The organism is Sorangium sp. So ce119, assembly GCF_051524405.1.
In the GTDB taxonomy this organism is placed as follows: domain Bacteria; phylum Myxococcota_A; class Polyangia; order Polyangiales; family Polyangiaceae; genus Sorangium; species Sorangium cellulosum_G.
The window spans coordinates 974,866-1,032,536 of sequence record NZ_CP150310.1 but is presented as its reverse complement, the minus strand read 5'-3'; the positions used below and the strand labels follow the sequence as shown (position 1 = coordinate 1,032,536).

General features: G+C 71.9%; 45 protein-coding genes (2 of these 45 only partly in view). 20 read left to right on the top strand and 25 right to left on the bottom strand.

All coding sequences use genetic code 11. The annotated features are described in order from the left end of the window. From WME76_RS04110 to WME76_RS04065, 10 genes are all read left to right on the top strand, one after another. On the top strand, window positions 1-1,341 hold the final stretch of the coding sequence (locus tag WME76_RS04110) for a kelch repeat-containing protein (protein WP_437958906.1). It extends 2,280 nt beyond the left edge of the window; the window shows 1,341 of its 3,621 coding nt (coding positions 2,281-3,621); the start codon falls outside the window, past its left edge; its stop codon occupies window positions 1,339-1,341. Between the two features lie 111 nt (window positions 1,342-1,452). Continuing rightward, complete coding sequence (locus WME76_RS04105; protein WP_437958905.1) at window positions 1,453-2,403, top strand: aldo/keto reductase; 951 nt, start codon at window positions 1,453-1,455, stop codon at window positions 2,401-2,403. Continuing rightward, entirely contained in the window at window positions 2,400-3,245 is an 846-nt protein-coding gene (locus WME76_RS04100; protein ID WP_437958904.1) for a 3'(2'),5'-bisphosphate nucleotidase CysQ family protein, read from the top strand. Before WME76_RS04105 ends, WME76_RS04100 begins: the two co-directional genes overlap by 4 nt. A 6-nt stretch (window positions 3,246-3,251) precedes the next feature. Next, a complete protein-coding gene (locus tag WME76_RS04095; protein WP_437958903.1) occupies window positions 3,252-4,400 on the top strand; it encodes an NAD(P)/FAD-dependent oxidoreductase in 1,149 nt (382 codons plus the stop codon). A 93-nt stretch (window positions 4,401-4,493) separates the two neighbouring features. Continuing rightward, entirely contained in the window at window positions 4,494-5,336 is an 843-nt protein-coding gene (locus WME76_RS04090; RefSeq protein ID WP_437958902.1) for an SDR family oxidoreductase, read from the top strand. A gap of 222 nt (window positions 5,337-5,558) precedes the next feature. Continuing rightward, window positions 5,559-7,313 carry a hypothetical protein gene (locus WME76_RS04085; RefSeq protein ID WP_437958901.1) on the top strand — a complete coding sequence of 585 codons (1,755 nt, stop codon included), beginning with the start codon at window positions 5,559-5,561 and terminating at the stop codon, window positions 7,311-7,313. Window positions 7,314-7,522: 209 nt separating this feature from the next. Then, window positions 7,523-9,463, top strand: coding sequence for a sigma 54-interacting transcriptional regulator (locus tag WME76_RS04080; RefSeq protein WP_437958900.1), 1,941 nt, complete (start codon window positions 7,523-7,525; stop codon window positions 9,461-9,463). 1,038 nt (window positions 9,464-10,501) lie between these two features. After that, window positions 10,502-11,377, top strand: coding sequence for a hypothetical protein (locus tag WME76_RS04075; protein ID WP_437958899.1), 876 nt, complete (start codon window positions 10,502-10,504; stop codon window positions 11,375-11,377). A gap of 36 nt (window positions 11,378-11,413) precedes the next feature. Then, the gene (locus WME76_RS04070; protein WP_437958898.1) at window positions 11,414-11,977 is read left to right on the top strand and encodes a DUF7793 family protein; all 564 of its coding nucleotides are present in this window, start codon (window positions 11,414-11,416) and stop codon (window positions 11,975-11,977) included. Next, a complete protein-coding gene (locus WME76_RS04065; protein WP_437958897.1) occupies window positions 11,977-13,104 on the top strand; it encodes a PAS domain S-box protein in 1,128 nt (375 codons plus the stop codon). The genes WME76_RS04070 and WME76_RS04065 overlap by 1 nt, the downstream gene beginning before the upstream one ends. Window positions 13,105-13,128: 24 nt before the next feature. Here WME76_RS04065 and rsgA read toward each other — a convergent pair whose 3' ends face one another. Further along, window positions 13,129-14,241 carry a ribosome small subunit-dependent GTPase A gene (gene rsgA / locus WME76_RS04060; protein WP_437958896.1) on the bottom strand — a complete coding sequence of 371 codons (1,113 nt, stop codon included), beginning with the start codon at window positions 14,239-14,241 and terminating at the stop codon, window positions 13,129-13,131. Window positions 14,242-14,806: 565 nt separating this feature from the next. Between rsgA and uvrB the strand changes: the two genes are divergently transcribed. The 4 genes from uvrB (at window position 14,807) to WME76_RS04040 (ending at window position 21,830) form a co-directional block, all read left to right on the top strand. Beyond that, on the top strand, window positions 14,807-16,981 hold the full coding sequence (gene uvrB / locus WME76_RS04055; RefSeq protein ID WP_437958895.1) for an excinuclease ABC subunit UvrB: 2,175 nt from the start codon (window positions 14,807-14,809) through the stop codon (window positions 16,979-16,981). A 180-nt stretch (window positions 16,982-17,161) separates the two neighbouring features. Further along, window positions 17,162-18,346, top strand: a complete 1,185-nt coding sequence (gene serB, locus WME76_RS04050; protein WP_437958894.1) for a phosphoserine phosphatase SerB — start codon at window positions 17,162-17,164, stop codon at window positions 18,344-18,346. 413 nt (window positions 18,347-18,759) lie between these two features. Beyond that, window positions 18,760-19,779 carry a LacI family DNA-binding transcriptional regulator gene (locus WME76_RS04045; protein WP_437958893.1) on the top strand — a complete coding sequence of 340 codons (1,020 nt, stop codon included), beginning with the start codon at window positions 18,760-18,762 and terminating at the stop codon, window positions 19,777-19,779. A gap of 119 nt (window positions 19,780-19,898) precedes the next feature. Next, entirely contained in the window at window positions 19,899-21,830 is a 1,932-nt protein-coding gene (locus WME76_RS04040; protein WP_437958892.1) for a glycoside hydrolase 5 family protein, read from the top strand. A 5-nt stretch (window positions 21,831-21,835) separates the two neighbouring features. Here WME76_RS04040 and WME76_RS04035 read toward each other — a convergent pair whose 3' ends face one another. The 3 genes from WME76_RS04035 to WME76_RS04025 form a co-directional block, all read right to left on the bottom strand. Further along, entirely contained in the window at window positions 21,836-22,744 is a 909-nt protein-coding gene (locus WME76_RS04035) for an extensin-like domain-containing protein (RefSeq protein WP_437958891.1), read from the bottom strand. A 93-nt stretch (window positions 22,745-22,837) separates the two neighbouring features. After that, entirely contained in the window at window positions 22,838-25,003 is a 2,166-nt protein-coding gene (locus WME76_RS04030; RefSeq protein WP_437958890.1) for an ABC transporter permease subunit/CPBP intramembrane protease, read from the bottom strand. Then, a complete protein-coding gene (locus tag WME76_RS04025; protein ID WP_437958889.1) occupies window positions 25,000-25,794 on the bottom strand; it encodes an ABC transporter ATP-binding protein in 795 nt (264 codons plus the stop codon). Before WME76_RS04025 ends, WME76_RS04030 begins: the two co-directional genes overlap by 4 nt. A 212-nt stretch (window positions 25,795-26,006) precedes the next feature. Between WME76_RS04025 and WME76_RS04020 the strand changes: the two genes are divergently transcribed. From WME76_RS04020 to WME76_RS04010, 3 genes are all read left to right on the top strand, one after another. Continuing rightward, window positions 26,007-26,231 (top strand): hypothetical protein, encoded by a 225-nt coding sequence (locus WME76_RS04020; protein ID WP_061620973.1) that lies wholly within the window; start codon window positions 26,007-26,009, stop codon window positions 26,229-26,231. A 63-nt stretch (window positions 26,232-26,294) separates the two neighbouring features. Beyond that, entirely contained in the window at window positions 26,295-27,122 is an 828-nt protein-coding gene (thiD, locus tag WME76_RS04015; RefSeq protein ID WP_437958888.1) for a bifunctional hydroxymethylpyrimidine kinase/phosphomethylpyrimidine kinase, read from the top strand. Window positions 27,123-27,399: 277 nt separating this feature from the next. Continuing rightward, on the top strand, window positions 27,400-29,085 hold the full coding sequence (locus tag WME76_RS04010; protein WP_434045518.1) for a protein kinase domain-containing protein: 1,686 nt from the start codon (window positions 27,400-27,402) through the stop codon (window positions 29,083-29,085). A 118-nt stretch (window positions 29,086-29,203) separates the two neighbouring features. On the opposite strand, the gene WME76_RS04005 is transcribed toward WME76_RS04010, so the two are convergent. The 7 genes from WME76_RS04005 to WME76_RS03975 all read right to left on the bottom strand — a co-directional run bounded on the left by WME76_RS04005 (window position 29,204) and on the right by WME76_RS03975 (window position 35,327). Further along, complete coding sequence (locus WME76_RS04005) at window positions 29,204-29,749, bottom strand: hypothetical protein (protein WP_433933424.1); 546 nt, start codon at window positions 29,747-29,749, stop codon at window positions 29,204-29,206. Between the two features lie 371 nt (window positions 29,750-30,120). Continuing rightward, window positions 30,121-30,705, bottom strand: coding sequence for a hypothetical protein (locus tag WME76_RS04000; RefSeq protein WP_437958887.1), 585 nt, complete (start codon window positions 30,703-30,705; stop codon window positions 30,121-30,123). 444 nt (window positions 30,706-31,149) lie between these two features. Continuing rightward, window positions 31,150-32,517 (bottom strand): tolB protein, encoded by a 1,368-nt coding sequence (locus WME76_RS03995; RefSeq protein ID WP_437958886.1) that lies wholly within the window; start codon window positions 32,515-32,517, stop codon window positions 31,150-31,152. Beyond that, window positions 32,508-33,332: a TonB C-terminal domain-containing protein gene (locus tag WME76_RS03990; protein ID WP_437958885.1), complete on the bottom strand. Its 825-nt coding sequence runs from the start codon at window positions 33,330-33,332 to the stop codon at window positions 32,508-32,510. The genes WME76_RS03995 and WME76_RS03990 overlap by 10 nt, the downstream gene beginning before the upstream one ends. 32 nt (window positions 33,333-33,364) lie before the next feature. Beyond that, complete coding sequence (locus WME76_RS03985) at window positions 33,365-33,865, bottom strand: biopolymer transporter ExbD (protein WP_433933416.1); 501 nt, start codon at window positions 33,863-33,865, stop codon at window positions 33,365-33,367. Between the two features lie 15 nt (window positions 33,866-33,880). Beyond that, window positions 33,881-34,627 carry a MotA/TolQ/ExbB proton channel family protein gene (locus tag WME76_RS03980; RefSeq protein ID WP_433933415.1) on the bottom strand — a complete coding sequence of 249 codons (747 nt, stop codon included), beginning with the start codon at window positions 34,625-34,627 and terminating at the stop codon, window positions 33,881-33,883. Window positions 34,628-34,808: 181 nt separating this feature from the next. Further along, entirely contained in the window at window positions 34,809-35,327 is a 519-nt protein-coding gene (locus WME76_RS03975; protein ID WP_437962070.1) for an OmpA family protein, read from the bottom strand. Between the two features lie 217 nt (window positions 35,328-35,544). On the opposite strand from WME76_RS03975, the gene WME76_RS03970 reads away from it, so the two are divergent. Beyond that, a complete protein-coding gene (locus tag WME76_RS03970) occupies window positions 35,545-38,112 on the top strand; it encodes a glycoside hydrolase family 15 protein (protein WP_437958884.1) in 2,568 nt (855 codons plus the stop codon). 41 nt (window positions 38,113-38,153) lie between these two features. Here the strand turns inward: WME76_RS03970 and WME76_RS03965 are convergent, their stop codons facing one another. After that, on the bottom strand, window positions 38,154-39,167 hold the full coding sequence (locus WME76_RS03965; RefSeq protein ID WP_437958883.1) for a hypothetical protein: 1,014 nt from the start codon (window positions 39,165-39,167) through the stop codon (window positions 38,154-38,156). Between the two features lie 383 nt (window positions 39,168-39,550). Here WME76_RS03965 and WME76_RS03960 point away from each other — a divergent pair, with 383 nt between their 5' ends. Continuing rightward, the gene (locus WME76_RS03960) at window positions 39,551-39,985 is read left to right on the top strand and encodes a DUF6918 family protein (RefSeq protein WP_437958882.1); all 435 of its coding nucleotides are present in this window, start codon (window positions 39,551-39,553) and stop codon (window positions 39,983-39,985) included. A 201-nt stretch (window positions 39,986-40,186) separates the two neighbouring features. On the opposite strand, the gene WME76_RS03955 is transcribed toward WME76_RS03960, so the two are convergent. The 3 genes from WME76_RS03955 to WME76_RS03945 form a co-directional block, all read right to left on the bottom strand. Beyond that, window positions 40,187-41,503, bottom strand: coding sequence for a hypothetical protein (locus WME76_RS03955; protein WP_437958881.1), 1,317 nt, complete (start codon window positions 41,501-41,503; stop codon window positions 40,187-40,189). Between the two features lie 10 nt (window positions 41,504-41,513). Then, entirely contained in the window at window positions 41,514-43,601 is a 2,088-nt protein-coding gene (fusA, locus tag WME76_RS03950; RefSeq protein WP_437958880.1) for an elongation factor G, read from the bottom strand. Between the two features lie 176 nt (window positions 43,602-43,777). Then, complete coding sequence (locus WME76_RS03945; RefSeq protein WP_061619282.1) at window positions 43,778-44,245, bottom strand: Tudor-knot domain-containing protein; 468 nt, start codon at window positions 44,243-44,245, stop codon at window positions 43,778-43,780. A gap of 148 nt (window positions 44,246-44,393) precedes the next feature. Between WME76_RS03945 and WME76_RS03940 the strand changes: the two genes are divergently transcribed. Next, a complete protein-coding gene (locus tag WME76_RS03940; protein ID WP_437958879.1) occupies window positions 44,394-44,894 on the top strand; it encodes a YchJ family protein in 501 nt (166 codons plus the stop codon). A gap of 26 nt (window positions 44,895-44,920) precedes the next feature. Here WME76_RS03940 and WME76_RS03935 read toward each other — a convergent pair whose 3' ends face one another. The 10 genes from WME76_RS03935 to WME76_RS03890 all read right to left on the bottom strand — a co-directional run. Then, window positions 44,921-46,168 (bottom strand): patatin-like phospholipase family protein, encoded by a 1,248-nt coding sequence (locus tag WME76_RS03935; protein WP_437958878.1) that lies wholly within the window; start codon window positions 46,166-46,168, stop codon window positions 44,921-44,923. Further along, window positions 46,165-47,004, bottom strand: a complete 840-nt coding sequence (locus WME76_RS03930) for a CPBP family intramembrane glutamic endopeptidase (protein WP_437958877.1) — start codon at window positions 47,002-47,004, stop codon at window positions 46,165-46,167. The genes WME76_RS03935 and WME76_RS03930 overlap by 4 nt, the downstream gene beginning before the upstream one ends. An 86-nt stretch (window positions 47,005-47,090) precedes the next feature. Next, the gene (locus WME76_RS03925; protein ID WP_437958876.1) at window positions 47,091-48,803 is read right to left on the bottom strand and encodes an L-aspartate oxidase; all 1,713 of its coding nucleotides are present in this window, start codon (window positions 48,801-48,803) and stop codon (window positions 47,091-47,093) included. A 286-nt stretch (window positions 48,804-49,089) separates the two neighbouring features. Then, complete coding sequence (locus WME76_RS03920) at window positions 49,090-49,395, bottom strand: hypothetical protein (protein WP_437958875.1); 306 nt, start codon at window positions 49,393-49,395, stop codon at window positions 49,090-49,092. A 185-nt stretch (window positions 49,396-49,580) separates the two neighbouring features. Beyond that, a complete protein-coding gene (locus WME76_RS03915; RefSeq protein WP_437958874.1) occupies window positions 49,581-50,060 on the bottom strand; it encodes a hypothetical protein in 480 nt (159 codons plus the stop codon). Window positions 50,061-51,262: 1,202 nt separating this feature from the next. Then, window positions 51,263-52,804 carry a PGRS family protein gene (locus tag WME76_RS03910; RefSeq protein WP_437958873.1) on the bottom strand — a complete coding sequence of 514 codons (1,542 nt, stop codon included), beginning with the start codon at window positions 52,802-52,804 and terminating at the stop codon, window positions 51,263-51,265. A gap of 38 nt (window positions 52,805-52,842) precedes the next feature. Beyond that, window positions 52,843-53,766, bottom strand: coding sequence for a PEGA domain-containing protein (locus WME76_RS03905; RefSeq protein ID WP_437958872.1), 924 nt, complete (start codon window positions 53,764-53,766; stop codon window positions 52,843-52,845). A 598-nt stretch (window positions 53,767-54,364) separates the two neighbouring features. After that, on the bottom strand, window positions 54,365-55,987 hold the full coding sequence (locus WME76_RS03900; protein ID WP_437958871.1) for a hypothetical protein: 1,623 nt from the start codon (window positions 55,985-55,987) through the stop codon (window positions 54,365-54,367). Further along, window positions 55,981-57,012, bottom strand: coding sequence for a PEGA domain-containing protein (locus WME76_RS03895; RefSeq protein WP_437958870.1), 1,032 nt, complete (start codon window positions 57,010-57,012; stop codon window positions 55,981-55,983). Before WME76_RS03895 ends, WME76_RS03900 begins: the two co-directional genes overlap by 7 nt. Before the next feature lie 477 nt (window positions 57,013-57,489). After that, window positions 57,490-57,671, bottom strand: the final stretch of a protein-coding gene (locus WME76_RS03890) for a hypothetical protein (RefSeq protein WP_437958869.1). It continues 1,438 nt past the right edge of the window; 182 of the gene's 1,620 nt are visible here — the last part of the coding sequence; the start codon falls outside the window, past its right edge; the stop codon is at window positions 57,490-57,492.

The following is a 57,671-nucleotide window of genomic DNA, read 5'->3' as shown; positions in this document are numbered from 1 at the left end:
GAGAACTGCACCGGCAGCAGCGGCGCGTGCCCCGACGACGCCTTCGCGTCGGCCGCCACCGTGTGCAGGCGGGCGGCGGGCCCCTGCGACGCGACAGAGACCTGCACCGGCGCCGCCGCCGGCTGCCCCGCGGACGCCCTCGCGCCGGCGACCCAGGTCTGCCGGCCGGCGGAGGGCCCCTGCGATGCGGCCGAGCGCTGCACGGGCAGCAGCGGCACGTGCCCCGACGACGCGCTCGCGGCGCCGGAGACCGCGTGCGCGCCCGGCGCCTGCACCGACGACGCGACCTCCAGCGTTCCGCCGAGCGTCTGCACCGCCGAGGGCGCCTGCGTCGCGCGCGCCGCCGTGGACTGCGGGCTCTACGTCTGCGCCGGCGGCGCGTGCCTGACCGGGTGCTCGAACCACGAGCAATGCGACGCCGGCGCCTACTGCGACGCCCCGGTCTGCCGGGCGAAGAAGCCGATCGGCGCGCCGTGCGCGGCGGCCGTCGAGTGCGCCGAGGGCGCCTGCGTCGGCGGCGCCTGCTCGCTCGACAGCGACCGCGACGGCGTCGTCGACGCGGCCGACAACTGCGTCGATACGCCGAACACCACGCAGACCAACAGCGACGACGACCGCGAGGGCAACGCGTGCGACGACGACGACGACGACGACGGCAAGCTGGACCCGGACGACGCCTGCCCCACGGTCGCGGACCCGGGCAGCACGACGGACCAGGCCTGCGGCTGCGACAGGCCCAAGCAGGACGGCGACGCCTGTGACGACGCCGATCCCTGCACCCAGGTGGACACCTGCCGCGAGGGGCGCTGCGTCGGCGGCGACCCGTTCGTCTGCGAGCAGCCCGACCCGAGCACGTGCCGGTTCACGGCCTGCGACAGCCAGAACGGCGCGTGCGTCGAGCGCAACAAGCTCGAGCGGTCGCCGTGCCCCGGCGGGATCTGCATCGCCGGCGGCTGCTTGCTCGAGACCCCTCCGGGCGGCGGAGGCGCCGGCGAGGGCGGTGGCCCGGGAAGCGGCGGCGGCGGGGGGCTGGGCGGGGTCGAGCCAGGGGCGGGCGGAGCCGCTGGCGGCGCAGGCGGGGCCGGCGCCGAGCCTGGCACCGGGCCGGACGGCGCGGCGACCGGCGGCGCTGGAGGCAGCTCAGCCGGCGCCGGGGAGGCCTCCGGCGAGGCCGGCAGAGGCCCGCTGCGGCTCCGCGGCGGCGGCTGCGCCAGCAGCGCCGGCGCGAGCGGCGGCGGCGGGTACGGCCCGCTGTGGCTCGCCGCGGGGCTGCTCGTCACGCGTCTTCGACGCCGCGCGTCCGGCGCGGCGCCGCGCCGCGCTCAGGCCCGCGCCTCGTGAGCCGGACGACCTCCGCCCCACGGATCCCAGCCTGAGCGGCCGCCGGCCGTAAGACGCGGCCCGGCGCCCTATTTCGTGGCGCCCCTCCCGCGCTGGTGTAGATCGCCGCCCGTGAGGAAGCGCCCCCTCGGCAAGACATCCCTCGAGGTCTCGGAGCTCGCCCTGGGCACCTGGGGCCTCTCCGGCGACGGCTACGGCCCGGTCTCCGAGGCCGAGGTCGATCGCGTCATCGACCGCGCGCTCGCGGTCGGCATCGACCTCTTCGACACGGCCGACGTCTACGGCCGCGGCGAGATGGAGCGCCGCCTCGGCAAGCGGCTGAAGGGCGCCGGCCCGACGTTCGTCGTCACCAAGATCGGCACCGATCTCGACGAGCTCCCCCCGAAGAAGCGCTTCGATCCGGCGCACCTCCGCACCGCGTTCGAGCGGTCGCAGGAGCGGCTCGACCGCGACGTGGTCGACGTCGTCCTGCTCCACAACCCCACCGTGGCCGCGATGCGCTCGAAGGAGCCCCTCGCCTTCCTGAGGGACCTCAAGCAGGCGGGGAAGATCCGCGCCTTCGGCGTGAGCGCCGGCTCCGCGGACGTCGCCCGCTCCGCGCTGCGCGACGAGGTCGACCTCATCGAGATCGCCTACAACGCCTTCCTCCCCGGCGACCTCCACGAGGTCGCGAGCGACGTCTCCGAGAGCGGCGCCGGCGTCCTCGCGCGCTCGGTGCTCGCGCACGGGCTCCTCGCCGGCCAGTGGAGCGCCGACCGCGAGTTCTACGCCGACGATCACCGCATGCACCGGTGGAACCGGGACGAGCTCAGGACCCGCATCCGCCAGCTCGACGCGCTCCGGCCGCTGGTCAGCGGCCCCGTCGTCTCGCTCCGCTCGGTCGCGCTGCGCTTCGTGCTGGCGAACAACATCGTCTCGTCCGCCGTGCTCGGCCCCCGCTCGGTCGCCCAGCTCGACCAGCTCGTGCGCGAGGCCGGGATGCCACCCTACCTCCACTTCACGACGCTCGCGGAGCTCTCCGGGCGCCTCAAGCACGCCGGCATCGAGGTGTCAGCAGGATGAACCAGAACGACAGGGAGCTCGACGAGCTCGTCCGCATCGCGCGCGCGGCGGCGGCGGTGGTGATGGACGTGTACGCGACGCCGTTCACCGTCGAGATGAAGGGCCCGGGCGACCCGGTGACCCGGGCCGACCGCGAGGCGAACACGCTCATCTGCGGCGCGCTCGAGGCCGCGTTCCCCGGCGAGGCGATCCTCGCCGAGGAGAGCGTCCCCGCCGCCGAGGAGCTCGCCGCGCGGTTCCAGCGGGAGCGGGTGTTCTTCGTCGACCCGCTCGACGGCACGCGCGAGTTCGCGGACAGGAACGGCGAGTTCGCCGTGATGATCGGCCTCTCCGTGCGCGGCCGCGCGTCGCTCGGCGTCGTGGTGATGCCCACGACCGGCGAGGCGCTGGCCGGCCGCGCCGGCGGCGACGACGGCGACGGGGCCTTCGCCTTCCTCGAGGCGAACGACGGCAGCCGCCGCCCCCTCCGGGTCTCTTCCGTCAGCTCGCCGGCCGACGCGTCGCTCATCGTCTCGCGGTCGCACCGGCCGAAGGAGCTCGAGCCGCTCCTCGCGCGGCTCGGCGTCACGCGGGTCGTCCCCTGCGGCTCGGTCGGCGTGAAGATCGCGCGGATCGCGACCGCCGAGGTCGACCTCTACCTTCACGGCGGCGGCGGCGCCAAGCTCTGGGACAGCTGCGCGCCCGAGGCGGTGCTCCGCGGGGCCGGCGGCCGCTTCACCGACCTCTCCGGCGCGCCCATCGACTACACCGGCCCCGGGCTCAAGCTCGCCCGCGGCATCATCGCCTCGAACGGCGTCCTCCAGGACGCCGTCGTCGCCGCGGCGAGGTCGGAGCTCGGCTGAGGCGCGATGCGGTCCGAGGCGGAGATCGTCGTCGTCGGCGCGGGGATCATGGGCCTCGCGATCGCCTACAACCTCGCGCGGCACCACGGCATCACGGACGTCGTCGTGGTCGACCGGGGCTACCTCTGCGGCGGCGCCAGCGGCCGCAACGGCGGCGGGGTGCGGGCGCAGTTCTCGAGCGAGGGCAACATCCGGCTCATGCAGGAGAGCATCCGCATCTGCCGTGATTTCGCCCGCGAGATGAAGATCAACGTCTGGTTCCGGCAGGGCGGCTACCTCTTCCTCGTGCGCAGCGAGGCCGGCCGCCGGACGCTCGAGAAGAGCGTCGCCGTGCAGAACGCGTGCGGCCTCGGCACGCGGATGCTCACCACCAACGAGGCGCGCGCCATCGTGCCGGAGCTCTCGACCGAGGGCGTGGTCGCGGCGAGCTACAACCCGGACGACGGCGTCGTCTTCCCCTGGCCGTTCGTCTGGGGTTACGCCGAGCGCGCGCAGAAGCTCGGCGTCGACATCGCCACCTTCACGAACGTCCTCGGCTTCCGCACGCGCGGCGCGCGCATCGACGCCGTGGTGACCGACCGCGGCGAGATCCGGACGCACAAGGTCGTCAACGCCGCCGGCGCGTGGAGCCCCGAGGTCGCGCGCCTCCTCGGCGTGGAGCTGCCGAACCGCCCGCACCGCCACGAGATCTGCTCGACCGAGCCGCTCAAGCCCTGGCTCGGCCCGCTGGTCGCGGACCTCTCGAACGGCCTCTATTTCTCGCAGTCGATGCGCGGCGAGATCGTCGGCGGCGTCTCGAACGAGGACGTCCCCGAGGGCCTCGACATGGGGTCGAGCCACAAGTTCCTCGCGCTGTACGCGCGGGCGCTCGTCACCGCGTGCCCGATCCTCGGCAGCGTGAAGGTGCTGCGCCAGTGGGCCGGCTGTTACGATCTCACCCCGGATCAGAACCCGATCGTCGGCGGCGTCGACGAGGTGGAGCACTTCTACCAGGCGTCCGGCTTCATGGGCCACGGCTTCATGATCGCGCCCGTGATGGGCAAGCTCATCGCGCAGCACATCGCCGAGGGCACCTCCCTCCCGCTGTTCGACCGCTGGAACCTGCGCCGCTTCAAGGAAGGCCGGCTCCTCAGCGAGGCGATGATCATCGGCTGAGCGGCGCCCTGCCGCCTGCCGGCGCCCGCCGCGCGAGCCGCGCCCTCCGCGCCAGCCGCGCCCGCCGCGCATCGCCTATACTCGCCCCCTCCCATGGGTCACCTCATCCTCGTCACGGGATCCTCGAGCGGCATCGGCCTCGCGACCGCGGTCGCCTGCGCGGCCGCGGGCCACCGGGTCGTCGCCACGATGCGCCGCCCCGAGAAGGCCGCCGCGCTCCTCGCCGCGGCCACCGCGCGCGGCGCCTCGCTCGAGGTCGAGCAGCTCGACGTCGCCGCGGAGAACGCGGCCGACAGGGTCCGGGAGATCCTCCAGAAGCACGGCCCCGCTTACGCCCTCGTGAACAACGCCGGCATCGCCGTCGGCGGCGCCTTCGAGGAGCAGGCCGACGACGACGTCCGGGCGCAGTTCGAGACCAACGTCTTCGGCCTCATGGCCGCGACGCGCGCGGTGCTCCCGGCGATGCGCGACGCCGGGCGCGGCCGCATCATCAACGTCTCGAGCGTCTCCGGGCTCGTCGGCCTCCCCGGCGTGAGCGTCTACGCGGCCACCAAGCACGCCATCGAGGGCTTCAGCGAGGCCCTGCGCTGGGAGGTCGCCCCCTTCGGCGTCCACGTCTGCCTGGTCGAGCCCGGCACCTTCAAGACCGAGATCTTCTTCGAGAACCAGCGCCGCGGCGCGCACATCTCTCCCGACGGGCCCTACGCCGCCATGACCAAGACGCTCGAGCGGCTCGTCCTCGAGGACGCCGCCAGGGCGCCGGCGCCCACGCCGGTCGCGGCCGCGATCCTCCGCCTCATCGAGGCCCCCTCGCCGCCGTTCCGGACCCTCATCGGCCGGGACGCACGCGCGCTCGTCGCGCTGCGCCGTGTCATCCCCGACCGGCTGTTCGCCACGGGGATCCGCCGGCTGGTCCAGGTACCCCGCTCGCGTTGACACGTTCTCTGACGACGAATAGCTTCGGCTCCGCCGCTTCCGTCACGGGGCGGCGACACGTCGTGGCCGAAGGGGGGCCGCGCCCCCTGCCGCGCGCTGTAGTTGCCCGCTGTCGTCCCCTCAGGCTAACGAAGGCTCGTTGCTGACCGCCTCCCCTGCTGCGCGCGCCGCGCGGCGGCGAGGTCAGGCCGGCAGCATCACCGAGGTCCCGGAGGAAACACCATGTCCCGCTCAGCACGCAGCATCCTGCCGCTCGTTCGCTCGCTCCTCCTGGGGGCCGCCACCGCGTCGTCGATGGCGCTCTCCGCAGGCATCGTCGCCGGGTGCGCCGACGAGAACGACCCCGAGACGCACGTCAAGCGGCTCGACGACCCGGCGACGCTCACCCCCTCGGTCAACCGCCTCGTCCAGTTCTTCGAGGACGCGATGACGCGCGACAACAAGGACCGGACCGGGCCGACGGTCAAGCCGCTCCTCGACAAGATCATCGAGCCGATGACGCAGAAGTGCGTGGGCGGCGACCTCGACGAGCGCACGCGATCGAAGCTCATCAAGTTCATCTCCGACACGCGGGACCCGCGCGGCGAGGCCTGCCTCATCAAGGCGCTGAAGGACTACAAGCCCGAGTCGACCGAGGAGGACGTCCGCTGGGCCGTCCGCGGCCTCGGGGCCATGAAGTCGAAGGCCGCCGCCGGCCCGCTCATGGAGGTCTTCGTCAAGCTCCAGCACGGCAAGCCGAAGGGCTCCACGATCTCGCGCGACGTCCACGACGCGATGGTCGACATCAACGACCCGTCCTGGGAAGGGCAGCTCATCACCATGGTCGAGCGCCCGATCAGCGATCCCAAGGACGTCGCCACGATGCGGAACGAGCTGTTCTGGCAGATCACCGCGGCGGAGCTCCTCGGGTGGCAGCGCAGCGAGAAGGCGGTCGTGCCGCTGCTCAAGGTGGTGCTCTCGCCGGTCAAGGCGGACGCCGCCACCACGGCCATCCTCGCCCTCACCAAGATCGGCAAGCCCGCCATCCAGCCGGCGATCGCGCTGCTCCAGGGCGAGCAGAAGGAGCTCATCGAGTACTCGAAGGTCGAGAACCTGAAGGGCGCCGGCGACAAGGCGAGCGCGGAGCAGAAGAAGGCCGCGGAGACCGCCCACGTCGCGGCCGCCGCGCTCGTCCTCGCGACCATCGGCCGGGAAGAGTCGGTGAAGCCGCTGCTCGCGGCGCTCGACAAGGCCGAGGACGTCCCGCGCGCCATCATCGCGCGCGAGCTCACCAAGGTGCCCAAGACCCCGGAGACGATCGCGGCCTTCCAGGCGGCCTACGAGAAGACGCCCGCGGGGCTCGAGATCCCGCCGGCGGGCATCAACGCGCGCGTGATGCTGGCGGAGGCGGCGAGCAACTTCTTCGACGCCAGCATGGTGCCGTGGATCGTGAAGACGGCCGTCGAGTCGCGCGGCGAGGAGGACGACGTCGCGCAGATCCGCGACGTCTCCCTGCAGACGGCGCTCAAGCTGATGAAGCCCGATCAGGTCGCCGACGTCGACCGGCTCGCGAACACGCGCACGAGCGGCGGCGGCACGGTCGGCAAGTCGATGGAGAAGGAGATCAAGCTCGCGAAGGACCTGCTGGGCGCCTGCGGCGCCAAGGTCGAGTGTTACATCGGCAAGCTCAGCGACCCGGCGTCGCAGGCGAAGGAGACGCAGTTCCAGGGGATCAAGTCCGCCTACATGGTCGGCGTCCTCGGCTCCCCCGATGTCCGGCAGCAGATCATCGACGCCATGCCGAAGATCTCGAACGCGGCCGTGCGCTTCGTGTCGGTCTCGGTCATCGACGCCCTCTCGCCGAAGGGCGACGCCGACGTCGCGACCAAGCTGCAGAAGATCGTCGACGAGGGCGAGGCCTCGAAGGACGCCGAGAAGATCTCCGGCAACGCGCCCTTCAAGACCGTCATCTACCGCCTGACCGCCCGCGCCCAGTGACCGCGGCGGCCCCGCGCCCCGTCCCGGCGGCCAGCCAGGGGCGGGGCGCCTCGCCCATCACCCCGCGATTTTTGTAGTATCACAAGAACCCGTGCTGCCCGGACCGCGGATCCGCCGGGGAGGCGGGCTCCCCGGTTTTTCCTGGCATCTCCACCGTCTTGACGGTTTACTCCGGCCCCTCTTCACGGGTCTTCCTGGCTGAACGAACCATGATCGTGCTCGAGGTAACCCAGGGTCTCGCTGCCGGGCGCACCTTCGAGCTCCAGGGCGAGCTGATCACGCTCGGACGCTCGCCGGACAACCGGGTCGTGCTGGACGACCGCCACGTCTCCGGGGCGCACGCGCGCATCGTGAGCAGCGCCGAGGGGGTGATCCTCGAGGACCTGCGCTCGACGAACGGGACGAGCGTGACGCGGCGGGGCGAGCGGCTCGAGCTCGGCCCGGGGCGCAGCGCGGTCGCGCTCCAGACGGGGGACGTCATCGAGCTCGGCTCGGGCGACGCGGTCACGCGGATGGTCGTGACCATCCCCGAGGAGGCCGACGAGGCGCGGGTCGTCTCGATCCGGCGCCTCGACGAGATCGAGCCCGCCCAGGCGAAGATCGAGCGCGATCCGAGCGCGCTCTCGGCCATGTACGCGGCGCAGAAGCGCATCGGCGCCGCGAACGATCTCGACCAGGTGCTCGCGGAGATCGCCGACGCGGTGCTCGCGCTGGTGCCGAGCTCGACGCACGTCACCGTGGTGCTGCGCGACGACGACCAGGAGCCGGGGGCGGCGCCGGCGGCGTTCGTCCCGGTGCTGACGCGCGTCCGCTCCGAGTCCGGCCGCGGGGCGCCGCCGGCGGGGCCGGTCCCGATCACGCGCAGCGTGTACCGGAAGGTGATCAAGGAGCGGGCGGCGGTGCTCGCGGCCGACGCGCCGATCGAGGTCGGCCAGACCGAGTCGCTGATGGGCGCCTCGATCCGCAGCACCCTCGCCGTGCCGCTCTGGAAGGGCGAGGAGATCATCGGCGTGCTCCAGGCCGACAACCGGAGCGTGCCCGGGATGCTGAACGCGGGCGACCTGGAGACGCTGCTCGTGCTGGCGGCCAACGCGTCGCTCGCGGTGGCGAACGCCCGGCTCATCAAGCGGCTCGTGCTCGCGGAGGAGCGGCTCCAGAAGGAGAACAGCTTCCTGAAGGGGCGCGAGGAGAAGCGCCGGGGCGGGGGCGCGGTCGACATCATCGGCAAGAGCGAGGCGATGCGCCGGGTGATCACGCAGCTCGACAAGGTGGTCGACACGCGCGTCACGGTGCTGATCGAGGGCGAGACGGGCACGGGCAAGGAGCTCATCGCCGCCGCCGTGCACTACCGCTCGCGCCGCCGCGACAAGCTGTTCGTCGCGCAGAACTGCGCGGCGCTCGCCGAGAGCCTGCTGGAGAGCGAGCTGTTCGGCCACAAGAAGGGCTCGTTCACGGGCGCGACCGAGGAGAAGAAGGGCCTGTTCGAGATCGCCGACGGGGGCACGCTCTTCCTCGACGAGATCACCGAGACCCCGCTGTCGCTCCAGTCGAAGCTCCTGCGGGCGCTCCAGGAGGGCGAGATCCGCCCCGTGGGCGCGACGAGCCCGAAGCACGTCAACGTGCGCATCGTGGCGGCGACGAACCGGAACCTCGAGGACGAGGTGGCCCGGGGGCGGTTCCGCGAGGACCTCTACTACCGGCTCAAGGTCTTCCCGATCCGCCTGCCGCCGCTGCGCGAGCGGCGCGACGACATCCCGGTGCTCGCGGGGCACTTCCTGGAGCGGTACGCGGACGAGATCGGCAAGCCGTGCGGGGGGTTCAGCCAGCAGGCGATGGAGCTCATGGTGGCGTACGACTGGCCGGGCAACGTCCGGGAGCTCCAGAACGAGGTGCAGCGGATCGTCATCCAGCTCGATCCGGGGTCGTTCGCGACGCCGGAGCTGCTCTCGCCGCGGATCCGGCAGGTCGAGGGGCTCGTGGCGCGGGCGGGGACGCCGAAGGGGTCGCTCAAGGAGATGATGGACGCCGTCGAGAAGTACTTCCTCCTCGAGGCGCTGCGGGGGCACAACAACAACAAGACCAACGCGGCGAAGTCGCTCGGGATCACGCGCGAGGGGCTCCACAAGAAGCTCCGGCAATACGGGATCTGATCCCGGGGGGCGACGGAGCCAGCGGGAGGGGGTGGTGCGCGCGGGGCGGGCGGGGGGCCCTTCCCACGAACTCGCGCCTCGTGGTGGCTATTGCCACGTGAACGGGTGAATAGAGCCAGGGGCGACTCGCTTCGATGCGGGCCGGCGCTCGGGTTCGTGGGGCCCTTCCCCCGCCCGCCCCGCGCGCACCACCCCCTCCCGCTGGCTCTTCCTGTTGGGGGAAATGCAGGCTTGATACCGCGGGTCTTTTCGGGCGCGTTGCGTTGGCGGGCGGGGGGCGGACGGGGCATGAGACTTCGATGTTCCGGAGCGCGGGGTGGATCGGGGGCGCCGTGGCGGGGGTGCTCGTCGGACTGAGCAGCACGGCGAACGCGTGGTATTTTCCGGAGCACGTCGTGCTCGCCGAGGAGGGGCTGGCGTGGCTGCCGGGGGGCGCCAAGGGGGCGCTCGAGGAGGCGGTGAGGGACGTGGCCGCGAGCTCGCTCGTGTGCGAGCGGCTCGATGAGCCGTTCCATGTCGCGACCGCGCTGAAGCGGGACGCGTGTATCCCCTATGCCACGCTCGCGGCGCTCGCGGGGGACCACGCGAGCACCGCGGGGGAGCTGTGGAGTCTCGTGCGAAGAGACGGAGCGGGGGAGACGGGACAGCGGCTCCAGTTCGGCGCTCGGACCCAGTGGCGCGACTTCCTCCGCAAGCTGCGGCAGGACGATGACGCGGCGGCGCTCTCGGACCGGACCGACCTCGTCCGAGACCTCGATATCTATCTGCTCGGCGTCGACGGCGATTACGTGGCTCGCGCCAAGCAGAACATCACCCACTTCCAGGCGGCGGGGGAGCCCCTCACCCGGGTCACCGAGGACGTCGCGCGGAGAGGGCGAGTCGACAACGCGCTCGGCCAGTTCATCGGCCACCACCTGCGCTCGCTGCAGCTCGCGACGCGCGCGAGGGAGGCGCCGGGCGGCGCTGCGGCGCGACGCGCTCCTCGAGCACGCCTATGCGCTCCACTTCCTCCAGGACGCGTTCGCCGCGGGTCACGCGGTGATCACCGCGCAGCAGCGGAGAGCGCCGGAGGATCGCATCGGCACGCACGATCACTTCAACCGCATCGGCGTGTCGGTGACCCGCGTGCTCAACGCCGCGCCCTGCCCGCTCCTGCGCGCCGGCGTGGACGACGCGCGCTCCCCCGGACTGCCCGCCTGCTGGGAGACGACAGGCGACGGCTTCCTCGGCACCTCGCCCGCCAGCCAGGACCGGCTCCACGCCGCCGAGGCGACCGCGCGCGCGCAGGTCCAGCTCGCCATGGCGCTCGATCCCCGCTGGGTCGAGCGGCTGCTCGAGCCGGCCGCGTGCGGGCAGGTCTGGCTCTCCGCGCCCCTCGCCCTCCGCGGCGCCTCCGACGAGCAGCCAATGCAGGTCTCGTGGAACCCCTCGTTCCTCATGGGCATCTCGTACCGCTGGCAATACGTCCTGTCCGGCCGCCCCAACGCCGCGCTCTTCGAGGCCAACGTCGGTCTCCAGACCACCGTGCGCAGCGGCGGCCGCTCCCACTTCGGGTCCTCCGCCCTCACGGAGCTCAGGACGCCTGTCCTCTCCATGATGTTCTGGGCCATGGCCAACGGCGTCACAAGGGCCTTCGACGGCGGCCGCGGCCTCGCCGACACCGCCGACGTCATCGAGCTCATGCCCTGCGGAGCGCGCTTCTATTTCGATCTGACCAGCTCCGACAGGCCGTTCTTCGACGGCTTCGACGTCGAGGGGCCCGCGCTCCTCCTGCCGCTCGAGCGCGACCTGCTCGGCACCCAGGGCGTCTCGCGCATGCCCCTCGAGATCCGATCGCGCTTCGGCTGCGCGCAGCGGTGCCAGGCGTTCTCCGTGTCCCTCGAGCTCGCGACGGGCGTCTCCAGGCTGTTCTAGCGCTCACGATGCGACGCACGCACCCCCGCCAAGGCCTTGGACTTCGGGCGGCCGTTGGTGTTACAACCGAATTGTCTCAGGGGGGGATGGGATGCGCGCATCGTGGACGGCTGTGCGTGCCGGGCGACCGAGGGGGGCGAAGCGCGCGGCCGCGCGCCGCTCCGGCCGGCAAGCGAGCACGAGGGGGGAGGCGGGAACGTGAACGAGCTCGGAGACGAGCGTCTGAGGACGCGAACCGGGGAGTTCTCTTTTGACAAGGAGAACAGGATCATTCGCTTTGACCTCCACGAAGGCGCCGTCCAGACGCTCGCCGACGCGCAGGAGAACGTCGCTGGGCTCAAGCGATTCAGCAAGGGCACGCCGTACGCGTTCCTGTGCGATCTCACGAGATGCAAGGCCACGGACCTCGACGCGCGCAACTACTACGGCACGGACGAGGGCAGGCAGGCATACCTCGCGATGGCGCTCGTGGGCGGGCGGCCGATCGGGCGGATGATCGGCAACGTCTTCCTCGCTGTTTACGGGAACCGTGACAGGCCCATCCGGCTCTTCTCGGACGAGCGGGAAGCGACCCGGTGGTTGAAAGGATTCGCTGGCTGATGGCCTCCGACCCCCGAGACGATCCGCGCGTCGCGGAGCTCTGCGAGCTCGCCATGAGCCTCGTCCCGGCCGGAGGGCGCGGCGAGCTCGCGGCGGTCCCCGGGGCGGATGCGCTCGACGTGGCCCTCTCCGCGCTGAGGTCGCTCGCGGCGGGGCGCTCGGACGCGCGCGCTCTCGACGACCGCAGCGAGCGGCTGGAAGGGCTCCTCGAGGTGATCGTCGCGCTCGTCGGGTTCGACTACGCCAAGAAGGCGCCCATCAGCGACAGGAACGATCTCATCGACGGCATGGCGGCCGGCCTGAACATGCTCGGCGAGGAGCTCGCCTGCTCGACGGTCTCCAAGACCTATATGACGAGCATCATCGAGTCGATGATCGATGTGCTCATCGTGGCCGACCGGGATCGCGGGATCCGCAGCGTGAACCAGGCGGCGTGCGACCTGTCGGGCTATCCCCGGGACGAGCTCATCGACAGCCCGATCGACCTCGTGTTCCCCGGGCTCTCGGCCGGCGCGCTGATCGACGCGGGCGGCGCGCGCGACGAGCGGGTCTGTCGGCGGAAGGACGGGCGCACCGTCCCGGTGTCGTTCCTCGCCTCGGTCATGCGCACCGACGGCGGGCAGGTCCACGGCATCGTCTGCGTGGCGCGGGACCTCAGCGAGAGCAAGCGGGCCGAGGAGGAGCGCTGGCGCCTCCGCGAGGCCATCCATCGCCAGGCGATCCTCGTGGAGGAGCTCTCCACGCCGATCATCCCCATCACCGACGAGATCCTGGTGATCCCGCTCGTCGGCACGCTGGACGAGCAGCGGCTGTCGCGGATGACGGAGGCGCTGCTGCAGGCGCTCTCGACCCGGGGAGCCAGCGTGGTCATCCTCGACATCACCGGGGTGCGCACGATGGACCAGCAGGCCGTGTACGGGCTCACCCGCTCGGTCGGCGCCGCGCGGCTCCTCGGCGCGCAGGTGCTGCTCAGCGGCGTCCGCGCGGATGTGGCGCGGGCGCTGGTCGAGATCGGCGCGGAGCTCGACGGCGTCGCGACGTTCGGGTCGCTGCAAGGCGGGATCGTCCACGCGCTGCGGGGCGTCGCGCGGCGGGGCCAGCTCGGCCCCGCCGCGCGTCCCGCCTAGCGGCGGCGCGGTCGAGGGGTCGCGCTACCGCTTCGGGTTGGCGCGCATCTGCTTCGATATCTGCTTCCAGCGCCGCTTCTCCTCGCTCCGGGCGCGCGCGTCCTGCTGCAGCGCCACGTGGCGCCGCTCCGCCCCGAGCTTGCGGTAGGCGCCGAGGCGGTCCGGGTCGAGGTCGCCCGCCTCCACGGCGCGGAGCACCGCGCACCCGGGCTCACCTTCGTGCGCGCAGTCACGGAAGCGGCAGGTCCCGGCGAGGGCCTCGACGTCGTCGAAGCCCGCCGGGCCCGCCCCGTCCGCGGACCAGAGGCCGAGCTCCCGCACCCCCGGCGTGTCGATGAGGAAGCCGCCGCCGGGCAACGGGAAGAGCTCCCGGTGGGCGGTCGTGTGGCGGCCCCGCTCGTCCGACGCCCGGATCGCCCCCTCGCGCTGGATCTCCGCGCCGAGCAGGCGGTTGCTCAGCGCCGATTTCCCCACGCCGGACGAGCCGACCAGGGCGATCGTCTCCCCTGCCCCGATCTCGGCGCGGAGCGCGTCGAGGCCCGCGCCGGAAAGAGCGCTGACCAGCGCGACCGGCGCCGCGGGGGCGACCTCCCGCGCCGCCTCGATGAACCGCCCCGGATCGGGGCAGACATCCGCCTTGTTGAGCACGAGCACCGGACGCGCGCCGCCGTCGAGGACCGCGTCGATGTACCGCTCCAGGCGGCGCAGGTTGAAGTCGGCGTTCAGCGACGTGACGATGAACACCTTGTCGATGTTGGCCGCGATCACCTGGGCCTCCACCGTGGTCCCCGCGGCCTTGCGGCGCAGGCAGGTGCTCCGCGCGAACGTGTGCACGATGTAGGCGGGCCCGGCGCCGTCGCCGGGCCTGAGCCCCACCCAGTCGCCGACGGTGGGGAGCGCCGCGCGGTCCGCGGCCTCGTGGGCGAGCCGCCCGCTGACGACCGCGACGCGCGGGCCGTCCGCGGTCTGCACGTGGTGCCGCGCGGCGGAGGCGAGGAGGACGCGCGCGGGCTGCACGGCGTCCTCCAGACTGGCGAGCTGCCTCGCGAAGAAGGGAGTCCATCCGAGCCCGATCAGGCCGGGCTGCGGTTCGTGGTGAGAAGACGGATCAACGAGAGAGTCGGAGTTGATGGACATGACGGGACGAGCGCTCCATGGCGTTCGGCCGCGCGCAGCTGTGGCGCGCGGCGGTCGACGGACAAGGGCGCGGAGGCGCGCGAGCGCGCCCGCGCCGGCCAATCACGCGCGGGGCCGCCGCGGCGCGGAGGCTCGTCGACCGATCAGGACGTCACGCCAGAGAGGGCTCGCCCGGCCAGGGCGGATGCCCTGCTGGACGAGCGAAAGCGCGAGGCGCGCGCGGGCAGGAGAGGGCGCGCGCGCGGCCAGGCGACGGCGTGGGGACGAGCTTCAGCGAACCGCGGCGGACACGACGGCGGCGGCGGGGAGATGTGTGTGCTGTGTCTTGCCACTCATGACCTGACCTCCGTTCGGCGTGCGTCACAACGACGCGGCGCCACCTAGAATCCGCCAGCGCGGCGCCGCCGTCAAGCACCGCCGCGCCCACCATGCCCACCATGCCCGCGATGCCCGGGACCTGACCTGAGACCGCGAGGCCGGCGCCCGGCGGCGTCGGGCCCTCCCCGGCCGGCGCGGCGGCGGGAGGTTGCGAGGAGCCCCTGGCCGCACTAGGGTCCTCCGCTCCATGCCCACACACTTCGAGCTCGTCTCCGAATTCAAGCCGTGCGGTGACCAGCCTCGCGCGCTCCAGGAGATCTGCTCCGCGTACGAGCAGGGCGAGGCCTTCCAGGTCCTCCTCGGCGTCACGGGCAGCGGCAAGACGTTCACCGCCGCCAAGGTGATCGAGAAGCTGCAGAAGCCGACGCTCATCATGGCGCCGAACAAGACGCTGGCGGCCCAGCTCTACGGCGAGATGAGGGAGCTCTTCCCCAACAACGCCGTCCACTACTTCGTCAGCTACTACGATTACTACCAGCCCGAGGCCTACGTCCCGACGAGCGACACGTACATCGAGAAGGACGCGATCATCAACGACGCGATCGACCGCATGCGCCACGCGGCGACGCACGCGCTGCTCTCGCGCCCGGACGTGATCATCGTCGCCTCGGTGAGCTGTATCTACGGCATCGGCTCGGCCGAGAGCTACCACGGCCTGCTCATCAAGCTCGAGCGCGGCACCGAGATCCGCCGCGACGAGCTCCTGCGGCGGCTCGTCGACATCCAGTACACGCGCAACGACGTCGATTTCCACCGCGGCACGTTCCGCGTCCGCGGCGACGTGGTCGAGATCTTCCCCGCCTACGAGGAGTCGCTGGCGATCCGGGTCGAGTTCTTCGGCGACGAGATCGAGGCGATCAAGGAGGTCGACCCGGTCCGCGGCAAGGTGGTGGGCCAGCTCGACCGCTACGCCGTCTTCCCCGGCTCCCATTACGTCACCGAGCAGCAGCAGCTCCGGCTCGCGATCCACGCGATCCGCGAGGAGCTGCGCGAGCGCATCGATTACTACGACAAGGCCGTCCGCTTCCTCGAGAAGCAGCGCATCGAGCAGCGCACGATGTACGACCTCGAGATGCTCGAGCAGATGGGGTTCTGCAACGGCATCGAGAACTACTCGCGCCACCTCTCCGGCCGGAAGCCGGGCGAGCCGCCGCCGACCCTGATCGACTATTTCCCCAAGGATTTCCTGCTGATCATCGACGAGTCGCACCAGACCATCCCGCAGGTAGGGGCGATGTTCCGGGGCGATCGGGCGCGGAAGGAGACGCTGGTCGAGTACGGGTTCCGGCTCCCCAGCGCGCTCGACAACCGGCCGCTGAAGTTCGAGGAGTTCGAGCAGCACTACGCGCAGGTGCTCTTCGTGAGCGCGACGCCCGGCGATTACGAGCTGCAGAAGTCGGCCGGCGCGGTGGTCGAGCAGATCATCCGGCCGACCGGGCTCATCGATCCGCAGATCCAGATCCGGCCGGTGTCCGGGCAGGTCGACGACCTGCTCGCGCGCATCCGGGAGCGGGTGGCCCGCGGCGATCGCGTGCTCGTCACGACGTTGACCAAGCGGATGGCCGAGGATCTGACCGAGTACTACACGGAGCTCGGCATCCGCGTCCGTTACCTCCACTCGGACGTCGACACGCTCCAGCGCGTGGAGATCCTCCGCGATCTGCGGCGCGGCGAGTTCGACGTGCTGGTCGGCATCAACCTGCTGCGCGAGGGGCTCGACCTGCCCGAGGTGTCGCTGGTCGCCATCCTCGACGCCGACAAGGAGGGCTTCCTCCGGAGCCCCCGCTCGCTGATCCAGACGATCGGCCGCGCCGCCCGCAACGTGAACGGCGAGGTCGTGATGTACGCCGACCGCATCACCGAGGCGATGAAGCGCGCGATGGACGAGACGAACCGGCGTCGCGCGATCCAGGAGGCGTACAACAAGGAGCACGGGATCACGCCGGCGACGGTGAAGAAGGCGATCCTCGATCTGTCGCCCACGTCGGGCACGCGCGACTACTACGCCGTGCCGAAGGGGCCGGCGAAGCCGGCGGAGGCGGCGCGCGCGGCGATGGATCTGGTCGACCAGATCGACGCGATCCGGCAGGAGATGTTCGCGGCGGCGGAGAACCTCGAGTTCGAGAAGGCGGCGCGGCTGCGCGACCAGCTCCGCCAGCTCAAGGCGCAGCAGGGCGACGGCGAGGCCGGCGCCGCGCGCGAGGTGGCCGAGGAGAAGCCGGCGCGCTCCGGGCGGGGGGCGAGCCGGCGCGGCGCGGCGGCGGGCCCGGCGGCGGCCAAGGGCGGCGGCGGCGGCGGACGCGCGGCGGCGGGGACGAAGAGCGGCGGGCGAGCGGCGGCGGGGCGCGGGCGTTACCGGTAGCGACGGAGCCCGCGGCGGAACTGAGGCTCTCATGATGCCGATCAGGGCGTCGGACACTCGAGCTCATGAGAGAGCCCTGCCGGGGGTACGTGATAGCGAATCGGCTTCCGCCCTGTTTCGCGCGATCGGTGGATGCGATGGGCGTCGACCCGGGGACACGGGCCTGTTAAGGGGCCTGCGATGGCCGTGCCCTCCGATCCTATCCTCGTCACCGTCTCGGGCAGGGACTACCCTGGCATCACCGCTCGGCTCACCGGTATCCTCAGCGACATCGGCGCCACGCTGCTCGATATCGAGCAGGTGGTGGTGCACGGGAACCTGAACCTCGCGCTGCTCGTGCTCTTCCCGGAGACGCGCAGCGGGCTCAAGGAGCTGCTGTTCGCCGCGAAGGAGCTCGGCGTGGCGCTCGACTTCAAGCCGCTCGACGGGGGCGCCCCGACGCGGACGCCCGGGAGCCGCTACGTGGTGACGGCGATCGGGAGGGAGCTCGGCGCCAAGCAGCTCCACGACGTCGCCGCGACCCTGGCGGCGCACGACGCGAACATCGAGAAGATCGCGCGGCTGTCGGTCGAGCGGCTCTCGTCGGTGGAGATCCAGGTGCTGCTCCGGCGCGAGGAGGAGGCCGACGCGCTGAAGCAGGCCCTCCTGGCGCTCGCGATGCAGAACAGCTTCGATCTCGCCCTGCAACGCGAGGGGCTCTTCCGGAGGAGCAAGCGGCTCGTCGTCATGGACATGGACTCGACCCTCATCCGCATCGAGGTGATCGACGAGCTCGCGCGGGCCAAAGGGGTCGTGGAGCAGGTCGCGAAGATCACCGAGCGGGCCATGCAGGGGGAGATGGATTACGACGAGTCGCTCCGCCAGCGGCTCGCGCTGCTCCGCGGCCTCGACATCGGCGTGCTCCGGAAGCTCGCCGCAGAGCTCCCCATCACCGAGGGCGCCGAGACGCTCATCCGGGTGCTGAAGCGGCTCGGCTACCGGACCGCGGTGATCTCGGGCGGGTTCTCGATCGCAGCAGAGGCGCTGAAGGTCCGGCTCGGGATCGACTACGCCTACTCGAACGCCCTCGAGGTCGAGGGCGGCAAGCTGACCGGACGGGTCACAGGCCCCATCGTCAACGCGCAACGCAAGGCGGAGCTGCTCGAGACCATCGCCCAGGCAGAGGGCGTGCTCCTCGATCAGACCATCGCCGTGGGCGACGGCGCCAACGACCTCCTCATGCTCCAGCGCGCCGGGCTCGGGGTCGCGTTCCGCGCGAAACCCAAGCTCCGGGAAGCGGCAGACACCTCCCTGTCCGCGAGCGGCCTCGACGCCATCCTCTTCCTCCTCGGCATCACCGAGCGCGAGCTCCTCGAAGTGACGTGAGCGGCGCGAGGCCTCGAGTCTCGACCAGGGACAGAAGAGACGTGTCCGGCGGACGCAGAGCCCCGCGACGGGAGCGAGCGGCGCCTGAGCCAGGGCGGCGCGGATCCTCGACAGCCGCGCCGAGTCACCGCCTTAACCGTTTCAGTTCTGGGATGGCCGGTCGGCCATGGGCTGGTGATCCCGGCGCGCCGGCCAGACCTCGCGCGCGACCGGCGCGGCCGCTCGCCGGCCGCGTCCACGGGCGCCGGGATGGATGTGGGAGCGCCTGCGCAGACCCGGCGGTCTCCGGCGGCGCTCGGCGCCTGTGCGAGCGTCGGCTCGCCTCGGGGCCGCCGTGCTATCCAGACGAGGCCTGGCGATGGAGCCGGTTCACCCGGCAGGCTCGATCCGCCGCCCGGCAGCGGAGGTGAGGCGTGAAGCGTCCGACGATCACGGACATCGCGTGGCGTGCAGGGGTATCCAAGGGAGCGGTCTCCTATGCGCTCAACGGCAGGCCCGGCGTGTCGGAGCCGACGCGCGAGCGCATCCTCGCGATCGCGGCCGAGATGGGCTGGCAGCCGAGCAACGCCGCGCGGGCGCTCTCCGACGGGCGGGCGAGCGCGGTCGGCCTGGTCATCGATCGGCCCGCGCACACGCTCGGCATCGAGCCGTTCTTCATGCAGCTCATCTCGGGCATCGAGGCGGAGCTGTCCGAGAAGGCGGAGGCGCTGCTGCTCAAGGTGACGGAGGATCGCGCGGCCGAGGTGGAGACCTACCGCCGCTGGTGGGCCGAGCGGCGGGTCGACGGGGTGATCCTGGTCGACCTGCGCGAGGACGATCCGCGCGTGAAGCTGGTCGAGGAGCTGAAGCTCCCCGCCGTCGTGATCGGCGGGCCGGCGGGCAAGGGGCAGCTCTCGGGCGTGTGGAGCGACGACGGCGGCGCCATGAAGGCGGTCGTCGACTACCTCGCCGCGCTCGGCCACCGGTCGATCGCGCGGGTCGCCGGCCCCGCGGAGTTCGTGCACACCGCGATCCGCACGAAGGCGTTCAACGCCGCCGCCCGCCAGAGGCGCCTCGAGCGGGCGGTGACGGTCCACGCCGACTACACGGGCGAGGCGGGCGGCCAGGCCACGCGCCGGCTGCTCGCGGAGGCGACGCCGCCGACGGCGATCGTCTACGACAACGACGTCATGGCCGTGGCCGCGCTCGCGGTCGCGCACGAGATGCGCGTCCCCGTGCCCGAGCGCCTCTCGATCGTGGCGTGGGACGACTCGGCGCTGTGCCAGCTCGTGCACCCCGCCCTGACCGCCGTGCGCCGCAACATCGCCGAGCACGGCTCCCGCGCCGCCGCGCTGCTCCTCCGCCTCGTCGCGGGCGAGCCGATCGACGACGCCGAGTGCAGCGCGCCGACCCTCGCGACGCGGGGCAGCACCGCGCCGCCCGCGCCCCCCTGAGCCGAGCCCGTCGCCCGCGAGGCGACGCGGCCCTCCCTCGAGGCCGTGGACACTGAACCGATTAAGTGCTCTTCTGCCGCGCGCAGCAGGGGCGCGAGCAGACCAGCACGAGAGGGAGCATGCACCGCAATTTCGCCAAAGTCGCTGTCCGCAATCGAGCGGTCGCCTGGCTCGGGGCCAATTTCTGGTCGAGGCGCGGCGGCCCGCTCATGTGGACGAGCTACGATCCGGCCCTGATCCGCGAGGAGCTCCGGGTGCTCGCCGACCACGGCCTCACCATGACCCGGTCGTTCTTCTACTGGCCGCACTTCATGCCCGAGCCGGACCGGGTCGACGAGGAGTGCGCCGCGCGGTACGACGATTTCCTCGAGGCCCACACCGAGGCGGGGCTGACCACGATCCCGACGCTCCTCGTCGGCCACATGTCCGGCGAGAACTGGGATCCGGTCTGGCGGCGCGGGCGCGACCTCTATGGGGACGTGTGGATGGTCGCCCGGCAGGCGTGGTTCGCGGAGCAGATGGCGCGGCGCTTCTCGGGCCACCCGGCGGTGGCCGGCTGGCTCATCTCGAACGAGATGCCGATCTACGGCGAGCGCGAGCGGTCCGTGCGCGAGGCCGTCACGAGCTGGGCGAGCCTGCTCGTGCAGGGGCTGCGGGCGGGCGGCGCGAGCCAGCCGATCTCGATCGGCGACGGCGCGTGGGGCATCGAGGTCACGGGCAACGACAACGGGTTCTCCGTCCGCGATCTCGGCGCGATCGTCGATTTCCTCGGTCCTCACGTGTACCGGATGGAGAACGACATGGTCCGCCAGCACTATGGCGCCGCGTTCATCTGCGAGCTCACGGGCTTCCTGGGCAAGCCGGTCGTGCTGGAGGAGTTCGGGGTCTCCTCGGACTTCGTGTCGGACGAGAACGCCGCGCACTATTACCGGCAGGTCCTCCACAACACGTTGCTGGCCGGCGCCACCGGCTGGATCGGCTGGAACAACACCGATTTCGATCTCATCCACCAGGACCCTTATCGGCATCACCCCTTCGAGCTCCATTTCGGGCTGACGACCACCGACGGTCGCCCCAAGCCGCAGCTCGCGGAGATGGCACGTTTCGCGAAGGTGCTGGCCGACATCGACGTCCTCGGCTGCGAGCGCGAGCCGGCCGACGCGGCGCTGATCGTGCCGTCGTACCTGGAGGGCGCGTTTCCGTTCACCGAGGCCGAGGACCGCAGCTATCTGTTCACCATGCTGCGACAGGCCTACATCGCGGCGAAGGAGGCGGACGTCCCGATCGGGCTGACCCGGGAGCGGGACGGGATCGCGGAGGACTGCCGGCTGTATCTCCTGCCGTCCACCAAGCAGCTCACCGCGCCGACCTGGCATCTCCTCGAGCGGCTCGCCTCGGAGGGCGCGGTCGTCTACGCGTCGTACTGCCACGGCACGCACGGCTCGCAGCGCGGTCCGTGGTACGCGCACCTCAACGCGATGTTCGGCGTCGAGCATCAGCTCCGCTACGGGATGGTCGACCCGATCGAGGACGCGCAGGCGACGCTCACCTTTCAGCGCCCGTTCGGCACGATCGCGGAGGGCACCACGCTCGCGTTCCCGGTGGCCGGCACCGAGCACAGCCGCGCTTACCTGCCGGTGCGCCCCCGGGGCGCGGAGGTCGTGGCGGTCGACCAGCGCGGCCGGCCGGCGCTGCTGCGGCGCCAGGTCGGCCGCGGCAGCATCGTGCTCTGCACCTATCCGGTCGAGCACTTCGCCGCGGCGACCCCGCGGGTCAACCCGGAGCCGACCTACCGGCTCTACGACGCGCTCGCCGCGCTCGCCGGCGTGCGGCGGCCGGTGACCGTGGACGACCCGCGCGTCGCGGCCGACACCCTGCGCCACCGCGACGGACGTCGCTTCGTGTTCCTGGTGAGCCAGTCGGATCAGCCGCTCTCGGTCAAGCCGGTCGCGGCCTCGGGGCACCTCGTCGAGCGGGGCGGCGAGACCCCGGTCCACACGGTCGAGCTCGCGCCGTACGACGTGCAGATCCTCGAGCTGCGCGCGCAGTAAGCGGCTCAGTACCAGCGGGGCGTCCCGCAATCGACGTGCAGGTGGTCCCGGTGGCTCGCGTCGAAGTCCGGCCCGAGGACGCGCGACGCGGCCCCATCCGCGCGCAGCCGCCGGGTCACGCTCCTCAGGAAATGCCCCTCCCGGGTGCTCGGGTCATTGCCATACAGCACGTAATCGCGGAGCACGCTGATCGCGCGCCCGCGCTTCGGGGTGAAGCGCGCGATATCGAACGCATTGCCGAACGAGTGCTCGCTCAGGCCCTCGCTCCATTTGCGCATCCTGCCGACCACTTCCCGGCAGGCGTAGCTCCCCAGCGTGCTGACGCGGGTGATCGGCGAGCCCAGGTGCGCTTCTGCCTCTTCCTGGATGACGCGCTCGATATCGACCAGCCGCAAGGCCAGGGAGCAGTCGATCTGCAGCGGCGGCGAATACACGATGCCGGTCGGGCCGCGCGTCAGCAGCACGCCGCGCGGGATGCCGCACCCCTTCTTGTTGGGTTTTTGGGCGTCGGGGATCGGCTGGAACCGCGCGCCCGTGCTCTTCAGCGCGTCGCGGCAGTCCGCGCCCGCGGCCGCGGCGATGTGGTTCCACTGCCGCTGCGCGCGCGGCGGCCGCTCGCGCTGGCCGGTGGCGTCAGCGAGGTGATCGACCCAGGCGCCCGCCCATCCGGACGACGCAGGCGCCGACGCCGCGGGCTCTCCCCCGGCGACCGGCGGCGTCGCGACGCCGGGCGCCGTCGCCAGCGAGGCCGACGCACCGCCGGCGACGGCAGACGTCGCGCCAGGCAGGGCCGGCGCCGGGGGCGCGATCAGCGCGGCTCCACCGAGCTCGGAGAGCGTCGGGCTCCCGTGGGAACAGGACAGCACCGAGATCACCGCCGCCGCGGCGAGCCCCGGAAGCAAGCGTGCGTGCACACCGATCTCCGTACCTCAGAGGGCGAACCGCGCAAGACAAGCGATCTGCCCATCTCCGCATCGCGGCTCACACCGCGCACCGGTTCGCCCGTGTCAGGCCGCTGTCGCGCCGCCTCCGTCCGCCTCGCCCCCGTCGCGCGCCGCTTCTCCCGACTCGTCCGGCGTCCGCGTCCCCCGCAGCAGGAGCAGCCCGGCGAGGCTCACCACGACGCCGGCGGCCGTGAGGCTCCACGGCACCACCTCTCCCTCGATGACGCCCTGCGTCCACGGCGGCTTGAAGTAGAGCAGCGACACCGCGATCCCGTTGTTCAGGGCGTGCAGGAGCGCCCCGGCCAGCACCGAGCCGGTGCGGTGGCGCGCGTAGCCGAGCGCGAGCCCGAGCGAGAACGTCGGCAGGAGCCGGTACACCGAGCCGTGGGCGAGCCCGAAGAGGAGCGCCGACACCCCGATCGCCACCGCGGGTCCGGCGCGGCGCAGCCCCGCGTAGACGAGGCCGCGGAACAGGAGCTCCTCGCAGACGGCCGGCGTCACGGCGACGAGCAGCAGCACGACCAGGTACGGCTGCCCGCCGAGCAGCACGAGATCGCCGAGCTCGCGGGCGAAGCGCTCCGGCGCGGGGAACCATCGGAGGACGGTGCCGCCGAGCGCGATCCACGCCGACACCCCGAGGAGCAGCGCCCCGGCGAGGCCCCGCGCCGAGGGCGACCGGAGGCCCAGCGTCGCCCGCGGCGCGTAGCCGAAGCCGGCGACCAGCGCGAGCGTCGGCAGAAGGAAGAAGCCGACCTGCGAGACCGCGAGCTGGACCGCCACGCTGGCGCGCTCGATGAGCAGGCTGCCGTAGAAGAAGAGCACCTGCACGCCCGCGAACGCCGCGAGCGAGAAGCCGACCGTCGGCGTCCCGCCGGCCCGGCGCCCGAGGCCCAGCACGGCGCTCGCCGACTCGTGGCCTCCGAGGAGCACGCTCTCGCGCGCGAAGACGCGCGCGGCGAAGAGGAGCGCGAGGCAGGCGTACAGCGCCGAGGAGATGAGCGCCGCGAAGAGGAGATCGACCGGCGCCTCCCCGAGGAACAGCGCCTTGATCAGCACCGCGATGTTGAGCACCGGCGCGTAGGCCGTCCACGGGTTGAGCTCGACCACCGGCAGGGCCGTGATGCCGGCGAGCAGCGAGAGCGGCAGGTACGCCGGCATGAGCGCGTTCTGGCCGTCCTTGAAGTCCTTCGCGAACACGGCGAGCGCGAGGAACAGCGCCGAGAACAGGAGCGTGACCGGCACGAGCAGCACGAACGTCAGCGCGAAGATCCAGGGATCGACGACCATCACGTCGGGCAGCATCCGGCTGACGGTGAGCGACAGGCTCACCACGTTGCCGAGCGCCGTGAGCAGGGAGATGACCCACACGGCCAGGAACTTGCCCGAGATGATCTCGATCGAGCGCACCGGCGCGCACAGGAGCGTCTGCATCGTGCCGCGCTCCTTCTCGCCCGCCGTCAGATCGATCGCCGGCAGGAAGCTGCCGAGGAGCGACATCAGGATCAGCATCATCGGCATCATCGAGCCGAGGATCTGGCCGACCTTGCGGCTGTCCGGCGCGACGTCGCGCGGCACGACGTCGTAGGCGCTCGAGAACCCCGCGGGCAGCCCGCGCGCCGCCTCGCGATCCGCGACGATCGCCCTGCGCGCGCGCCGCAGCGCGTCCTCGAGGCGCGCCTCCGCCATGGCCGAGTCGGCGCGGACCGAGTCGAAGTAGATCGCGACGGCGCCCTTCCCGCCGCGCTCCAGCTCGGCCCGCAGCGTCGGCCACGGGATGAGCACCGCGTCGACCTTGCGCTCGCTCACCGCGGCGCGCGCCGCGGCGAGCACGCGGTTCTCCGGCTCGGTCCACCGCGGCCGCGCGTCTTCCCCCTCCTCCTTGCCTGGCTCCGGCTCCGCCCCGGCCTCCGGGCCCGCGGGCGGCGCGAGCGCCCCCGAGGCGAGCCCCTCGCGCACGTCGGCGGGCGCGCCGTCCCACGGCGCGAGCTCGATCTTGCCCGCCGACTCCAGCCGCTTGCGCAGGTCCTCGGCGAGCTCTCCCCACACCGCGATCCTCGACGAGCGCGCCTCGCGCGCCGCCGCCTCGGAGCCGATGAGCTTGCTCATCCCGAGCGCGAACAGCGGATAGAGCAGGACCGGGACGACGAGGAGGCGCACGAGCGTGCGTCGATCCCGGAGCGACTCGACGAGCTCCTTGCGCAGGATGGTCCAGACGATGGCGAGCCTCACGGCGCCTCCCCTCCCCCGGCCGGCGCGCCGGCGCGCTCTGCCGCCTCGCCCGCCCCGCGCGAGCGGCTCCGCGCCGCGTGATGGAGAAAGGCGTCGGTCAGGTTCGTGGTGGCCGTGCGCTCGAGCAGCTCCGGCAGCGCGCCGGTGTCGGCGATGCGCCCCTCGTGCAGGAGGGCGACGCGATCGCAGAGGTACTCGGCCTCGCCCATGATGTGCGTCGAGAAGAGGACGGCCTTACCCGCGGCGCGCTCGCGCCGGATCGACTCGACGATGAAGCGGCCGCTGAGGACGTCGAGCGCGGTCGTCGGCTCATCGAGGATGAGCACCTCGGGCTCGTGGAGGAAGGCCCGCGCGATGTTGGCGCGCTGCTTCTGCCCCGCGGACAGCGTGCTGCACGGCCGCGACGCGAACGCGTCCATCTCGAGGTCGGCCACCAGCGCGTCGATGCGGCGCGAGAGCGCTGCCTCGCTCATGCCGTACAGCCTGCCGAAGTAGCAGAGCACCTCGCGCGGCGTGAGGCGCTGGTAGAGCTGGGTGTCGCCGGAGAGAAAGCCGATGCGCTGCTTCGCCTCGAGCGGCCTCGCCGCGAGGTCGACGCCGCCGATGAGGACGCGCCCCGCGGTCGGCGACAGGATGCCGGCGAGCATCCGCAGCGTCGTCGTCTTGCCCGCGCCGTTCGGCCCCAGCAGGCCGACGACCTCCCCGGGGCGCACGGCGAGGTCGATCCCGTCCACGGCCGTGAAGTCGCCGAACCGCTTCACCAGACGCTCGGCGAGGAGTGCGGGGCGCATGGCGGCATGTCCTATCCGGTCCGCAGCAGCGCGCAAAGCGCCGGTCCCGCCGTCGTCCGCGGGACCTCGGAGGAGCGCCCCGGCGCGCCGGCCCCCGGCTCACGCCGCCCGGTCGTCCTCCGGGCGGCCGCTTCACGGCACGCGCACCTCGACGTGCGCCGCGGACTCCCTACACTACCCGTCTGGCCCTCATGGATCCGAGCACCTCTTCCATGCCCTACCGCAATCGCACCACGACGGAGCGGGTCCAGTGTCCCTGCGGGCACGGCCGTGATCACTACATGGTGAGCGCCGAGGCGGAGTATCGCATCCTCGGCTACATCCAGCTCGCCTTCGGGATCTCGGCCCGCCCGACCAAGGTGAAGTACAGGTGCCGGCGCTGTGACACCGTCTTCTCGACGACCACCGATCCTGCGGTCCTCGACAAGCACTACTGACGCCGGGCAGCGGATGATCGACATCGACACCTCGCCGGCGGCCTCCTGCGGTAGAGGAGATCCATGAAGGGTCGCGTGCTCATCGTCGCCGGGTCCGACTCGGGCGGCGGCGCCGGCATCCAGGCGGATCTCAAGGCGGTCACCGCGCTCGACGCGTTCGCCGCGACGGCGATCACCGCGCTCACCGCCCAGAATACCCGCGGCGTCGCCGCCGTGTTCCCGGTCCCGCCCGACTTCATCGGCCGCCAGATGGAGCTCGTGCTCGACGACATCGGCGCGGACGCGATCAAGACCGGCATGCTCCACTCGGCCGAGGTCATCGACGAGGTCGCGCGCGTCTACGAGCGCATCGGCCGCGGCGCGCCGCTCGTGGTCGACCCCGTGATGGTCGCCAAGGGGGGCGCGCGGCTGCTGGAGCCCGAGGCGGAGGGCGCCCTGCGCCGGCGCCTCCTGCCGCTCGCCGCGCTGCTCACGCCGAACATCCCCGAGGCCGAGGCGCTGACCGGCACGGTCATCGACAGCGTGGAGGCCATGCGCCGCGCCGCCGCGCAGCTGCTCGCCATGGGCCCGCGCGCCGTGCTGCTCAAGGGAGGCCACCTCCCGGGCGCGACGGTCGTCGACGTCCTCCAGATCGCGCCGGAGCCCGGCGCCGTCGGGGCCGCGGCGGGCGAGCGGCTGTTCGAGGACGCGCGCATCGAGACGCGCGCGACCCACGGCACGGGCTGCACGCTCGCCTCGGCCATCGCGGCCGGCCTCGCCCAGGGCCTCGCCCTCGTCCCCGCGATCGCGCGCGCGCGCCGCTACCTCCGCGAGGCGATGCTCGCCGCCCCCGGGCTCGGCCACGGCCACGGCCCGCTGAACCACGCCCACACGGTGCGGCCGTTCTCCTGAACACGGCGCGGCGAGCCCCACGCCCCTGTGGAGGACCGCGCGGCGCGGCCCCTCGCGGCCCGCGCCGCGCGCGCTTCCCCGCGGCGCCCGCGCCTTCTGCGCCGCCCGCGCGGCGTCCCCGTGGCGCGCCGGAGGGGCCAGCCGCAGCGTCCGTGCAACGACTCGTTGCGCCCGGGGCTCGAATGGACGACCCTGCGCGCAGTCCGTATCGGCGTGCCGGCGCCTCAGCTTCGGCGCCGGCGCGGAGCTCTTCCTCACCCTTTGTGCGCCCGTGGCCGTGACCAAAGATCCCCTCCCTCCCATCGACGTCGGCACGGTCATCAACGACCGGTACGAGGTCCTGAAGAGCATCGGCAAAGGCGGCATGGGCGAGGTGTTCTTGGCCTTCGATCGCCTGACGCAGCAGCAGGTTGCGCTCAAGGTGGTGCCCGAGGCCTCCGCCATGCCGGGCGACGACGAGGCCCTGCGGCAGGAGGTGATCCTCGCGCAGAAGGCTCGCCACCCGAACGTCTGCCGCGTGCACGACCTCGCGCCGAGCCCGTGGGGGCCCATCCTCGTGATGGAGTACATCCCCGGGCAGACGCTCCACAACCACATCCGCAAGCGCAAGGCGGCCGGCGGCTTCAGCGCCGACGAGTTCCGGAAGATCTCGACCGACGTCTGCGCGGGCCTCGCCGCCATCCACCAGCAGGGGCTCGTGCACGGCGATCTGAAGCCCGGCAACGTGATGGTCGCCGACGATCGCGCCGTCATCCTGGACTTCGGCTTCGCGAAGGAGCGCGCGCGCGCGGCCGTGCGCAAGCCGGGCGCGCCGCCGGACGGCGGCACGCCTCACTACATGTCGCCGGAGCGGCTGCGCAACGGCGGCGCGAGCCCCGAGGACGACGTCTACGCCGCGGCGCTGACGCTCTGGGAGATGTGGACCTGCCGCGTCCCCGAGCCCGGCTACAAACCGCGGCTCAAGACGATGAAGCAGCAGATCACCTTCGACGTGCCTGCCGCGCTCACCAACGACGAGATCAGGCAGATCTTCCGCGCGCTGAACCCGGATCCGCAGATGCGCCCGCAGGCGCGGCACATGCGGTTCTTCAACCCGACGCAGACCACGACCGCGCCGATCCAGCTCCCGCGCGAGCGCATCGACCCCGGCCCCGCGCCCGGTCGGGCCATCAAGACGCAGTTCACCCCCGGCGCGCAGTCGCTGCTCATCACGTACGCCACGAACGCGCCCGACAGCGTCTCGACCCTGTTCCCCCTGCAGAAGCCGGTGCTCTCGATCGGCCGCCGCAGCGATCAGGATCTCGTCCTGGCCGAGGCGACGGTCTCCGGCTCGCACGCGCTGCTCCGGTGGCAGACGGGCTCCTGGCTGGTCGAGGATCTGAACAGCACGAACGGCACGTACGCGGACTTCCCCTTCGAGCGCAAGGCGCAGGTGTCGCTGCTCCACGGGGCCGAGGTGCAGCTCGGCGAGTGCCGCCTCATGGTGGTCACGTTCGGACCGGACTCCCCGCACCACGACAAGGCGAAGCGCTACCTCGCGCGGCGCGACGGCCTCACGGGGCTGCTCGTGCGCGAGCACCTGATGAAGGCCATCGACGAGGACGGCTTCTTCGCCGAGTGGGCCGAGGTGCCGATGCAGATCGCGCGCTTCGAGCTCCGCGGCCAGAACGGCCTCGTGAGCCTGCGGCCGACGATCCTCGAGATGCTCGCGCTGCGCAAGGCCGCGCTCCAGGTCGTCGACCTGACGCAGACGCTGCTCTTGAGCCTGACGCCGGCCGCGGCCGGCCGCACCGGCCCGCTCACGTTCGTCGTCTCGATCGTGGGGCCGAACCTCGACGAGGCGCAGCACGTGGTCGAGCAGGTCGTCGCGCAGGTGCAAGGCACGCTGCCCGAGACGCTCGAGCTGACCGCGACGCTCGTGAAGTGCGAACCCGGCCGCCCCGCTCGCACGCTGATCGACTGAGGGCCCGCCCCGCAGCGCGGGGGCTATCGCGCTGAGGGGGCCATCGCGCCGGGCCGTCGCGCAGCCGCGCGAGCGCCCACGCGCAAGGGACCGCTCCGACCCCGGAGCGGCAGCGCCCCTACTGGGACGAACCGGCGCAGGCGTCGCTCGATGCGGCGGCGCGATCGATCACCACCTGGCCGACCGACTTCCGGACGTCGATCTCCCCCTGCCAGATGAGCTCCGCGCTGCCCTGCGCGTCGACAACGTCGCGCAGCAGCCGCACGAAGACCTTCCCCGGGACGACCTCCGGAATCGCCACCGTGAAGTCGAACGCGCAGACCGCGTCGCACCGCGGGTTCGCCGCGTCGGGCTCGTCCCGCTCGGTGATCTCGTAGATGCTGTCGATCCGCTCGACGTGCATCGCGCGCTGGCCGCAGCAGTTGAGCAGCAGGCGGCTGTCCGCGATCGTCAGGGCTCCGCTCGACCGGTCGTAGCGCCAGCGCAGCACCTCGCTGCTGCAATAGCTCTCGTCCCCCTCGACCGCGAGCCTTCGCTCCGGATCGACGAATCCGCCGGCCTCGCTCACGACCCCCACCTGCGCGGGCTCCGTCTCCAGGCACGCGCCGAGAAGAAGCAGCGATCCCACCGTTGCAAGCGCCGTACAGACCCCCACGTAGCTCATGCCCAGACTTCCTTGCTGTCCCGCCACACTGTCAAAATACGCCCAAAATGAACTGCCAAGGGCTTTAAATAAGGACGTCCGGCGCGCTCTCCACGGCGACGCCTCGGACTCAGCCTCAGGCCATCGAACGCACGGGCCGCGCGCGCACCGCACCCCGGAGCAGCCGCACGCACATTCGCACGTGTTGTACTCGTTTCTCTTCTGACTGTCCAGGCACTCGTGGTAGAGTGCGCTCGGTTCTCCGACCATCAACGTCATGGTCGGTCGACGTGTTCGGTCATCCTACCGTGCGTCGGTGCCCGCAGATGTGCCCGCGACCCCTTGCCGGTCGCGTCGGACTCAGCACCTGACGAGGGGCGCGGGAGCCGCGGTCATCGTGCGGCGACGGTCGTGGGGCGACGGCGCGGCGGGCTCTGCTCCTGGCAGCCGGCATCGGCGGGGGAGTCGTCGAGGACCACCGCCCCCGCGGCCACATCGAGATCGAGAGAGCCGCTCCAGACCACGGCGGGGCCACCCTGCTGATCGACGACGTCGCGCAGCAGCTTCACGTAGACCTCGCCCCTCGGGACGTCCTGCACGCCGACGGAGAGGTCGAATGCGCACTGCTCCTGGCAACGCCCCTCGCCGCCGTCCGGCTCGTCGCGCTCGGTGATCTCGTAGAGGCTGTCGATCCTCTCGACGTGGATCGCGCGTTTGCCGCAGCAATCGAGCATCAGCCGGGAATCCGCGAGCCGCAGCGTCGAAGCGGCCTCGTCGTATTGCCAGCGCAGCACCTCGGCGCCGCAATAGCCCCCGTCCTCGACCGAGGCGAGCCGGAGCTCCGGGTCCCGGAACCCCCCCTGCTCGCTGATCCTGGTTTCTTGAACCGCCGCTTCCGAGCTGCAGCCACCGACGCAGCAAGCTCCCGCGATCGCAAGGGCGGTCCAGATGCGGCTCGACACCATGCTCTTCTCCATTTCTGTTTCGCTCGCTGACCGGGGCGGCTTGCTGCAATTTTCCAGCCAACTCCCCCGTGAGCAGTCCGGAGGCTAACCGCGACCGACGCAGCGGGCCAAAGAAGCGGAATGGCGACCGCGGCATCGCCTCGCCTCGCGCTCCGCACCGGCCCGCAGCAGCGCGCAGGAACTGCCCACCTGAAAGACGTGTCCAGGCAGCAGAAGTTGCTGGGAAACAGGACGGTCGTGGCGCCAGCGGTGCGGGCGCTCACCGGCGCGGAGCGCGCCGGATGTCCACGCCTCGCCTTCGGCCAGCGTGGCTTTCGAGGAACAGGAGCGCTCGGCAGATCGAGCGTGCCGGACGCCTCGATGCGGCGTGCAGCGGCGGCGCGCCGTGCGCCGCGCCTGCGCACCACCGGCGGGCTCGACGTCGGTCGACGGCCGCGGACAGCGCCGCCGGTCGGGTCAGTTCTTCGCCTCGACGGCCTTGCCGGGCGGCAGCGGGTCCCAGCGGAGCGAGTCGCCCAGCAGGTTGGAGATCCGCTTCGGGCGCTGCCCATCGACGCGCATGATGTAGAGACCTGGCCCCTCCCCGGATGTGCGCGTGGAGAAAAACGCCACAAGTCGCCCGTCGGGGCTGCAGGCCGGGTATCCGTTCCGACCCTGATTCTGGGTCAGCCGCGCGAGGCCGCCGCCCGTCTCCCCCGAAACGACGAGGTCGGTGTTCTTTCCGACGCCCACGGCATAGACCGCCTTCACCCCGTCGGGGTGGTTGCAGAACGTCGGCGCCGACGCGAAGAGCCCGTCCGGCGAGATCGCCTTGCCGCCCACGTAGATGCGCTGTCCGTACCTGCCCTCGCCGGAGAAGGCGAGCTTGCCGGTCGGCGAGAACGCCGGGTGGAGCGCCATCCCCACGTCGGACACCGGCTTGATGCTCTGGAAATCGGGGCCCGAGAACAGCTTGATCGTCGAGCCCACCCCGATGCTGAGCGCCACCTGCGCCCGGTCCTTCGAGAACGCGATGCCATAGACCGATCCCTTCACGGGCAGCGAGATCGGGCCGCCCGCCGGCGTGAAGATCTTGTACTCATCGCCCTTCACGCTCGCCGCGTAGTGCAGCTGCTCGTTCTTCCCGAACGCGGGGGCGATGGCGGTCTGATCGGGCGGCGAGATGGCCCTGGCGTCGTGGCCGTCGGCGTCGATGGTGAAGACGCGGCGCAGCGAGCCGGAGCCCGAGGCGAACGTCATGTGGCTGGCGAAGCCGCCGTTCTGGCCGGTGAGGGCGCCGATGAGCTGGTCCGCCACCCGGTGCGACTCGAACCGCACGTCGCGGAGGGGCACGATGAACCTCTTGTCGAACACCGGGGCCTGCCCGCGGTTCACGAGGAACGCCTGGCCGACGAGCTCGGCCTTGTCGGGGCCGACCTTCTTGCCACGCACGCTCACGACCGCCTCGACCCCCTTCCCGGACCACGCCTTCACGTCCACGGGGCTGTCGGAGAGGTAGAGGCCGTCCGGCGCGGCGCTGTCGGGCAGCACCTCGAACTCGCCGCACAGCTCGAGATCGCGCCGGACCACGCTGTGGAGCGTCACGTCCTCGGGGTCGGAGACGAGCGACGGCAGGACGCCGATCTTCGGGAGCGGGCGCGACGCGCCGGCAACGACCGTGATGTGGCCGAGCAGCTCGTCCGGGTTGGGCGGGGCCGTCGAGGCAGGCGCCTGCGCCGGAGCAGGCGCTTGCGCCGGAGCAGGCGCCTGCGCCGGAGCAGGGGGGGCAGCGAGCGCGGCGGCGGCGAGCGCCAGGGCGCCGAGGGCGTATCGAGCTAGTCGCATGTGTTCTCCCTACAGACGAACGTGACGCTCACCTGCTTCTGCCCGAGATCGGGATAGTTCTCCGGCGGCGGCGGCAGCGCCTGCCCCTTCGCCCCCTCGAGCGTCGCCTGCGCGGCCGCGTCGAACACGGGGTTCCCGCTCGGCGTCAGCGTGTAGCTCACCATCTGCCCGTCCGACAGGACGATCACCGCGCGCGGCCGGTGCTTCGTGAGCTCCTCCGGCGGGAGCCCCGAGCCGCTCACGCGGAACCTGCTCGAGAACCAGCCCGCGATGCGCGCCAGGTACAGGTCCACCGCGCGCGCCTTGAGGGGGTCGGTCTCCGTCCCCTCCTTCACGCCGTCCGCGTGCCCCTCCTGGTCGACGTTCGGGGCCGGGGCGGCGTCGGTCTTCTGATCGAGCTCGATGTCGACCTGCTTGGCGATCTCGGCGTCGGGCGGCGGCGGCGCGGTGCCCGCGTCGGCGACCTTGACCTCCGGGGGCGGGATGTCCTCCGCGGTCTTGCCCGCGTCCGGCGACACGAACGCCTTCTGCTCGACACGCGGCTTGGGCGTCTGGCGCACCCACCGGTCCGGCAGCTTCATCCGGTCGCGCTTGCCGCCCAGCTTGAGCAGCGGCGTGTCCATGTCGAGCACCGGGATGACCTTCACCGGAACGCTCGGGCCCTTGTCGATCTCGGGCGCGGCCGCGGTCTGCGAGAGATCCGCCAGGCTGATCGCGACGGCCGCGCCCGCCTGCACGGCGACCGCGACCGCGACCGCGATCGCGATGTCCCGCGGGCGGAAGTCGCTCCTCGGCCGGCGCTGCCCTGACGGCATCCGCGGTCCTGGCGCGCGCGCCGCGGCCGCGCTCACGGCGCCGCCCCGCCCGGCCGCGCCGCCCCCTTGGCGTTGCCCGTCGCCGCACCGCCGGGCTGCGGCGACGCGCCCTCGGGCTCGAGCTCCGGCTGGACGAGGAGGTTCAGCCCCTCGACCCCGGCGGCCCGGGCGGCGGCGACGACCCGCGCCACGGCGCCGTAGCGGGCGTCCTTGTCGGCGCGGATGTAGAGCTCCTTCTCCTTCTGCACGCGGCCGTTCGAGGCGAGCACGCCCTCGATGTCGGCGGTCGCGTCGTCCTCGCCGAAGAGGATCTTCTCTTCCTTCGTGATGGTCACGACGAGCTTCGTGTCCTTGGTCGGCGCCTCCTCGGCGGAGACGTTGGGCAGCTCGACCCGGAGCCCGGCCGTGAGCAGCGGGGCGGTCACCATGAACACCACGAGGAGCACGAGCATCACGTCCACGAGCGGCGTGACGTTGATCTCGCTGAAGCCGCCGCCGCGCCGCCTGCGCCCCCCTCCGACCGACATCGCCATGATCGGCCCCGCCCCTCAGCTCTTCGGCATCACCGGCGTGGGCCGGTCGCTCGACCGCTGGAGCGCCAGCGGGATGGACTCCTGCATCCCCCGCGCGACGGCGGAGAGCGACGCGATCTCCACCCAGCCCTCGCTGGCGGCCTCCAGCGCGGAGAGCAGGTCGTCGATGCGCTTGTTGATCGCGTTGTAGGCGATGACCGCGGGGATCGCGGCGAACAGCCCGATCGCGGTCGCGATGAGCGCCTCGCCGATGGCCGGGGCGACGACGGGCAGCGACGCGCTCTTCTGCTGCCCGATGCGGAGGAACGCGTCCATGATCCCGTAGACGGTGCCGAACAGGCCGATGAACGGCGACGCGGCCGCGATCGACGAGAGCGTCGGCATGAGCGAGCTCGCCCGCTGCGTCTCGGTCACGATCGCGCGCTTCGCGATGGAGTCGAGCAGCTTGCTGGTCCCGACGCGGCGGCTGAGCTCCAGCACCACGCGGGCGCCCGGCGCGTCGGCGTGCCGCTGCGCGAGCGCGAAGAGCTGATCGGGCGAGTGGGCCTGGGCCGACTCCTGCTCGAACCGCGCCTGCTGCGAGGACAGCCGGGCGAGCTGGAGGACCTTGAGGACGGCGATCACCCACACGAGGATGGCCGCGAAGATCAGCAGCCAGACGACCAGGAAGACGGGACCGGAGGCGTGGAGGATCAGGGAGACGGGGTCGAGCTTGATCGGGACCGCCGTCGCCGCCTCGGGGACGCTTTGCTGGAAGGCCATATCGATCTCTTCGGTCAGGGAATCGGCTCGTCAGGGGATCCGCGGGCGGCCCCGTTCAGTGCGGTTTGCGGCCGCGGCCCCCTCTGTCGCCCGGGAGCGCGGCCGCGGCCCTCTCTTCAACGTCGTCAATCGACGCCGCGCGGCCGCGCGCTGAGGCAGCGCCGCGCGCACCGCGCCGGGCTCACTCCGCCAGCAGGATGTCGACTTTTCGGTCGCGCGCCCAGCCCTCTTCGTCCGTGCCGGTCGCCTCGAACTCGCCCTTCGACGAGGTCGCGATGCGGCCCTGCTCGACGCCCTTCGTGCTGAGGTACTCCGCGACGCTGCCGGCGCGCTTCTGGCCGAGGCCGAGGTTGTACTCCGTCTCACCCCGGGGATCGGCGTGGCCGATGAGCTTCATCCCCTTGCCCTTGAGCGGACCCGAGGCGAAGCAGCGCGCGAGCGCGTCGAGCGCGCTCGCCGCCTCGCCCTCGATCTGCGTCGAGTCGAACGCGAAGCGGGCGGTCGGCAGATCGCCGCAGGCCTTCAGGATCTTGTCGTCGATACGGATCGACCCGCTCGTCGGCTTCGCGGTGTCCTGCTTCGGGGCAGGCGCTGCGGGCTGCGCCGGCGGGGGAGGCGCGACGTCGCCGCCGACGTTCGGCGGCGGCTGCGGATCGGAGCCACAGCCGGCCGCCAGCGCTGCAAGCGGCGCCAAGACCACGAGGATCAACGCAGGCAGTTTTGTCATGGGCATGCCGTTACCACGCCGCGGAGCGCGTTGCAGCATTTTGAGCGGTCGCTGGCGGGCCGGCGCGCCGGGATGTTGAGCATTCCTGTAAAGTGCCGCGATGCATCGCCCGGACCTCGCACGGGAATATTTGGACCACCAACGATCTGAACGGCCTCGCGCCCCGGGAATCCGGGGCGCCGCGGCCCTCTTGCTCGGCGTCGCGGCGGCGGCGGCGGTCGCGCTCGCCGCGCCCGCCGCGGCGCGGGCCGAGGCGCCGGTGAAGCGCACGTTCTTCAAGCTGCCGTCGTCGAACGGGTTCGGCGCGGTGCTCCTCGACCTCGGCCAGGCGCGGCTCACCCACTTCCGCGAGCACCTGTTCGGCACCGAGGAGCCGCTCCTCGACGAGCGCGGCGAGGAGGTCTGGGTCGGCAATCAGCCGCAGGTCGTGCCCACGCGCGATCTGCTCTACGACGCGTACTTCGGGCTGCGCTCCGAGGGGAAGCAGCGGTGGCTCACCGAGGTCCCGGTCGACCTCGACGCGAGCGGCTACGCCGGCTGGACCGAGGGCCAGCGCGGCGGCACCGGCGTCGTCACGATGGTGCAGCGGGTCGGCAACCTCGAGTGCGCGCAGTTCTTCTTCGCGCCGCAGGGCCTCGAGCAGGCCGGCTTCGTGATGGCGATGCGGGTCCAGAACCTGGGCGACGCGGCGGCAGAGGACGTGGCGGCCTTCTCGCTGCACAACCTCCACCTCGGCTTCGGGCGCCCGGGCGTGATGGCCGACATCGGCGATTCGGGCGAGACCGTCGCCTACGATGGGGGCGAGGGCCGGCGCGACTTCCTCGAGCGCGCCTTTGCGGGCGTGGTCGTCGCGCGCGCGCTCGAGCCGGCCGCGCGCCACGGCGCCTCCAGCGCGAGCAGCCCGCCGGACCTCGACGTCTACCGGATCGTCGAGGCCGGCGCCGTCGCCGACCTGCCGGACCTCGACGGGGCCGCGCCCACCGCGGACGGCTCCGTGAGCGCGTTCCAGTGGGACCTCGGCAGCATCGGCCCCGGCGAGGCGCGGTGGGTCGGCGTCGTGTTCGCGCACCACGGCGACCCCTCGGGCGCGGCGGACCCGATCGTGCAGGGCGCCCTCGACGCGTACCTCGGCGCGAAGGGCGCGGCGGAGGTGGTGGCGGACGAGATCGCGGCGTACCGCGCGTTCCAGGGCGCGATCCAGGTGCCGCCCACGACGACGGCCGAGGAGGAGGTCCTGCTCCGGCAGTCGGCCGTGATGCTCCGGATGGCGCAGTCCCGCGAGAGCCACGCGTTCCTGCGCGAGCACCTGACGCGGGACTTCGAGCCGCGCACCACGCGCTTCGGCGCGACGCTCGGCGGCCAGCCCGCCGCGCTGCCGGCGACGGTCGCCCACCGCGGCCGCGGCGCCGTGCTCGCGAGCCTCCCGCCCGGCGAGTGGACGGTCGCCTGGATCCGCGACGGCGCCTACGCCACCGTCGCGATGGCCGCCCTCGGCATGAAGGCAGAGGCGCGCGACGCGCTGGGCTACTACCTCGGCGCGGAGGCGGGGCGGTTCCAGGACTGGAACGAACTCGCGCCGTACGACATGCCGCCGTACCAGATCAGCCTCGTGCGCTACCACGGCTTCGGGGTCGAGGAGACGGACTTCAACGGCTTCGGCCCGAACCTGGAGTTCGATGGGTTCGGCCTGTTCCTCTGGGCGCTGCGCCAGTACGAGGAGCTCACCGGAGACACGGCGTTCGTGGACGAGCACTGGGCCACCGCGTCGGGGAAGGTCGCGGACGCGCTCGTCGCGCTGCTCGATCCGGAGACCGGTCTCATCCGGAAGGACTCGTCGATCTGGGAGACGCACTGGAACGGGCGCGAGCGCTCGTTCGCGTACACCAGCATCACCGCGGCGCGCGGGCTGTGCGACGCGGCGGCCATCGCGGAGCGCCGCGGGGAGGCCGACCGGGCCGCCGGGTACCGCGACGCCGCGAACAAGCTGCGCGCCGCGATCGCCGCGCGGCTCACGGACGCCTCGGGCGCGCTCGGCGCGAGCCTGGAGGAGGTCGTGTCCGGCGCGGGCTACTGGGACGCGGCGGTGCTCGACGGGATCGCGATGGGCCTGTTCGATCCGCGGGGGCGCATCGCCGCCGCCACGCTCGCCGGGCTCGACGAGCACCTGCGCGCCCCCGCGGGCGCGGGGTGGTCGCGGAACGACGATCGCACGGATCACGCCGGCGCGGACGACCTGAGCCCCTGGGGCAGCGAGTACGACAGCGCCGAGTGGGTCGTGACCGATCTGCGCGGCGCGGTCGCCGCGCGGCTCATGGGGGACGACGCGCGCTCGGACCGGCTGCTCCGGTGGGTGCTCGATCAGTCGGCCGCGAACTACCTCGCCATCGCGGAGACGTACGACGAGACGAGCGGCGCCTACAAGTTCAACGCGCCGATGATCGGGTTCGGCGCGGGCGTCTATGCGCTCGCGCTCGCGGCGCGCGACGGGCTGGTCGTCGGGCCGGCCTGCGGCGCGTACTTCGACGAGGGCGACGCGAGCGGCAGCGGCGCCGGGGGCGGCGGCGCAGGAGGGGGCCCCGCGAGCGGCAGCGGCGGGGCCGGCGGCGCGGGCGGAGCAGGCGGCAGCGGCGTGCTGGACGACGCCGGCTGCGGGTGCCGGCTCGCGCCCGCCGAGGGCGCGGGGCGGTGGCCGCTGCTCGCGGCGGCCGCCGCCGCGGTGGGCCTCGCGCGGCGGAGGCGCGCGGGGGCGCGGGGCTGACGTCGGCCGAGCGCGCGGCGCTGACGTGGGCCGACCGCGCGCTACTCGTCGGCGTCTTCCTTCGGCTGCGCCTCTGCGGCGGCGGGGGGCGGCGGGTCGGCGACCGCGGCGGCCATCGCGTCCGCGAGCGAGACCGGCGGCGCGGGGCGCGGCGCCTCCTCGGACGCAGGCGCCGACGCGGGCTGGCGCGCGGGCGTCCCCTTCCCCGAGGCCGCGCCGGCGCCGGCAGCAGAGGTCGCGCCGGCTCCAGCGGCGGGGGTCGCGCGAGCGCCGCCAGCGGACGCCGCGCCGGCGCTCGCCTTCACGGCGGCGCGCGGCTGCGGCGCCGCGCCGGGCGCGACGGCGCTGGCCTCGCCGTCGCCCGCCGCAGGCCCCCGCGTCTCCGGCGCGCGCGGCGCTCTCCTGACGTGGGCGGGCGCCTCGACCGACGCGCTCACCGCGCGCGCGACCTCCCCTGCCCGGGAGACGCCGCGCTGCGCCCCGAGCGGCAGCGCTGCTCCCGGCGCGCGCGACCTCTGGCCGACGACCAGCGCGAGCACGACCGCGATCGCCAGGGCGCAGGCGAGCGACGCCGCCACGATCGCGCGCACGCGGGCGCGATCCCACGCCCGCGCGCGCGGCGCGACGGGCACGAGCGCGTCGTGGAGCCGCAGCACGTCGCGCATGCTCGGCGGCGCGTCGACCACCGGGCTCTCGGCCAACCCCGTCGAGCTCGCCCCCGGCGCCCCCGGGCTCGCGCCTGGCGCGACCGACGCAGCCGCCGGCGCGATCGCCGTCCTCGCGGCGGGATGGGCCGCGACGAACGACTTCAGGGCGAGCGATCGGAGATCCATGATGGTGGGGTCGTCGTCGTCCCGCGGCACCGAGGGCGCGCTCGACCGCCGGAGCGGAGGAGGAGGCCGGACCGAGCGCTCCGACGCCGGCGGCGCCCCCGTGATCCTCCCCTGCGCGCGGAACATCGCGCCGCCGCAGACCCAGCACTCGAGCGCGGACCCGCCGCGCGCGTCGCTCGAAACCGTGGTGACGATCCCGCAGACTTCGCAGTAGACGTCCATGAGCCCCCCGCGGGCCCCGCCACATGACAGCGGCGAGCGCCCACCACACCGAAACTGTGATTTAGATTACATACCGAGTATGGCGTGCCCGCGGTGGCCGTGCATGCGGTCTCGGCGCTCGCGCACCGGAGGATCGCGCGCGGGCCAGCGCTTCGCGGCCATCCCGGACGGCCGAGGAGGCGCGAGGGCCGTCCAGGGCCGAAGGATTCCCGTGCGGGCGCTTGCGATGCCTCCCCCTGAGAGGCTGTGGTAAGAGCCGCGCTTCGATGTGGTCGGGAGCGGGCCGCCGGTCCGCCCGACGGGTCGGGGCTCCCTGCCGGGGGTCACGCGGACAAGGGTTGGGGGGCCACGTCTGGCCCCGAAGCGCCCGGAGGATATCGAGAATGGGTCTCAGCGAAGCGCTGCTCGACGCGAACAAGAAATCCCAGGTCATCGCCGACTGCTGCACGCTGGTCGACGAGGAGGTGGCCTCGAAGGGCGGACTCTCCGGCCTCGCCGTCAAGGCCGGCTACGCGGCCGTGAAGGGCATCAAGCCCGGCTTCATCGCCCAGGTGGTCGAGAAGCTCCTGCCCGAGTTCGCCAAGAAGCTCGACCCCCTCTGGACCGAGGCCACGGGCAGCGGGAACGCGAGCTCGTACCTGACCACGAACCGCTCGCGCGTCGCCGACGCGCTCCTCAGCGTCACCGACGACAAGGCGAAGACGTCGACGAGCGGCGTGGTGCGCGGCACCTACGAGAAGCTGCGCGGCTCGGCGAAGAAGAACGTCGAAGACGCCGTCCCCCGCCTCGCCCAGCTCATCCAGAAGCACGCGTCCTGAGCGACCCGGCGCAGCAGGTCGGCGCCGGCCTGCTGCGCGTCCCGCGGCGACATCACCGGCACGGCCGCACAAGCGAGCTGCGCCTCCGCGCGCGAGGTCACCGGCTCGACCGCGACATGGAGAGGAAACGCCCCTCGCGCGCGGCGGACGCCACGCGCGAGGGAGAGATCACGCGCGGGCGGGGTGCCCGCGCGCCTCGGTTCAGCCAGGGTCGCCGAAGCTCCGCGCGAAGAGATCGCGGATCGCGTCGCGGCCGGCGTCGTTCAGGTCCTGCGTGCCGATGCCGGCGAAGTTCTCGCTGGTGATGCTCGGCTGCCGCGCGATCTCCCACGCGGAGCCGCTCCAGCGAAACCAGCCGCGCTTCTCCTGATCGTAGACGAACAGCGGCTTCTTCCAGAGCCGCGCGAGCTCCGCGCCCCAGCCGGTGCCGCCGCGCACGGTGCCGTCGTCCTGGAGCGTCCCCACGACGAAGACCTGGCTGGCCGCGTTGATCTGGTGCCAGATCGTCTGGAGGATGTTGCGCACGAGCGGGATCTCGCTCAGCACGCGGCCGAGGCGCCGCGACACGTAGACGAGGCTGAAGTCGCCCTTGCGCAGCTCGTCGTCCCCGAGGACGACCACGCCCCGCTGCCGCTCGAGGAGCCGGTGGCCCTCGAAGCTGTAGTTCATCTCCTGCACGCCGTACCGCTCGGCGCACGCGCCGAACTCGGCCTCCGCCCCCTTGGCGCCGCCCGAGTGCAGGCGGAACTGCCGCGGGTCCTTCGGCCGCTCCGAGGGAGGGCGCACGTCCTCGTCCACGACCCGCATCGAGTGCGGATCGAGGCGCAGGTGGAGATCGGCGAGGTCCTTGTTGCCGTGGTCCTTGAGCAGCCGGAGGCGAACCACGTCGCGCTCCGGCTGCAGGTAGACGACCACGCCGACGTGGCGCTCGACCTTCTCGAGGGCGGCCGGCAGCTTGCCCGGGGCGCCCGGCTCGTCGATCTGGGCCGCGACCCACACCTCGGCCGAGCGCTCCTTCGCGAGCCGCGCGAGCGTCTCCATCGCCGCCTCCGACGCGACCGCCACGTCGAAGCCGTCGACGATGATCACGTCGGGCTCGAAGTGGGCGACGCCGCGCGCGAAGCCCACCGTCTCGAGCACCTTCTCCACCCACAGCCGCGCCGCCTCCTCGGTCGAGTCGGTCGAGGCCTTCACATGTCCGAGGTGCGAGTAGATCTGCCGGTGCCGCTCGACCTCGAGCCGGACGGCCTCCGGCTCCGCCAGACGCATCGACTGCGCGAGATCGTGGAAGATCTCGTCGTAGTACGCGCGCACGTGATCGACCGCGTTCTCGTGCGAGATGTGCAGCACCCGGCGATCCCGGAGCAGGTCGTCGAGCGCGATCTGCACGAGCAACGCCGTCTTGCCCACGCCGGGCCGAGAGACGATGACGCCGACGTTCCCGCGACCGAGCCCGCCGTGCATCGACCCCTCGAAGACCCGCATGGGGCTCCGCTCGTTCACCTCTTTGCGGTACATGCCGCCCCCCTCACTTGGCCTTCTTGGCCTGCTCTTCCCGGTACTTCTTGATGAGCTCCTCAGAGAGAGCCGTCGGAAGGGGAGCATAGCGCGAGAACTCCATCGTGAACTCGGCTTTGCCCTGGGTGGCAGAACGAAGGACCGTCGAGAACCCGAACATGTCGGAAAGCGGGACCTCCGCCTCGACCCGGCAGAACGCGTCCGCCTCGGTCGAACCGATGATGATGCCGCGGCGCTGCATGAGGATGCCGACGATGCCGCCCTGGTACTCGCTCGGCCCCTCGACCGCGACCTTCATCAGCGGCTCGAGGATCTGCGGGCCCGCCTTCGGGTACGTCTCGCGCCAGGCGCCGCGCGCGGCCTCCTGGAAGGCGATGTCCGAGGAGTCGACCGAGTGGGCCGCGCCGTCGTTCAGCGTGACGGACACGCCGGTGACCGGCGCCCCGATGAGCTGCCCCTTGGCGAGCATCGACACGAAGCCCTTCTCGACCGCGGGGATGAACTCGCGCGGGATCGCGCCGCCGACGACCTGGTCGTCGAACCGGAACGGCGCCTCTTCCCACGGCTCGATGTAGCCGCCGACCTTGCCGTACTGGCCCGAGCCGCCGGTCTGCTTCTTGTGCGTGTAGTTGTAGTCCACGCGGCGCGTGATCGTCTCGCGGTAGGCGACGCGCGGCGGGCTCGTGACGACCTCCGCCGAGTACTCGCGCTTCATGCGCTCGATGTAGACGTCCAGGTGGAGCTCGCCCATGCCCTGGATGATCGTCTCGCCGCTCTCCGGATCCGCGCCGACGCGGAAGGTCGGGTCCTCCTTGGTGAAGCGGCGCAGCGCCTTCGACATGTTCGCCTGGGCCTTGTTGTCCTTGGGCGTCACCGTCAGCGAGATGACCGGGTCGGGCACGTGCATCGACGTCATCGCGACGCTCACGCTGCCGTCCGTGAACGTGTCCCCGGAGTTGCAGTCGATGCCGAAGATCGCGACGATGTCGCCCGCGCTCGCGCCCTCGATGTCCTCCATCTCGTCCGCGTGCATGCGGACGAGCCGGCCGACCTTGTGGCGCTTGCCCGTGCGGATGTTCGTGACCTCTTTGCCGCGGCTCAGGTTGCCCTGGTAGAGGCGGATGTACGTGAGCTGGCCGAAGCGGCCGTCCTCGAGCTTGAACGCGAGCATCACGAGCGGCGCTTCCGGGTCGCTCGACAGCGTGACCTCGGCCTCGTTCTTCTCGACGTCCACGGCCTTGTTGGTGATGTCCGCCGGGGTCGGCAGGTAGCGGGTCACCGCGTCGAGCAGGACCTGCACGGCCTTGTTCTTGTAGGCCGATCCCATCATCACCGGGACGATCTGGAGCTTCACGGTCGCCGCGCGGATCGTCTTGTTGAGCAGCTCCTCGGTGACGCGCTCCTCGAGGATCGCCTCCGTGAGCTCGTCCGAGTACATCGACAGCGCGTCGAGCATCTCCTCGCGCGCCGCCTTCACCTCGTCGGCCATGTCGGCCGGGATCTCGCCGACGAGGATCTTCTCGCCGTTCGCCCCCTCGAACCGGTAGGCCTTCATCGCGACGAGGTCGACGACGCCCTCGAACTTGTCCTCGAGCCCGATCGGGAGCTGCAGCAGCACCGGGTTCAGGTTGAGCTTCTCGCGCAGCTGCTGGCGCACCCGCAGCGGGTTCGCGCCCGCGCGGTCGCACTTGTTCACGAACGCGATGCGCGGCACGCCGTAGCGGCGCATCTGGCGGTCGACGGTGAGCGACTGGCTCTGCACGCCGGCGACGGCGCAGAGGACCAGGATCGCCCCGTCGAGCACGCGCATCGCGCGCTCGACCTCGATCGTGAAGTCCACGTGCCCGGGCGTGTCGATCACGTTGATCTGGTGCCCGTTCCAGAAGCAGTGCGTGGCGGCGGACTGGATGGTGATCCCGCGCTCGCGCTCGAGATCCATCGAGTCCATCTTCGCGCCGACGCCGTCCTTGCCCTTGACGTCGTGGATGGCGTGAATTCGCTTGGTGTAGAAGAGGATGCGCTCGGTCAGCGTCGTCTTGCCCGAATCGATGTGGGCGCTGATCCCGATATTGCGCAGCTTGGACAGATCGCTGATCACAGAAGGCTCCCCGCCGCGCACCCGTGAGGGCGTGCCCGTGGAGGGCGTGCGGCACGCTTTGAACCTCAGCCGGGCGGACGCACTCTTGCGATCGCCCAGTCAGAAATTCGGCGCGGCTCTTAATTCGGCATCATCCCCAGCGCCAGGGGGAAAATGATTCTTCGCGATAAATTCAACTACTTGGCCTGAATCCTGGAAAGTCCGACCGTCTCGTCCCACTCCGGGCCGTAGCCGTCGTAGTGGATGCGGTAGCGCTCCTGCCCCACGATCCCGGTGACGACCGCGGGGTACATCTGCCCGTGCCACTCGACGCGCACCCTGTCGCCGATCTTGTAGACGTTCGTCTGCGACGCCTGTAGCCCCTTGCTCCGGACCTTCGGCGGCGGCGGGGGGTGGACCACGTTGCCCTCGACCAGGCCGCGGATCCGTTCACGGGGTACAACTTCATCCCAGATGTCGTCGTATCCCTGGTAGTGAACCTTGAATTTGGTCGGGCTCACCACCTCGATGATCTGGGCCGGGTAGACGTTCCCCTCCCACATCACGAGGACGGGATCGCCGATGGCGTATTGGCGCTTGCAGCCCCCCAGAACCAGGGCCAGGGCCAGGAGGAGGGCCGCAGCGTGAGCGCGCGCTGCGGGCATACGTCCCGCCCGCCTTACCGTCCCCGCCGGCGCCCTGCAAGTGGGTTCGCCCCGGGGTCGCGCCGAGCCCTTCGAGGGGGGCCGCGCGCGGCGGCGCCGCCGGCGCCGGGGCGCTGCACCGCGGCACGAACCCGTGTAGAGAACGCCCATGACCCGAGATGCTCGTCCTGGCCAGGGCACCCTCTCCCGCCCCTGCCCGTGCGGCACGGGGCGCTCGTACCGCGATTGCTGCGCCCCGTTCCATCTGGGGGATCGCGAGGCCCCCGACGCCGTGGCGCTGATGCGCTCGCGGTACGCCGCGTTCGCGGTCGGGGACGCCGCGTACCTGTGGCACACGCTGCACATGGGCCACATCGACCGCGGGCGCGACAGGGACGAGGTGCTCCGCGAGCTGAAGGTGACGATGCACCACCTCCGGTACCGGGGCCTGAAGATCCTCGACAGCACGCAGGGCGGCAGCTCCGCGTCGGTGCTGTTCCTCGCCCAGATCTTCGAGGCGGGCGCGGATCGCTCGTTCATCGAGCTCTCCGACTTCCTCCACGACGGCGAGGGCTGGCGCTACCTACACGGCGTCGCGGTCCCCCGGGCCCGCGTCAACGTCCCGGCCGAAACGCTGACGATCGCCCTGTTCTCGTCGCTCGCCGGCTGAGGCGTCCCCGGCCGGCTGCGTCGGCCTCAGCCGGCGGACGGGCTCGATGTCCGGGCCTCGTGCCAGCCCATCGCCTCGACGACGGCGCGGTTCTTCTCCATCCACAGCGCGATGCGCTCGCGCGTCGTGCGGTAGGCGTACTCCAGGATGGCGCGCCGCGCGCGCAGGTTGGCCGGGTTGTGGAGGAACAGCATCGCGTCGTTCGGCGCGGGCTCGAGCACGAGGACCTGCATCCTGCCCTCGGCGAGCGTCTGCCCGACCGCCTGGTGGAGCCGGGTGTGCGCGCCGATGCGCATCGCCTGGTTGAAGATCCAGAGCATGCCCTTGTCGCGCACGCTCTCGCGCACGCCGTGCCCGGTCGGGACGGGGCGGTGCGCGGTGGAGACGGGCACGAGCGGGCTCACGACGATCGTGAGATCCGCGCCGGCGTCCTGCGCGAGATCGAGGTGCGCCACGTGCCCGAGCCCGCCGTCGAGGTAGTGGCGATGGTCGATGCGCACCGGCGAGAAGAACAGCGGGAGCGCGAGCGACGCCGCGCAGGCGAGCGACACGGGGACGTCGTCGAGCCCCTCGGCGCCGAAGACCACGCGCTCGCCCGAGTCGAGGTCGTGCGTCGGGATGCGCAGCGTCCGCGGCATCGCGCGGAACGAGTTCGGGATGCCGCGCCGCAGGAAGAACTCGGCGAGGAACCGCTCGTAGCGATCGAGCCGGAAGAGGCCAGCGGGGAGCGAGTCGTTGAAGCGATCGAGCTGCTCGAAGAGGTACTGCTGCGCCGGCGCGTTCGGCGTCGCGTCGCCCCGGGTCGTGAGCCGGACGATCGCGTGGCGGAGCGCGACCATGCTGGTGCTGAGCGCGCGCCGCCACTCGCCGACGTCGATCTGGAGCAGGTGGCCACGCTCCAGCGGGAAGAAGTTGTCGACCGGATCGAGCAGCGCGCGGTACAGCCGCTCGGTCGGGATGCCGCCGGCCAGGGCCGACGCCACCGCGGCGCCGCTGCCGTGCCCGATGTAGAGCGAGAAGCTCTGGTTGTCGATCCCCTCGACCCCGTCCTCGAGCGCCGCGAGCGCGCCGATCTGGTAGAGCGCGCCCGTCAGGCCGCCCCCCGGCAGGCAGAGGCTGACGCGGGCCCGCCGCGCCCCGCCGCGCGGGGCGGCGCGCCCCTCGCCGTTGCCCTCCACGGTCACGGTCTGCGGGGCGCGGCCGTCGCCGTCCCCCGCTGCGATCTGCGCGGTTCGGCTCGCGCCGCCGCCTTGGCTCTCGACAGCCGGCATCATGAGAGGTCCTTTTCCCTCGCGCGCGCTGCCCCCTCGGCGCGGTTGCCGAGGGCGCAGGCGAGCGCGATCAACACGAGCGCGCAGGCGGAGCTCGCCGCCACGAGCCACCCCGGCATCGCCGTGGTCTCGGGCAGCGCCGCGCCTGCGGCGGCGGGCACTTCGTTGACGGAGCCCGCGTCCGCCGCGGTGAGGAGCGCGAAGCACTGGATGGCGTTGTAGGTCGCGTGCAGCAGGATGGACGGCGCGAGCGAGCCGCTCGCGACCCGGAGGACGCCGAGGGCGACGCCGAAGATCCCGATCGGCAGGAACTTCTGCCACTCGACGTGGGCCACCGCGAAGAGCGCGGCCGTTGTCGCGATGACGAGCGGGGCGCCGTGCTTCCAGCGCATCGGGCGGGCGAGCGCGCCGCGGAAGAAGACCTCCTCCAGCGCCGGGCCGAGCGCGATGAAGATGAGGCCGAGGGCGGCGCGCTCGACCGCGCTCGCCTCGACGAAGACCCGGACGAGCTCCGCGTCGTTGATCCCCGACGGCCAGCGCCGCTCGATCAGCTCGTAGAGGGCGGCGATCGGCCCCTCGAGCGCGAAGCCGAGCGCGACCGCGAGCGGGTAGAACGCCGCGTGCGTCCTGCGCAGCCCGACGAACTCGCGGATCGACGCGCGCGGCGCGTGGAGCTGGAGCACGCCGAAGAGCCCGAGCAGGTACGCCGCGGCCTGGCACGCGAAGCTGCTGACGACGTCGAGCTCCGGCGCCGGGCGGAACGAGGCGATGACGCCGAGCAGCCACAGGAACAGGAAGGTGACGCCCGCGACCCAGCCGACGGCCGCGACGACCGACATCGGTCGCTCCGCGTCGCCTCTCTGGAAGATCGGGCCGGGCCCTCCGTCGCCGGGCGGAGGCTCGGGGGAGCCGCGCGATGGATCGGTCATCGTCCTCGCAGATAAGGCAGGACGCCCCGCTTCACGACCGTGTCCGTGGAGAGGCGGTCGTCCGTCCCCGGGTAGTCGATGGTCGTGTGCAGCCCGCGGCTCTCGTGCCGGGCGGAGGCGCAGCCGACGATGAGCTCGGCGATGGTCGCGATGTTGCGCAGCTCGAGCAGGTCCCGGGTGACCAGGTGCTTCCAGTAGTACTCGCGGATCTCCTCCTGGAGCAGGGAGATGCGCCGGGCGGCGCGCCGGAGGCGGGCGTCGGACCGGACGATGCCGACGTAGTTCCACATGGTCCGGCGCAGCTCGTCCCAGTTGTGGGCGACGACGACCTCCTCGTCGCTCGCGACCGCGTTGCCGACCTGCCACTCGGGCACCTGGGGGAACGGGCTCTGCCGGAGCTCGTCGATCTGGGTCGAGAGGCGCGCGGCCGCGCGGTGGCCGAAGACGAGCCCCTCGAGCAGCGAGTTCGAGGCGAGCCGGTTCGCGCCGTGGAGCCCCGTGCACGTGCACTCGCCGATCGCCCAGAGCCCGGGGATGGTCGTCCTGCCGTAGAGGTCGGTGGTGATGCCGCCGCACATGTAGTGGGCGGCCGGCACGACGGGGATCGGCTGCGTGGTGATGTCGATGCCGTAGCGGAGGCACTGCGCGTGGATGGTCGGGAAGTGCTCGCGGACGAAGCTCGCCGGCCGGTGGGTGATGTCGAGCAGCACGTAGTCCGAGCCGGTGCGCTTCATCTCGAAGTCGATCGCGCGCGCCACGATGTCGCGCGGCGCGAGGTCCTTGCGCGGGTCGTGGTCGGCCATGAAGGCCGTGCCGTCCGGCAGCCGGAGGATGGCGCCCTCGCCGCGCAGCGCCTCGCTGACGAGGAAGCTCTTCGCTTCCGGGTGGAACAGGCAGGTCGGGTGGAACTGGTAGAACTCCATGTTCGCGATCTCGGCGCCGGCCCGGTAGGCCATGGCGACGCCGTCGCCGGTCGCGACGTCGGGGTTCGTCGTGTAGAGGTAGACCTTGCCGGCGCCGCCGGTCGCGAGCACGGTCGCCCGGGCGAGGTAGGTCTCGACGACGTGCGGCTTCGAGGCCGGGCGGTGGCGGGTCGCGGGCCGCTCCGACTCGGGCGGCCGCGGCGCTCCGCGGTTGAGCGCGGCGTCGGTCTCGTCGAGCACGTAGGCGCCGGCGCAGATGTCCGGCCCGCCGAAGCGGGAGAGCGGGATCAGGTCGATGGCGGTGTGGTGCTCGGCGAAGCGGATGTTCGGGTTCTGCCGGGCCTGCTCGAGGAGCGCGCGCTCGATCTCGAGGCCGGTGGCGTCCGCGGCGTGCACGATGCGGCGCGCGGAGTGCCCTCCCTCGCGGCCGAGGCGCACCTGGCCGTTCTCGTGATCGAACTGGGCGCCCCGCGCGATGAGCTCGCGCACCCGCTCGGGCCCTTCCCGCGCGCAGATCTCGACGACCACCTCGTGACAGAGGCCCGCGCCCGCCTCGAGCGTGTCGGCGATGTGCGCCTCGGCGCTGTCATCCGGGGCGAAGACCGCGGCGATGCCGCCTTGCGCGTACTTCGTGTTGGATTCGTCGCGCGACCGCTTGGTGACGACGATCACCTCACCGTGCTCGGCCGCCTCCAGGGCGAATGTAAGGCCCGCTACACCGCTGCCGATGACGAGGAAATCGGTCGTTATCGCCACGGCCCGGAGGGTAGCAGGAGCGAGGCGCATGAAGGTAGGCCGTGGTGGGCCTCCTGCGCGTGACGGCGCCGGAGCGCGACGGCGCAGCCGCCGCCGGGCGCTCGGGCGGGCGGGCGCCGCGCTCGGGGTGGAGCGCCGGCGACCTGGCGCGAGGGCGTCGGCGGCGCGCTGGGTCCTCTCATGGCGGGGCGCACACCGGAGGCCCGGTATGGATGGCCGGCGCGGGCTCATCGCGAGCACAACGTCGGCGATGGGGGGTCGCGAGCAGCACGCGGTCAGCGCGCGCGTGGGCTGGCCGCGGAGCAGGGCGCTTCGCTCACGGATCGTCGAGCCCGAGGCGAGATGGTCGCACGAGCTTCAAGTGCGTGGGCTTGCCGTGGTGGGAGTCCTTGCGCCGCTGTTCATCCGTCGAGGAGGTGTCCTTCGCTCGGTCGAGGCCGAGCAGGAACCTGGGGCGTACCCCGGAGGGCGGCGCGAGCTCTTCCACCGTCTCGCCGCGAGCGGCGCGCCCGGCCATGCACTGCTCGCAACACCGCTCCGGGTCCCAGTCGATGTCCTCGAGGCCAAACTCCCGTACCCAGGCCCGCTCCCACTTCCCCATCTGGCGGAGACAGGGGCGCACGCGAGAGGGAGGACTCTCATCTCGGCGGGATTTCCGGCGCATCGGCGAGGGTGCTCCTTGGCAGCGGATATCGCTGATTCTGCCAATCAAGGAGGAGCTCGCCAAGCGCTTTCTCGCAGCCCCCGTCCGGCGAGCGTCGCCCAGCCTTCATAGGTTACGTCCACCAGAGTCAGATTATCACCAAATCATCGGAGCCGTCGCTGTCCGCGATGTGCGACGCCGCACGCGCGTGCGGCGGTGGCGCTGCCCCCGGCGCGCGCCAGCACGCATGTCACGAGCTGGGCTTCGCCGCTCTCCCGGGCGCAGTCCGTCAGCAGACTCGCGGCGAGGCGCAGATCACGATGGGCGGCGAGGATCCCTGCCATGCGGTGCTCCGGGACAGCACGCCAGAGCTCCTCCGAGCACACGAGGAAGAGATCACCTGGCGCGGTGCTTTCGATCTGGGTCTTCATCCCCACGGCGGCCTCGCAGCCGAGCGCACGCGCCGCCGTTGTCGCATGCTGCGCCAAGGCGGCCTGTGCATCCGCCGAGCAGCCTCCGGCGCACGCGAGCTCGTCGAGCGGCCCGACATCCCGCGCTCGTCGCTCCAGCTTTCCGCCTCGCAACCTGTACACGCGCCAACCGGCGGCGTACGCGGCGTAGACCGCGCCGGGCGCGAGCAGCACCCCAGCGAAGCTCGAAGATCCGCTGGGCTGTCCTGCACCTATGGCAGCGCCGTCGTGGCGGCCAGGGTCCGCCCGCCGCACGCTCGTGAGCAGCCGTACCTCATCATGTTCTTGGGGCGGAGGCGCTTCGTCAGGCCGCCCGTCCCTTGCATTCACCACGTCGCTGCACGCAGACACCGTCTCGATGGCCGTGCGGCACGCGGCCTCTCCGGCGACGCCACAGGTCACCAGGAACAGCCCCAGACAAGGCAGTGCGCCGGAGCGCTCCTCATTGCTCGTACGACGCATCGACACAGGGGCTTCCGCTCCTGCCTCGATGGCGAACGTTGGACACACCATCATCCACCTCGCACGCTCGTCCCAGGGGCGAGCCGAGTCAGGGCACACCACGGCAGCGGTGCACCGGATCCTACTCTGTAGCGCCGCACACGACCCAGGCGCCGTGCGTCGTCAGCGCGCCAGGGCCATCAACGCCTCTTCGATCGCTCCGGCACCTGGGCGTGTCGCTCACACGCTCAAGATTCCTCGCGTTCGACACACGGCGAGCGCACGAGTTTCAGCCGCGTCACCTTGCCGCCGCGCTGGCTCCGCCTCGCCGGACCACCCGCCCTGGATGAAGCCCTCGCCCAGCCAGGGCTCAGCATCGGCTTCGGTCGGCTCCCCGACGGCGGCACAGGCTCCTCCACCGCCTCTCCACGAGCCGCTCGCTTCGCGAGGCAGTGCTCGCAACACTGCTCAGGATCCGACGGGAGGTCATCGAGGCCGAGCTTCCGTACCCGCATCCGCTCCCACTCGCTCAGCCCACGCAGGCTTGGGCGCCGGCGAGTAGGGTGGGAGGTCGTCTCGGCGGGACTTCCGGCGCGTCGGCATGGCTGCTCCTTCGGATCGGGCAGCGCTGATTCTGCCAACGCCGGAAGAGCCCGCCAAGGGGTCTCTTCCAGTAATCGTTGCTCTTTCGTTGGTTTACGACCAGTCCTGTCGACTTGTCACCAGATCGTACGGTGGCGCTCCCTTTCCGCGATTCTCGCCAGGATCGAACTTCCTGCTAACCCCGCTCGATCCGATTGACACCTCGCCCCCTCTCTCCCGACGCGCCTCATCCACCTGCGATCGCACCTCGCGCGATCGGCAGCACCTCCTCCTGTCTCGTCCGCCGCGCGGGCGACGCCCTCCACGGCGCCGCCCGCTGCTTCACCCGTCGCTTACTCAAACTGCTGCTCCTCCGCCGCCACGCCCTCGGCGCCTGCATTCTCCGCCACGTTGCTGCTTCCGCCGGGCCCTCCCGCGCCCGCCGTGCCGGGCGTCAGCGTCGTCTGCCCTTCCTGCTTCACCACCTCGCCCCGGTACGCAATTGCAAGCGACGGCCCGCCGAGACCCCCTCCTCCGGGGCCGCCGTTGCCTCCCTGGCCTCCCTTCCCTCCATCGCACGCAGCTTTGGAGCCGCCCATCCCCGTGCCTCCGACTCCGCCTGGACCTCCGAGCCCGCCCGGCTGCAGGTCACCGCCTGCACCCCCCTTGCCTCCGTTGCCCGCCTTCAGGACGCAGTCCTTCAGCGTCACCTTCGCTTCCGCGCTCGCCAGCGCGATGCTCGCGCCGCCGGCTCCGCCGCCCTGGCCAGGCAGCCCGCCGCAGCCGCCAGGTCCGCCACTGCCCCCGCTCGCTCCGGCGCCCGCTACGCCGCCTCGGCAGATCGCCGCGCCCCCCTTCGCGCCTCCGCCGCCGCCGCCGCCTTGCCCAGGCTTGCCCGCTTCACCGGCCCCGCCGCTCACGCCCGTGTAGCCGGATGAGCTCAGCGCGCCGAGGCCGCTCGCGGCGAGGCCGGCTTCGCCGGGGGCGCCGTTGTCGCCGCCTTGGCCTGTGCCACCAGCGGCGCAGCTCCATTCGCCTGCAGCGGGCTCGCCAGCGCCTGCTGCGCCGAGCCCGCCTGGCTCTCCGATCTGTCCACTGCCACCGTTGTTCACCCTGCCATCGCCCCCCTCTCCGCCGATGGACAAGGCGCCGCCACACGCGTTCTCGACCTGTGCACCACCCGGTAGCGCCTCATCGGGCGCTCCTGACGTATCCAGATCGCTGCACGCGTTCGTTCCGGCATTCCCAGGCGACGCCTGCGCCGGCACTTCGCTCGGCGCATCCTCTCCCTCCGCGCCGTCTGCCCCATCGCCGGCGATCAGCTCGCACCGCACCAGCTCCGCCTCCGCGCCGTCCACCACCACCGCAATCGACGACGCTCCGGGCGCCTGCGCATCCGCCGCGTGCACCGACACGTCCTCGATCCTCACCGTGCCCTCGCCCTGCATCACTTGGAGCGCGATCGCCTCCTCGCCGGGCGCCACGACCGTCTTCGCCGTCTCACCGATCCAGCGCCACCCGTTCGCGCAGTCGAGCCCACCGAAGAGCTCGATGCCGACTGGCACTTCGATCGCCTCCTCGAACATTTCGGCGCACGCATAGGCCGCCGTCCCCTTGTCCGCGGCGCGCCGGAGCGCCTCGGCAAGCGTCGCGACCGGCTCGGCCCGGGTACCTGCATTGTCGTCATTGCCAGCCGACGCCACGAACACGCCGCACGTGTCATCGACAGCGCCGTCGATCTCGCTCGGCACGCACCCCGAAGGCACGACCTCGCTGCCTCTTCCCCGGTATTTCTCGCACGTGAGCATGATCTCGCAGTCGTTCTCGATGTGGTACCAAAGCCCGTCGCAGCCGCTGGCGATCAACGCGACAACGACAGTTGACCCCAGCAGCATTCGCCTGAACGTTCTCATGGGTCGGTTTACGGATCGGCTCACCATGCGCTCACCATCACAAAGCCGACGCCGTCGACGCGCGGCTCCGGAACCACAAACAGTGCTGTAGCCTTCTCCGCGTTTCTCGTTGGCCACAGGGCATACGTCAGGGCGGCCGTCGCGAGCACCCCCGACGCGATGTAGCTGCCCAACGCGACGTCCCCCAGGCGCCCGGCGCGCTCCCCTGTGCGATGGAGCTCAGCGCATTGTCCTGCGAACGACGGCGACGCCAAGCACCCCCCGCCTGCGGCGAAGATCTTGCCCTGTTGGGCGCGCGCCTCCGAGTTCGCGTTGTTCGACGCAACCGTCATCCCGATCCCCACCCCGAGCCCCACGGCGCTCGCCGCCCCCAGCGCGATCACCGGCACCCAGTTCCTCTTCTCCGGCAGCGGCTGCGGCTCTACCGGGCCCGCCGGCTGCCCCGCCACGGGCCCTCCGGCCCCCGCCCCCGTCGCGCTCCCGCCCCCCACCGGCGTCGTTCCTGCCGCCGTCGGCCCCTCGCTCTTCGCCAGCGCCAGCGCCAGCTTCACCTCGGCCGTCCCGCCCTTCGCCACCGCCACTGTCTGGCTCGCCGGTGCATACCCCGCCTGCCGCGCCTCCACCCGGTGCTCGCCTGGCTCCACGAACACCTCTCCTTCCAGCGGCGCCCGGCCCACCGCCTTGCCGTCCACCACCACCTCCGCTCCCGCGACTCCCACCGTCACCGCAACGCCACCCACCTGCGCTCGCGACTCCGCAAATCGCTGCTCCGCCGTCGGCTTCAGCTTCGCCACCGTCTTGACCAGCGGCCAGTGCCTCAGCGCAAACGAGAGATACTGCGCCGCTTCCCGGTGCTTCTTCAGCTGGTACTTCGTGTTCCCGAGGTTGTACGCCACGTCGAACGTCGGGTTCAGCTCCCACGCTGACTCGAGCTCCGCCTCCATATACGGATCGGACACCGTCGCAACCGACGAGCTGCGCTCAGCGCCCCACGCAACGCCCACAGGTGTGCAGCACAGGACGACAGCGACAAGCAAGCTGCCCACCCCCGGCCCGTGCTCGGCGCTTCGCGCCTGCGCGCGGTCCGCCCCTCCCAAGTCCCGCGCTACGCGCGGGACGGGAGGGGTTCCAGGATCACCGGCCGCTCCCGAGCATGCGCTGCGGCGCATCCGCCCGGTCACGGCCACGGCTCGCGGGCTCGTCGCCACGAAAGAGCGATCTGCTGCTGGGCTGCCTTCAGCAAGCGTCGGATAACATCCGCGCTCGCGGCCCGACTGCAGAAGGGTTCAGCAGATCTACGGCCCATCCGCCCGCGCCTTGGGCATTCCACTCTGGGGTGGCGAGGTTGTCAGCGCCGGGCAGCCCCCCGTGCCGCGTTTCCGCGACAAAAGAATCCCTACCACCCCGGCGCGGGGTGCGTCCAAGCATTTCTTGTCTCCTCCTTCAGCTCAGCCTCTCGCGGAGCACAGCACTCGTCCGTTGCCCCTCCGCATTGCGCTCAGCTATCAATAATTCTCAATCATCCTCACGGCACTGCTTACTTCACTGGCCGCAGCTCGCATTACCCGTGAAGTCCCAACATTCTCCGCTCACGCCCACCTCGCCGGCATTTCCACCCGGCGCCGTGCCTCCGCCCTCGCCCGCTGTGCCCCCCATGAAGTTCGCCAGCGTTACCGCAGCTCCCGGCGCCGCCGCGTACGCGAGCCCCACCGCATGACCGCCTCGGCCACCGGCTCCGGCGCCGCCCATGCCTCCCTGACCGCCATCGCCGCCTCGGCAGCCGATGGATCCACCAAGGGGCGAAGCGGTACCTCCGGTCGCGCCGCTGCCTCCAGCGGCTCCGCCTCTCCCGCCGGCTCCGTTGCCCCCGTTGCCCGCCTTGCCCACCGCGACCGTCACCTCTGTCAGCACCAGCTTCGTCCCAAGGCTCACGATACCGAGGCTTGACCCCCCGGCCTTCCCGCCTCCGCCTCCCTTGCCGCCGCAACCGCCGGCGCCGCCTCCGCCGCCGCTCGCGCCAACGCCATCGACGAGAGTTGGACCGAGCGAGCAGAACATTCCCGCCTTGGCCCCACCGCCGCCACCGCCCCCCTGACCCTTCTTCCCCGTTGTGCCTGTTCCACCGTCGCCGCCCGTGACGCCGGCCAGCGTCAGCGTCGTGTCGCTGCCGGCGATTCCGGCGTCGCCTGAAGCTCCAGGCGCACCGGGCTCTCCCTGCCGGCAATTGCCACCGGTCTGTCCAATTCCTCCGATCCCGTACCCATCGGGGTTCGGCTCCGGCAACGGCGCACCGTCCTCCCCGCGCGCCCCGTTGCCCTCCTCCGTCCCCGTGATCCCCCCGGTCCCGCCGTCTCCCCCGCGCGTCTCGCCGTCCTCACATATCGTCGTGCCTGCGGTCCCGCCGATGACCAGGTTCGGCGCCGCGCACGCATTCGACGGCCGCGTCTGCTCCGTGTCTGGTGCGCTGGCTCCCGCCTGCGGCGCCTGCGTCGGTGTCTCGCCGCTTGCACCGTCCATCGCATCGCCAGCCGTCACGTCCACCTGCGCAAGCTCCGCCTCGACGTCCGCCACCGTTACGCCGATTGACGACCCGCCAGGCTCCGTCGCGCTCGCCGCGCGGATCGAAAAGCTCCTCAGCTTCGCCCCGCTCGCGCCTTCCGTCATCGTAAGCGCCACCGCGCCCGCCGGTCCCTCGATGGCGCTACGCGCCTCTTCGCTCCACGTCCACTCCGCCTTGCAGTCGAAGCCCCCAATCACCTCGACTCCAGCCTCGATCGTCACGCTCTCCCCGAACGCCCCGCTCGCGCACGCCAGCACCCGCTTGCCGTTCGCCTTCGCAACCGCCTCCGCGAGCGACGCGTACGGCTTCGCCTTCGTCCCGTCTCCCCCCGCTTCCGCCATCGCGCTCGCGAACACCGCGCACTCGTCCGTCACCGTGCCAGCGTTTTGCGTTGGGTCCGCGTCGCACTCGGGGTTCGGTACACTGCCGCCTGTGCCATCCCACAACCCGCGGTGGTGTTCACACATCAGGGTGAACTCGCAGTCCTCCGCGACGTTGCTCCACACCGTATCGCAACCGGCGGAGCAAACGACAAACCCCAAGGAGCACAGCTGCAAGCGCAATCGATTCCTCTTCATCGCACCCTCGCGTCGGCTCTTCACCATGCCCCCTGCACCACAATTCCCCCGTAACCGACCTGCGTTTCGGGCAGGACACGTACCTTGCCTGACGCCTTCGTCCCCGGGCGCGGCCACAGCGCGTAGGTCACGGCAGCAATGGCCAGCACTCCCGACGCCGTGTACGCCACGGTGGCTGCACGCCCGAACGTGTCGACACGCGAAGCCGTCGATCGGAGATCAGCGCACGCTTGACTGTATGCAGCCGGTGCATCCGGGCAGCCACCACCCGCCTTGAGGATCGCATCCGCTTGCGCGTGCCCATCGGCGCTCGCGTTGTTCGACGCCACCGTCATCCCGATCCCCACGCCGAGCCCCACCGCGCTCGCCGCTCCCAGCGCGATCACCGGCACCCAGCTCCTCTTCTCCGGCACCGGCTGCGGCTCCACTGGCCTCGCAGGCGGCTGCCCCACCACCGGCCCTCCGGCACCCGCCCCCGTCGCGCTCCCGCCCCCCACCGGCGTCGCTCCGGCCGCCGTCGGCCCCTCGCTCTTCGCCAGCGCCAGCGCCAGCTTCACCTCGGCCGTCCCGCCCTTCGCCACCTGCACCGTCTGGCTCGCCGGTGCATACCCCGCCTGCCGCGCCTCCACCTCGTGCTCGCCTGGCTCCACGAACACCTCTCCTCCCAGCGGCGCCCGGCCCACCGACTTGCCGTCCACCAGCACCTCCGCTCCCGCGACACCCACCGTCACCGCAACACCACCCACCTGCGCCCGCGACTCCGCAAACCGCTGCTCTGCTGTCGGCTTCAGCTTCGCCACGCCCTTCAGCAGCGGCCAGTGTCTCAGCGCGAACGACAGGTACTGCGCTGCTTCTCGGTACTTCTTCAGCTTGTATTCCGTGTTCCCGAGGTTGTACGCCACATCGAACGTAGGGTTCAGCTCCCACGCCGACTCAAGCTCCGCCTCCGCATACGGATCTGACACCGTGGCAGACGACGAGCTGCGCTCAGCGCCCCACGCAACGAGCATCGGTGTGCAGCACAGGACGACAGCGACAAGCAAGCTGCCCACCCCCGGCCCGTGCTCGGCGCTTCGCGCCTGCGCGCGGTCCGCCCCTCCCAAGTCCCGCGCTACGCGCGGGACGGGAGGGGTCCCCGAAGCGCCGCTGGCTCTCGAGCCAGCGAGGCCGCGTATCCGCTCGTCCGCGGCCACCGCTCGCCACCTCTTCGCCGCGTAAAAGCGATCTGCTGCCGGGCTGCCTTCAGCGACCGTCGGATAACATCCGTGCTCGCGGCCCGACGCAGAAGGGTTCAGCAGATCTCCGGTCCGTCCGCCCGCGCCTTGGGCATTCCACGCTCTGGTGGCGAGGTTGTCAGCGCCGGGCAGCCCACCGTGCCGCGTTTCCGCGACAAAGCAGCCCCTATCACCCCGGCGCGGGGTGCGTCCAATCATTTGTTGTTGTCTCCTTCAGCTCAGCAGCTCACGAGCCGTGGACCTCGTACTTGACCAAGTACATTCCGCTAAGTGCATCGGAATTGTCACACAACCTCATCGCCCTGCTGACTGCCCGCAGCTCTCGTTGGTCGCAAAGCTCCAGCAGACACCGCTCGCACCTTGGGCGCCGTTGTTCTCGTTGCTCTGCTCCGAGCCTCCAGGTCCAGCGCTGCCACCGTCGCCGGCTGTGCCCATGGTGAACTCCATCACCATCAGCTCCACTGCGGCGGTCGGCG

Bases quoted from the DNA above. Each gene is read 5' to 3' on its own strand.
- WME76_RS04100 (WP_437958904.1), top strand. From the start codon at position 2,400: ATGAACCAGAACGACAGGGAGCTCGACGAGCTCGTCCGCATCGCGCGC.
- WME76_RS04095 (WP_437958903.1), top strand. From the start codon at position 3,252: ATGCGGTCCGAGGCGGAGATCGTCGTCGTCGGCGCGGGGATCATGGGC.
- WME76_RS04090 (WP_437958902.1), top strand. From the start codon at position 4,494: ATGGGTCACCTCATCCTCGTCACGGGATCCTCGAGCGGCATCGGCCTC.
- WME76_RS04085 (WP_437958901.1), top strand. From the start codon at position 5,559: ATGTCCCGCTCAGCACGCAGCATCCTGCCGCTCGTTCGCTCGCTCCTC.
- WME76_RS04080 (WP_437958900.1), top strand. From the start codon at position 7,523: ATGATCGTGCTCGAGGTAACCCAGGGTCTCGCTGCCGGGCGCACCTTC.
- WME76_RS04065 (WP_437958897.1), top strand. From the start codon at position 11,977: ATGGCCTCCGACCCCCGAGACGATCCGCGCGTCGCGGAGCTCTGCGAG.
- rsgA (WP_437958896.1), bottom strand. From the start codon at position 14,241: ATGTCCATCAACTCCGACTCTCTCGTTGATCCGTCTTCTCACCACGAA.
- uvrB (WP_437958895.1), top strand. From the start codon at position 14,807: ATGCCCACACACTTCGAGCTCGTCTCCGAATTCAAGCCGTGCGGTGAC.
- serB (WP_437958894.1), top strand. From the start codon at position 17,162: ATGGCCGTGCCCTCCGATCCTATCCTCGTCACCGTCTCGGGCAGGGAC.
- WME76_RS04040 (WP_437958892.1), top strand. From the start codon at position 19,899: ATGCACCGCAATTTCGCCAAAGTCGCTGTCCGCAATCGAGCGGTCGCC.
- WME76_RS04025 (WP_437958889.1), bottom strand. From the start codon at position 25,794: ATGCGCCCCGCACTCCTCGCCGAGCGTCTGGTGAAGCGGTTCGGCGAC.
- WME76_RS04020 (WP_061620973.1), top strand. From the start codon at position 26,007: ATGCCCTACCGCAATCGCACCACGACGGAGCGGGTCCAGTGTCCCTGC.
- thiD (WP_437958888.1), top strand. From the start codon at position 26,295: ATGAAGGGTCGCGTGCTCATCGTCGCCGGGTCCGACTCGGGCGGCGGC.
- WME76_RS04005 (WP_433933424.1), bottom strand. From the start codon at position 29,749: ATGAGCTACGTGGGGGTCTGTACGGCGCTTGCAACGGTGGGATCGCTG.
- WME76_RS04000 (WP_437958887.1), bottom strand. From the start codon at position 30,705: ATGGAGAAGAGCATGGTGTCGAGCCGCATCTGGACCGCCCTTGCGATC.
- WME76_RS03995 (WP_437958886.1), bottom strand. From the start codon at position 32,517: ATGCGACTAGCTCGATACGCCCTCGGCGCCCTGGCGCTCGCCGCCGCC.
- WME76_RS03990 (WP_437958885.1), bottom strand. From the start codon at position 33,332: ATGCCGTCAGGGCAGCGCCGGCCGAGGAGCGACTTCCGCCCGCGGGAC.
- WME76_RS03985 (WP_433933416.1), bottom strand. From the start codon at position 33,865: ATGGCGATGTCGGTCGGAGGGGGGCGCAGGCGGCGCGGCGGCGGCTTC.
- WME76_RS03980 (WP_433933415.1), bottom strand. From the start codon at position 34,627: ATGGCCTTCCAGCAAAGCGTCCCCGAGGCGGCGACGGCGGTCCCGATC.
- WME76_RS03965 (WP_437958883.1), bottom strand. From the start codon at position 39,167: ATGGACGTCTACTGCGAAGTCTGCGGGATCGTCACCACGGTTTCGAGC.
- WME76_RS03960 (WP_437958882.1), top strand. From the start codon at position 39,551: ATGGGTCTCAGCGAAGCGCTGCTCGACGCGAACAAGAAATCCCAGGTC.
- WME76_RS03955 (WP_437958881.1), bottom strand. From the start codon at position 41,503: ATGTACCGCAAAGAGGTGAACGAGCGGAGCCCCATGCGGGTCTTCGAG.
- WME76_RS03945 (WP_061619282.1), bottom strand. From the start codon at position 44,245: ATGCCCGCAGCGCGCGCTCACGCTGCGGCCCTCCTCCTGGCCCTGGCC.
- WME76_RS03940 (WP_437958879.1), top strand. From the start codon at position 44,394: ATGACCCGAGATGCTCGTCCTGGCCAGGGCACCCTCTCCCGCCCCTGC.
- WME76_RS03935 (WP_437958878.1), bottom strand. From the start codon at position 46,168: ATGATGCCGGCTGTCGAGAGCCAAGGCGGCGGCGCGAGCCGAACCGCG.
- WME76_RS03930 (WP_437958877.1), bottom strand. From the start codon at position 47,004: ATGTCGGTCGTCGCGGCCGTCGGCTGGGTCGCGGGCGTCACCTTCCTG.
- WME76_RS03925 (WP_437958876.1), bottom strand. From the start codon at position 48,803: ATGCGCCTCGCTCCTGCTACCCTCCGGGCCGTGGCGATAACGACCGAT.
- WME76_RS03910 (WP_437958873.1), bottom strand. From the start codon at position 52,804: ATGCTGCTGGGGTCAACTGTCGTTGTCGCGTTGATCGCCAGCGGCTGC.
- WME76_RS03905 (WP_437958872.1), bottom strand. From the start codon at position 53,766: ATGGAGGCGGAGCTCGAGTCAGCGTGGGAGCTGAACCCGACGTTCGAC.
- WME76_RS03900 (WP_437958871.1), bottom strand. From the start codon at position 55,987: ATGGTGAAGAGCCGACGCGAGGGTGCGATGAAGAGGAATCGATTGCGC.